Source organism: Bacillus sp. IBL03825, assembly GCF_024712505.1.
GTDB lineage: Bacteria > Bacillota > Bacilli > Bacillales > Bacillaceae_G > Bacillus_A > Bacillus_A wiedmannii.
The window spans coordinates 57,672-115,342 of sequence record NZ_JAMXKE010000002.1; the positions used below are offsets into that span (position 1 = coordinate 57,672).

The 57,671-nt window shown below is 30.7% G+C and carries 42 protein-coding genes and 9 pseudogenes (1 of these 51 only partly in view); 36 read left to right on the plus strand and 15 right to left on the minus strand.

Annotated features, from left to right (window positions below; all coding sequences use genetic code 11):
* The 3 genes and pseudogenes from NHG49_RS27985 to NHG49_RS27990 all read left to right on the plus strand — a co-directional run bounded on the left by NHG49_RS27985 (position 1) and on the right by NHG49_RS27990 (position 2,103).
* Positions 1-315 carry a hypothetical protein gene (locus NHG49_RS27985; RefSeq protein WP_222661671.1) on the plus strand — a complete coding sequence of 105 codons (315 nt, stop codon included), beginning with the start codon at positions 1-3 and terminating at the stop codon, positions 313-315.
* A 769-nt stretch (positions 316-1,084) separates the two neighbouring features.
* Positions 1,085-1,190: pseudogene (locus NHG49_RS31935) on the plus strand (terminase gpP N-terminus-related DNA-binding protein); the annotation flags it as partial.
* Between the two features lie 688 nt (positions 1,191-1,878).
* Positions 1,879-2,103 carry a hypothetical protein gene (locus NHG49_RS27990; RefSeq protein WP_097819922.1) on the plus strand — a complete coding sequence of 75 codons (225 nt, stop codon included), beginning with the start codon at positions 1,879-1,881 and terminating at the stop codon, positions 2,101-2,103.
* A 436-nt stretch (positions 2,104-2,539) separates the two neighbouring features.
* On the opposite strand, the pseudogene NHG49_RS27995 reads toward NHG49_RS27990, so the two are convergent.
* A pseudogene (locus tag NHG49_RS27995) lies at positions 2,540-2,726 on the minus strand (hypothetical protein).
* A gap of 100 nt (positions 2,727-2,826) precedes the next feature.
* Here NHG49_RS27995 and NHG49_RS28000 point away from each other — a divergent pair.
* The gene (locus tag NHG49_RS28000; protein ID WP_258126936.1) at positions 2,827-2,958 is read left to right on the plus strand and encodes a hypothetical protein; all 132 of its coding nucleotides are present in this window, start codon (positions 2,827-2,829) and stop codon (positions 2,956-2,958) included.
* A 741-nt stretch (positions 2,959-3,699) separates the two neighbouring features.
* On the opposite strand, the gene NHG49_RS28005 is transcribed toward NHG49_RS28000, so the two are convergent.
* Complete coding sequence (locus tag NHG49_RS28005) at positions 3,700-4,269, minus strand: TetR/AcrR family transcriptional regulator (protein ID WP_149173899.1); 570 nt, start codon at positions 4,267-4,269, stop codon at positions 3,700-3,702.
* A 401-nt stretch (positions 4,270-4,670) separates the two neighbouring features.
* Between NHG49_RS28005 and asnB the strand changes: the two genes are divergently transcribed.
* Both asnB and satA read left to right on the plus strand, forming a co-directional pair.
* The gene (gene asnB / locus NHG49_RS28010; protein WP_222661673.1) at positions 4,671-6,497 is read left to right on the plus strand and encodes an asparagine synthase (glutamine-hydrolyzing); all 1,827 of its coding nucleotides are present in this window, start codon (positions 4,671-4,673) and stop codon (positions 6,495-6,497) included.
* A 628-nt stretch (positions 6,498-7,125) separates the two neighbouring features.
* Entirely contained in the window at positions 7,126-7,686 is a 561-nt protein-coding gene (satA, locus tag NHG49_RS28015) for a streptothricin N-acetyltransferase SatA (RefSeq protein ID WP_222661702.1), read from the plus strand.
* A 229-nt stretch (positions 7,687-7,915) separates the two neighbouring features.
* On the opposite strand, the gene NHG49_RS28020 is transcribed toward satA, so the two are convergent.
* Positions 7,916-8,362, minus strand: coding sequence for a hypothetical protein (locus NHG49_RS28020; RefSeq protein ID WP_258126937.1), 447 nt, complete (start codon positions 8,360-8,362; stop codon positions 7,916-7,918).
* Positions 8,363-8,999: 637 nt separating this feature from the next.
* Between NHG49_RS28020 and NHG49_RS28030 the strand changes: the two genes are divergently transcribed.
* The 3 genes and pseudogenes from NHG49_RS28030 (at position 9,000) to NHG49_RS28045 (ending at position 12,277) form a co-directional block, all read left to right on the plus strand.
* Positions 9,000-9,470, plus strand: a complete 471-nt coding sequence (locus tag NHG49_RS28030) for a DUF6773 family protein (RefSeq protein WP_242069246.1) — start codon at positions 9,000-9,002, stop codon at positions 9,468-9,470.
* A gap of 250 nt (positions 9,471-9,720) precedes the next feature.
* Positions 9,721-10,345 (plus strand): annotated as a pseudogene (locus NHG49_RS31540) (DUF874 domain-containing protein).
* Positions 10,346-11,851: 1,506 nt separating this feature from the next.
* The gene (locus NHG49_RS28045) at positions 11,852-12,277 is read left to right on the plus strand and encodes a DUF4879 domain-containing protein (protein WP_088047624.1); all 426 of its coding nucleotides are present in this window, start codon (positions 11,852-11,854) and stop codon (positions 12,275-12,277) included.
* 96 nt (positions 12,278-12,373) lie between these two features.
* Here NHG49_RS28045 and NHG49_RS28050 read toward each other — a convergent pair whose 3' ends face one another.
* Positions 12,374-12,484, minus strand: coding sequence for a YjcZ family sporulation protein (locus tag NHG49_RS28050; protein WP_000540371.1), 111 nt, complete (start codon positions 12,482-12,484; stop codon positions 12,374-12,376).
* A gap of 250 nt (positions 12,485-12,734) precedes the next feature.
* Here NHG49_RS28050 and NHG49_RS28055 point away from each other — a divergent pair, with 250 nt between their 5' ends.
* The 6 genes from NHG49_RS28055 to NHG49_RS28080 all read left to right on the plus strand — a co-directional run bounded on the left by NHG49_RS28055 (position 12,735) and on the right by NHG49_RS28080 (position 19,739).
* Positions 12,735-12,869 (plus strand): hypothetical protein, encoded by a 135-nt coding sequence (locus NHG49_RS28055; RefSeq protein ID WP_001177696.1) that lies wholly within the window; start codon positions 12,735-12,737, stop codon positions 12,867-12,869.
* A 593-nt stretch (positions 12,870-13,462) separates the two neighbouring features.
* Complete coding sequence (locus NHG49_RS28060; RefSeq protein WP_258126939.1) at positions 13,463-14,989, plus strand: FAD-dependent oxidoreductase; 1,527 nt, start codon at positions 13,463-13,465, stop codon at positions 14,987-14,989.
* Between the two features lie 153 nt (positions 14,990-15,142).
* Positions 15,143-15,550: a hypothetical protein gene (locus NHG49_RS28065; protein ID WP_180232443.1), complete on the plus strand. Its 408-nt coding sequence runs from the start codon at positions 15,143-15,145 to the stop codon at positions 15,548-15,550.
* Positions 15,551-15,778: 228 nt separating this feature from the next.
* Positions 15,779-16,450: a DUF6037 family protein gene (locus NHG49_RS28070; RefSeq protein WP_098570470.1), complete on the plus strand. Its 672-nt coding sequence runs from the start codon at positions 15,779-15,781 to the stop codon at positions 16,448-16,450.
* A gap of 650 nt (positions 16,451-17,100) precedes the next feature.
* Positions 17,101-18,486, plus strand: coding sequence for a hypothetical protein (locus NHG49_RS28075; protein ID WP_098867340.1), 1,386 nt, complete (start codon positions 17,101-17,103; stop codon positions 18,484-18,486).
* A gap of 17 nt (positions 18,487-18,503) precedes the next feature.
* Positions 18,504-19,739, plus strand: a complete 1,236-nt coding sequence (locus NHG49_RS28080) for a hypothetical protein (protein WP_098867341.1) — start codon at positions 18,504-18,506, stop codon at positions 19,737-19,739.
* 455 nt (positions 19,740-20,194) lie between these two features.
* Here the strand turns inward: NHG49_RS28080 and NHG49_RS28085 are convergent.
* The 4 genes and pseudogenes from NHG49_RS28085 to NHG49_RS28100 form a co-directional block, all read right to left on the minus strand.
* A pseudogene (locus NHG49_RS28085) lies at positions 20,195-20,314 on the minus strand (HU family DNA-binding protein); the annotation flags it as partial.
* Between the two features lie 179 nt (positions 20,315-20,493).
* Positions 20,494-22,383 carry a group II intron reverse transcriptase/maturase gene (gene ltrA, locus NHG49_RS28090; protein ID WP_258126064.1) on the minus strand — a complete coding sequence of 630 codons (1,890 nt, stop codon included), beginning with the start codon at positions 22,381-22,383 and terminating at the stop codon, positions 20,494-20,496.
* An 804-nt stretch (positions 22,384-23,187) separates the two neighbouring features.
* Positions 23,188-23,340: pseudogene (locus tag NHG49_RS28095) on the minus strand (HU family DNA-binding protein); the annotation flags it as partial.
* Between the two features lie 138 nt (positions 23,341-23,478).
* Entirely contained in the window at positions 23,479-23,844 is a 366-nt protein-coding gene (locus tag NHG49_RS28100) for a hypothetical protein (protein ID WP_088321819.1), read from the minus strand.
* A 702-nt stretch (positions 23,845-24,546) separates the two neighbouring features.
* Here NHG49_RS28100 and NHG49_RS28105 point away from each other — a divergent pair.
* The 3 genes from NHG49_RS28105 to NHG49_RS28115 are packed head-to-tail and all read left to right on the plus strand — an operon-like array spanning position 24,547 to position 27,018.
* Positions 24,547-25,821, plus strand: a complete 1,275-nt coding sequence (locus NHG49_RS28105; RefSeq protein WP_098867343.1) for a hypothetical protein — start codon at positions 24,547-24,549, stop codon at positions 25,819-25,821.
* Positions 25,790-26,374: a hypothetical protein gene (locus NHG49_RS28110; protein ID WP_098867344.1), complete on the plus strand. Its 585-nt coding sequence runs from the start codon at positions 25,790-25,792 to the stop codon at positions 26,372-26,374. Before NHG49_RS28105 ends, NHG49_RS28110 begins: the two co-directional genes overlap by 32 nt.
* Positions 26,371-27,018 carry a hypothetical protein gene (locus NHG49_RS28115; protein ID WP_258126940.1) on the plus strand — a complete coding sequence of 216 codons (648 nt, stop codon included), beginning with the start codon at positions 26,371-26,373 and terminating at the stop codon, positions 27,016-27,018. Before NHG49_RS28110 ends, NHG49_RS28115 begins: the two co-directional genes overlap by 4 nt.
* 1,114 nt (positions 27,019-28,132) lie before the next feature.
* On the opposite strand, the gene NHG49_RS28120 is transcribed toward NHG49_RS28115, so the two are convergent.
* Complete coding sequence (locus NHG49_RS28120) at positions 28,133-28,795, minus strand: hypothetical protein (RefSeq protein WP_098867346.1); 663 nt, start codon at positions 28,793-28,795, stop codon at positions 28,133-28,135.
* A 103-nt stretch (positions 28,796-28,898) separates the two neighbouring features.
* Positions 28,899-29,852 carry a YncE family protein gene (locus tag NHG49_RS28125; protein ID WP_098867347.1) on the minus strand — a complete coding sequence of 318 codons (954 nt, stop codon included), beginning with the start codon at positions 29,850-29,852 and terminating at the stop codon, positions 28,899-28,901.
* A 449-nt stretch (positions 29,853-30,301) separates the two neighbouring features.
* On the opposite strand from NHG49_RS28125, the gene NHG49_RS28130 reads away from it, so the two are divergent.
* Positions 30,302-30,733, plus strand: coding sequence for a hypothetical protein (locus NHG49_RS28130; RefSeq protein WP_098867348.1), 432 nt, complete (start codon positions 30,302-30,304; stop codon positions 30,731-30,733).
* 79 nt (positions 30,734-30,812) lie between these two features.
* Here NHG49_RS28130 and NHG49_RS28135 read toward each other — a convergent pair.
* Positions 30,813-31,037, minus strand: a pseudogene (locus NHG49_RS28135) (type II toxin-antitoxin system HicB family antitoxin); the annotation flags it as partial.
* A 217-nt stretch (positions 31,038-31,254) separates the two neighbouring features.
* Here NHG49_RS28135 and NHG49_RS28140 point away from each other — a divergent pair.
* The gene (locus NHG49_RS28140) at positions 31,255-31,815 is read left to right on the plus strand and encodes a hypothetical protein (RefSeq protein ID WP_098867349.1); all 561 of its coding nucleotides are present in this window, start codon (positions 31,255-31,257) and stop codon (positions 31,813-31,815) included.
* 341 nt (positions 31,816-32,156) lie between these two features.
* Here NHG49_RS28140 and NHG49_RS28145 read toward each other — a convergent pair whose 3' ends face one another.
* Complete coding sequence (locus NHG49_RS28145; RefSeq protein ID WP_258126941.1) at positions 32,157-33,575, minus strand: right-handed parallel beta-helix repeat-containing protein; 1,419 nt, start codon at positions 33,573-33,575, stop codon at positions 32,157-32,159.
* Between the two features lie 507 nt (positions 33,576-34,082).
* On the opposite strand from NHG49_RS28145, the gene NHG49_RS28150 reads away from it, so the two are divergent.
* Positions 34,083-35,156, plus strand: coding sequence for a Rap family tetratricopeptide repeat protein (locus tag NHG49_RS28150; RefSeq protein WP_098867351.1), 1,074 nt, complete (start codon positions 34,083-34,085; stop codon positions 35,154-35,156).
* Complete coding sequence (locus tag NHG49_RS28155) at positions 35,153-35,278, plus strand: hypothetical protein (RefSeq protein ID WP_000709205.1); 126 nt, start codon at positions 35,153-35,155, stop codon at positions 35,276-35,278. Before NHG49_RS28150 ends, NHG49_RS28155 begins: the two co-directional genes overlap by 4 nt.
* 140 nt (positions 35,279-35,418) lie before the next feature.
* Here the strand turns inward: NHG49_RS28155 and NHG49_RS31760 are convergent.
* Positions 35,419-35,499, minus strand: a pseudogene (locus NHG49_RS31760) (damage repair protein); the annotation flags it as partial.
* A gap of 198 nt (positions 35,500-35,697) precedes the next feature.
* Positions 35,698-37,404 (minus strand): hypothetical protein, encoded by a 1,707-nt coding sequence (locus NHG49_RS28160; protein ID WP_258126942.1) that lies wholly within the window; start codon positions 37,402-37,404, stop codon positions 35,698-35,700.
* Positions 37,405-37,768: 364 nt separating this feature from the next.
* Between NHG49_RS28160 and NHG49_RS28165 the strand changes: the two genes are divergently transcribed.
* The 4 genes from NHG49_RS28165 to NHG49_RS28180 all read left to right on the plus strand — a co-directional run bounded on the left by NHG49_RS28165 (position 37,769) and on the right by NHG49_RS28180 (position 45,423).
* The gene (locus NHG49_RS28165) at positions 37,769-39,838 is read left to right on the plus strand and encodes an AAA family ATPase (protein ID WP_258126943.1); all 2,070 of its coding nucleotides are present in this window, start codon (positions 37,769-37,771) and stop codon (positions 39,836-39,838) included.
* A gap of 564 nt (positions 39,839-40,402) precedes the next feature.
* Positions 40,403-42,094, plus strand: coding sequence for an AIPR family protein (locus NHG49_RS28170; RefSeq protein WP_098277077.1), 1,692 nt, complete (start codon positions 40,403-40,405; stop codon positions 42,092-42,094).
* A 448-nt stretch (positions 42,095-42,542) separates the two neighbouring features.
* Positions 42,543-44,408, plus strand: a complete 1,866-nt coding sequence (locus NHG49_RS28175; protein ID WP_098867354.1) for an AAA family ATPase — start codon at positions 42,543-42,545, stop codon at positions 44,406-44,408.
* Between the two features lies 1 nt (position 44,409).
* A complete protein-coding gene (locus NHG49_RS28180; RefSeq protein WP_098867355.1) occupies positions 44,410-45,423 on the plus strand; it encodes a hypothetical protein in 1,014 nt (337 codons plus the stop codon).
* 414 nt (positions 45,424-45,837) lie between these two features.
* Here the strand turns inward: NHG49_RS28180 and NHG49_RS28185 are convergent, their stop codons facing one another.
* On the minus strand, positions 45,838-46,170 hold the full coding sequence (locus NHG49_RS28185) for a hypothetical protein (RefSeq protein WP_258126946.1): 333 nt from the start codon (positions 46,168-46,170) through the stop codon (positions 45,838-45,840).
* A 100-nt stretch (positions 46,171-46,270) separates the two neighbouring features.
* On the opposite strand from NHG49_RS28185, the gene NHG49_RS28190 reads away from it, so the two are divergent.
* From NHG49_RS28190 to NHG49_RS28235, 10 genes and pseudogenes are all read left to right on the plus strand, one after another.
* Positions 46,271-46,558: a hypothetical protein gene (locus NHG49_RS28190; RefSeq protein WP_098867357.1), complete on the plus strand. Its 288-nt coding sequence runs from the start codon at positions 46,271-46,273 to the stop codon at positions 46,556-46,558.
* 513 nt (positions 46,559-47,071) lie between these two features.
* Entirely contained in the window at positions 47,072-48,205 is a 1,134-nt protein-coding gene (locus tag NHG49_RS28195) for a DUF3800 domain-containing protein (protein ID WP_098867358.1), read from the plus strand.
* Positions 48,206-48,235: 30 nt separating this feature from the next.
* Complete coding sequence (locus tag NHG49_RS28200) at positions 48,236-48,589, plus strand: hypothetical protein (protein WP_098867359.1); 354 nt, start codon at positions 48,236-48,238, stop codon at positions 48,587-48,589.
* A 12-nt stretch (positions 48,590-48,601) separates the two neighbouring features.
* Positions 48,602-48,790, plus strand: a complete 189-nt coding sequence (locus tag NHG49_RS28205) for a hypothetical protein (protein ID WP_258126947.1) — start codon at positions 48,602-48,604, stop codon at positions 48,788-48,790.
* A 126-nt stretch (positions 48,791-48,916) separates the two neighbouring features.
* The gene (locus tag NHG49_RS28210) at positions 48,917-50,200 is read left to right on the plus strand and encodes a hypothetical protein (RefSeq protein ID WP_098867361.1); all 1,284 of its coding nucleotides are present in this window, start codon (positions 48,917-48,919) and stop codon (positions 50,198-50,200) included.
* 143 nt (positions 50,201-50,343) lie between these two features.
* Positions 50,344-51,313, plus strand: a pseudogene (locus NHG49_RS28215) (tyrosine-type recombinase/integrase).
* Between the two features lie 2,223 nt (positions 51,314-53,536).
* Positions 53,537-54,424 (plus strand): annotated as a pseudogene (locus tag NHG49_RS28220) (DUF3732 domain-containing protein).
* Positions 54,425-54,896: 472 nt separating this feature from the next.
* Positions 54,897-56,090, plus strand: a complete 1,194-nt coding sequence (locus NHG49_RS28225; RefSeq protein ID WP_098867362.1) for a DUF262 domain-containing protein — start codon at positions 54,897-54,899, stop codon at positions 56,088-56,090.
* Positions 56,080-57,210 (plus strand): AAA family ATPase, encoded by a 1,131-nt coding sequence (locus tag NHG49_RS28230; protein WP_098867363.1) that lies wholly within the window; start codon positions 56,080-56,082, stop codon positions 57,208-57,210. The genes NHG49_RS28225 and NHG49_RS28230 overlap by 11 nt, the downstream gene beginning before the upstream one ends.
* On the plus strand, positions 57,207-57,671 hold the 5' portion of the coding sequence (locus NHG49_RS28235; RefSeq protein ID WP_258126948.1) for a hypothetical protein. 438 nt of this gene lie beyond the right edge of the window; only the first 465 of its 903 coding nucleotides appear in the window; the start codon lies at positions 57,207-57,209; its stop codon lies beyond the right edge, outside the window. The genes NHG49_RS28230 and NHG49_RS28235 overlap by 4 nt, the downstream gene beginning before the upstream one ends.

Sequence of the window (57,671 nt, forward strand, 5' to 3'; positions counted from 1 at the left end):
ATGGGAAACAGATTTGATTCTTGGAATGAGGGTATCGATGTGGATATAACACATATTATGGCGAGAATAGTGGTGAATGGGAAAAATCTTCCGTTTATTTCAGTTAGAACCTCTGCGTGGATTAATGGACCTGCGAACGATTTAATTGTTACTACTAAGCAAAGAGTGAATGAACTTTATCGGTTTATGTGGTCACGGGTGCCAGTTATGCTAACAATGTATTTCCTTCAGGGTGCTGATGTGATGAGATTTGCTAGGGTTGCTGGAGTTGATGAAAGTGTAACAGGAGAATATATATATCATTTTATTTGGTGATAAGACAAACTTTAAGTAGCCTAACAGCTGCTTTTTTATTTTTCAATAAAAAAAAGGAACCTGTAATGGCTCCTTTTCATAATGCTATCTTGTACTTATTAATTTTTCGCTTAACATCCATAAAGGCTAGTAGTGCTCCAATAGCGCAAACACCTTTAAACCAAAGAAATTCAGAAGAAAATAGTCCGCAAAAGAAAGCAACCGAGTGTACAAAACAAGTAATACCAAATAACCAAAGCATGAACTCTAATTCTTTTGAAGAATATTTATAGTTTTTAAATCTTTCTCACATATGTGTCAACTCCTATTGTGATGAGGTTCTGTAGTTTTTGTTTTTTAAATCGCGCATGTTGAGGATAAAGAATAAAAGGAAAATAAAAGCTGCGATGCCATTAATCCAGTAGTATGTGCGCCCTGTTGTGAAATCGTTATAGAAGGAATAGACACTCCGGCGCCTAAGTTAGAAGCTGATGGGGATCATGGAGGAGCGCCAACTTATACTCATGGACATTTCCCTGCGCCGAAATTAGAATCACATGGAAATACAGGAGTACCAGCTAATACAGAGCCTGGTGGGGGAATTTAACTAATACTAATATAAAAGTTGTAGGTTTATATATAAGTAAAAAGACTTTGTAGTTTACAAGGTCTTTTTTCTTTGTAAGAAAGTTATTCGAAGAGGAAAATAACCGAATTTCTTCCTAGTTGTATAGAAGGTGCTGGGTGATATGAAGTGAAGTAAAAACACGAGTTAGCTCGAGAAGACTACATGCAAGGTATGAAGTACAAGGAACTGGCTGAGAAATACGAGATTAGTATTAATATACTGTTAAGTCTTGGAAAAAAGGCACGATTGGAATCGAAAAGGGGTGCACCCAGATGTCTAAAGATGAAAGAACGAATCGTTTGGAAGTAACATTGCAAACTGATCAATCTATTCTAGGCTTTGTTACAGGGAGGGTAAGATGGGAAGAAGAAAGTTCTTAAAATTAAAAAAATCCCAAAAGATAAGGCTGAAAAAATTAAAAAAGGTGATAAATTTGTTACATCTAGTCTAAGTGCAAAGATAATATCTGGTCTTGAAGCAGCAGAAGTGGTGGACCAAGAGTCAGATGAATATGGATTTAATCAAATCATTTATTAGAGCAAAAAAATAATTTATAAGTGCTAACAATTATGTAGAATAGGCATAAATAATCGCTAATATGTCGTCTTTGAAAATAGCTGTAATTAATTAAACCACACTTATACGAAATGCTCATAATATTAATCGGTATATCAATCATAATGTCTAGAATTGTGTAGTATTCAATTGAGAAATCTTCAATTCAAATAGGACGCAAGTGAAGTGGATTAAAATTAAAGCAACAAATCAATGGAATTAATAATAAAGCTGGATAAAATTAAGTTTTATGTATTAAAAGAGGCAAAACTGCCTCTTTTTTTATTTTTAACAAAATACGGATTTTGTATGGAATTTCCTCCAATGAATTCACCATGAATAGGGTTGTCTCATATCATGTAAGGATTGCTTTATTACGATTATAAAAGGGTGTGAACGTATTGGAAGATGTTTATGCAAAAATTGACAGTCTAAAAGCAGAACAAAAAGAAATTATGCGAGATATTCGTAATTTAGAAACTCGCACAACAATTAATGAGAAAGACATAGCTACAATTAATAAGCAATTAGAAAAGATTAGCATGAATACAACTTGGATTTTACGAATTATTATTAGTGCAATTACTATGTCAATTTTGGGCTTAATATTAAAAGGGATGATTTAGAATTTTAAAATAATAGTACTTATGGAGAGAGGGACAAGTGTCTCTCTTTATTTTTATCGATTTCGCCAAGAGAGTTCCTTTAGAACATGTTATAAGTGATCTGTAAGATTAAATGGGAGACAGTAGTCATTGTTTATCGATAGTATAGTAGACGTATATAATTTAAAAGTGAACCCATGCAACAATACAAATAATAATTTGTATGTGAGTTTAAAAAATACCAAGATGGCCCTGCAGAGGAGGGTGCTTGGTATTTTTCATACTGTTTTGCTAACTTGATTTTGATGTGACGTAACCTTAAGTATTTAAAAATTAAAAAAGTCCCTCAATAACCTTAAAGGGACTTTGCTCACGCAAATGATCTGTAAATCAATTTATCTTTGATATACAGATCATTTGTATGATAATATTTATAAAGAATTGCTAAATCATGAAATTACATAAATGCTTTTAGAAGTTCTTGAATTAATGGTATTGCTCCACCTATAAATTTTAAAACTGCCATTGCGATTTCCATATTATTCTCTCCTCTGTTTTCGTATTAAGATGTGGTAAACCTTTATAACCCTATTATAGTAAGCGCTTACATTTATAACAATACATTTTTGTATGCAATATTGCATATTTATACGTTTAGACAAAACTTATACCTCTATTAGTCATTTTTTAATGGTACTATAGCGAGGTGAGAGTCTTTAAGGGTTCTCCCTAATAGGAGGAAATATGGAAAGAGTGCAAGTGATTTACAGTAATCCCAAAATTAAAAGTTGGGCTAAACAGGTATTAGCTGTAGGAGGAATATTAGGGTTCTGCTACTTGGTGCTATATGTTTTTAGTTTATTAGTTGTTATGTAAATATTATATAACTAAACTAGTAGAGTCTTGCCTAGATAGGTAAGGCTCTTTTGTTATCTGTAATGAGTAAACTACATACAAGACCTCTCAAGTTTGTCAGGTACTATGTATGGTGCCTTATTTCTCTATGTTTTAGACACTAACTCCTATCATTGAAAGTAAATAAACCTCTATTTAAAAGTTTCCATTTATATTGAAAACACAATTGTATTGATAAAAAATGTGTGTTTATTAGATACATCTTAAAAAGAGAAGCATAAGTTATATGACGTTTTGGTGGAATTTTTTTATCTTTGAAAAGGATTTAAATCTTACAAATAGATTTGATTCCTTTCTGTATACCGTAATTTCTATATTACCATATGAATATAATATACTGAAAATAATTTAAAAGCAAGAATATTAGTAGGGGTCCACCACATGCCCATCAACTTAAGACTTTAAAGTAGCCCCTAAACGAAGAATTTTTTTAAATTGATTGATAGTAAACAAGAAAGGTTGGCAAATACCTAACTAAAGAAATTTCTTCAGGTAAGCAAATCAATAATATATCAAAAGGTCCTTTACAAAATTTATTACTCTATGGACAATCATACGGATTGGGATTTTATCAGTTATTCCTAAATAAACATTGGATATTTCTTATATTTGTCCAGACTGAAAAGAGCTCATTAAAAACACCAGTATTCGTGCTTTTCTTTATATATTTGTACCACAATTATTTTTTGTATGTGGTTAAAACTAGTTTTTAAGAAGCATATGTTTTAGTAACTGAAGAAATTCTTTATCACTTTTATCATCTTTTATATAATCCTGTTCATAGTTAAAAATCATTCGCACTAACATAAAAGCTGTAAGCGGTAATGGTACCTTCTGAAAAGCCCCTTGCTGATAACCTTTTTCAAGCAAATTACTTATCATTTTAATTGCTTCTTCTTCAGATTTTTTTAAACAAGCTATAATTTCAGGTGAATGGTACTCTTTATATTCTTGAAAGAGTGTAGAAACAAATGGGTCTTGATGATATTCTAGGCTGATATAATGAAGGATTTTTTGTATTCGTAGCAAAACATCCTTTTCCTCTTTATATAAATCAAATAATTGTGAGCGTTTAAGTTGAATATGACGCATATAGCAGTCACATAATATTTGAGTTTTATCTGTATAGTAATAATAAATAGTTCCTTTACCAACTTTAGCTTTCTTTGCAATTTCATCAACCGTTGTGTTACGGACACCACGCGTAGAGAACAGTATTGTGGCAGATTGAATGATTTTCATTTTTTTATTTTCTTTTTCTAATTTTATCATCGTCTACACCCTATCCTTGAAATATTTAGCGAAGTTTTCTGTCATTACATTCTCTATCAGTCTATTTGTCATTTATTAACGCCTAATAAAAAGTCCTCTAGTTGCTTCTTATAGAATAACATACACCATTCTTATTTCTAGTATATAACTATAATAGAATGCAACTTTCTAATTTAGGGATAAAATGAAAGTGTGAGGTAATAATTTTTAATCGGACGATGAGAATTCAAATGAAAGGGGGATAGTTACTTCTTTCTCAATCTAATTGTTTGATTTTTTATTTAATTCATTTTATTATATAAACATGACTAAAAGATAGTTTTAGTCGGATTTTTTTACGGAAAACCGACTGATATTTGATTTTAGTCGGTTTCTATACTATTTGAGAGAAGGTAGACACTATGTGTGGAATTGCAGGGTGGATAGACTGGTCTAAAGACCTGTCTCATGAACAAGAAACGTTAAAAAAAATGACAGATGCTATCATTCACCGAGGACCTGATGCAGAGGGGCATTGGTTTTCAAAACGAGCGGCATTAGGTCATCGACGTCTCATCGTCATTGATCCTGAAGGTGGCCTTCAACCTATGCTGTATAAAGATGGAAATGATACGATTGGTCTTACGTTCAATGGAGAAATTTATAACTATCAAGAATTACGTAAAGAACTTGAGGAGAAAGGTCATGAATTTCAGACAAAGTCTGATACAGAGGTATTACTACATGCCTATTTAGAATGGCAAGAAGATTGTGTTCAACACTTAAATGGGATTTTTGCTTTTGGTATTTGGGATGAAAGATTTGGGAAATTGATGCTTGGTCGTGATCATCTAGGTGTGAAGCCTTTATTTTTCGCTCAAAGAGGGAGTGCAATTCTCTTTGGTTCAGAGTTAAAAGTTTTACTTTCGCACCCACTTGTAGATGCAGAAGTAGATAAAGAAGGACTTTCTGAGATATTTTGTCTTGGACCAACACGTACCCCAGGTCATGCGATTTTCAAGGATATACACGAGGTGCGTGCTGGCCATTATATGACGTTTACCTCTAATGGTTCGAATACGACACAGTATTGGAAACTTGAAAGTAAAAATCATATAGATGATATTGATATGACAGTGGAGACTATCCGCTCCATTTTACAAGATACGGTTAAACGTCAGTTAATTGCTGATAGACCAGTGGTATCTATGCTTTCCGGAGGTTTGGATTCAAGTGGTCTAACAGGTCTAGCTGGAAACGAATTTGGGAATAAAGGGGAACACCTTCATACATATTCCCTGAATTTCATCAATGATGAAAAAGACTTTGAGCAAGACTTCCTTCGTTTTGATCGTGATGAACCTTGGGTGAAACGTGTGGCTGAATATGTAGGAACAAAGCATCACTCTATAGAGTTAGGATCAGATAGTTTAATAGAGTATTTATTAACTCCAATGCGAGCGCGTGATCTACCAGGAGTTGGAGAACTAGAAACGTCTCTTTATTTGCTATTTAAGGAAATGAAAAAAGACGCAACAGTTGCACTTTCAGGCGAATCTGCAGATGAAGTGTTCTCAGGATATCCATGGTTCCACCAAGATAAGTTTTTAGATGCAGAAATATTCCCTTGGAGTGTTAATTTATGGTATAGCACAGGGATTTTATCAGAGGATTTTAAAGATAAGATTAGCCCTGAAAAATATCAAAAACAAAAATTTGAAGATGCGGTTGCTGAGGTTCCCTTTTTAGAAGGTGAAAGTGATCTGCAAAGGAAGCAACGTCAAATGTCTTACATGTTTATTACACGTTTCTTGCCATTTATGCTAGAACGAAAAGATCGTACAAGTATGATGAATGGCTTTGAAGTACGAGTTCCATTTTGCGATTACCGGCTTGTAGAATACTTATGGAATGTCCCATTCGAAATAAAGAGTATAGACAATATTGAAAAAGGTATTTTACGTCGAGCTTTTGAAAATGTACTTCCAGAGGATGTACGTTATCGCAAAAAAAGTGCATATCCAAGCACAAAGGATGCCTCTTATCTACAAGGTATTAGTGATTGGATGTTACATGTGTTGAACGATCCTCAATCACCTATTTTGCCATTAATTAATGTAGAAAGAGTCCGTGCTATTGCAGAAGGAAAAGACGAAGTAATTTCAGGTAATGATGCACGAGGTATAATAGATTATTTACTTCAAGTTAATAGTTGGCTTCAGGAATATAAGATTAAATTAGTATGGTAGATTTGACATTCCCACCCCTAAAGGGGCAAGCTGACTAACGTCAGTGGGATTCTTGCTACCAAAGGCAAAGTCCATTTCTGGTATCGCTGACGTGCAAGATTGCGGTGTGTCATCACCACTCCCACAACAGACCATATAGGTTCGTGGGCTACGTTACTGTGACCATACCGTACAGGTTGTTGGTTCTCAAATGTTTTAACGTCTTGTTCTTGACGACTTAACACATTTTACGGAGTAGAAGAATTGGCTACTCCAACCTCACATGTATTCTGCTTTCAGAGAACAGTTGTTTTAGAGTCTTTTGCATGACTATAAATGAAGTATATCATGTTTTGCTATGCAAAAACGATACTTTCATCCCATGCCTAAAGGCGGACTAAAGTCCTACATGGGCTTTCCCATAGCGCAAAAGCTGTAATTTTCAAATAAAGAGAATAGCTGAAACATCAATGACCTAAGTGAACCGCATCTCCAATGTATTAGATAGTTATCTAATAATTGGAGATGCGGTTTTATTATTTTGATTTGCAATAACGCTAATCAGTTAGTAAATTAGAATTGAATAAGGGACATGGAAAGAACTAGGGGGAATAATATGAATTGGAGGTCTCACGTAAAGGAGAATACGATGAACCTTTTAATTAGAGAATTAGAAGTAGATGATTTAGACAATTTACCGGAGATTGATGATAGTTTTATAGTAAACTCTCGGTTAATTTTTTCTCTTTCAACAGTAAATAAGCAAATAGAATATACAGTAGAAGACGTTCCAAGTTATGAGAAAAGTTATTTACAAGATCAATATGATGATGAACTAGCATACACTGAATATATAAATAAGACTGAACAAGTAATTTACATAGCAATTTTACATGACCAAATTATAGGAGTAATGGTATTGAAAAAGAATTGGAACCACTATGCTTACATAGAAGATATAAAGGTGGATAAAAAATATCGTTCACTTGGAGTTGGTAGGAGGTTAATTGAGCAAGCAACACAGTGGGCAAAAGAAAGCAATATGCGAGGTATAATGCTTGAAACACAAAATAATAATGTAGCAGCATGTAGGTTCTATGAAAAATGTGGGTTTGTAATAGGTGGATTGGATTTTTTAGTATATAAAGGGATACATGAAGAAAGCGATGAAGTTGCAATGTATTGGTATTTGCATTTTAAACGAAAGTAAACCATAACTCGAATATATAAATTCCTCGCTGTTATATTCGGGACAAGCAAATAATTAAAAGAAAAAGGAGTCTTCTTTCCGAGAGTAGGGGGGCATCTTTGATCTTGCTACCGATAATCAAATGATATGTTAATTAGATTTTGATATTGTATGCATCGTCTTTTCTTCAATTAAATAAAAAATACATCCTTATAGGGATGTATTTTTTATTTAATAATAATGTTATAAATTATTCTACATGAACCGATATACTTTTAGATAATACTTGCATTGAGAAAGGAACTCTAGCTTCAAAAGCTATAGTGTTTGTTGAATTTGGTGTGTTTGAGAAGATGTACGAATCTTTGATACGTAATCTAAATATTTTTTCAAATCCGAATGGACCAGTATAAGAACTGACTTCGTCTAAAGAACTTCCTGCATATCTAACACCATTAATAGTTAAAGCTTCTGAATATGAATCCGGTGTACCTACTTCACTAACTTTCACATAAAGATAATCGCCTTTAAGAACAGGAATAGATAAGTAAGAACTTGCACTATACATTTTGTTATTATCGCCTACAGCACTAATGCTAACACTTCGTAATGGTGAAGAATCCGCCTTTGAAATAGTTGGTAAAAATGCTAGTGTAAGTGCAAAACACATAGCTAACATGCCCATAAATTTTTTCATATTAACAACTCCTTAGGTATTTATTTAACATCCTGTATTTTACAGGTTAAAATTGTAAATTTTAATATCGTTATATAAAGAATAATTATGTAATTATGCATATTTAATATAAAGTACACCAAAACTCGGATACATTAATCCCTTGCTGTAACATTGGGGATACGAAAATAACTTAAAGAAAAAGGCGTCTACAGAAAAAATTTCTATTCTTAAATTTGTAGGATAGTTTTAGATACAAAAATAAAGAGATTGGTAATATATATCCGTCTTAATGTAAAATATATATTGCATTTATGTAGTTAATAATTTAATATATGGAATATAAGATTTATAGTATGAAGTTATCATTTACTAATGAGACATATTTAAAGTCTATAAGTAAAGAGAAAATTATAAGAGTTAAAAAAGTCTAATTCAACTGGAGTTTACCGATATTGTAAACGCTACGCGAAAAACCAGTAGTCATATTGAAAGTAATAAGTTTAACCCTTCTTTAAAATTTTGTATTCGTATAGCTAAAACATTAGATATGAGTTTAGGTTAAAAGCCAAGTAGACTCCCACCTACTCACTTCGCGTTCCTTGAGGAAGGAGTCTACTTGGCTAAAATGTTAAATTATTTTAGGAGGTACTCTTAAATGGAAAAACTAAAAAAATGGTTTTCACTCAGTACACACTCAGATGAAAGAATTCAACAAATCGAAATGAAAATTTGGGCGCAATCTGGAATTATTGTCCTACTTTTAGCTTTTATAGATGTTGTAATAAGGGGAGCATATCTACACCACCCATTCCTAGAATGGATTGCTTCATTAGCCATTATAATTTGTTATATGATTTTCTTCTTTATTAAATCTATTCTAACTGGTGTTTATGAAACAGATATTAATAATAAAGAGCAATTAAAAGAAAAATTAAAAGAAAAAATGAGTAATACCTTTATTTTTTGTTTTGTCGCAATAGGTGCTACTACATACAAATATTACTTCCCTGAAGATTTTGGCGGATGGTTAGCAGTAATAGCAAAATTCATTATACTTTTCGTTTTCCTATTTGGTATTCAATATCTTATTACAGTAATAGCTTGGAAGAGATCAAATAAAATTTAATACATATAGACAAAAAAGCTTATCCTTTAGTATTTAATGATAAGCTTTTTTATTATTTTTTTATCGTTTTTTTTGTTTTTGGTGTATTTCCTTCTCTTAGGTTGATAACGATGCGGTGTTACTCCATCACTATCAATTTAAAAGAATGATTCCACGTTTTAAGAAGAAATTAATTTGTTTTGATTGAGAATAGATTATAAAGTTAATATTTAAATATAAAGAATTTGAATATTAATTAGTTATCATTTGAATGATTCAGATATGGGATACAAAGTTAATATTTGTATCTGTGGTCGTTTATACATATGAAAGAATTAAATTAGCAGGCTTAACAATTGCAGCAAGTTTATTATTAGCAGCGTGTGGTACTGAAGAAGAGACAATAGAGCAAGATGCGAAGAAAGAGGAACAAAAAGAAAAAGTTAAAGCATTTCAGGAAGAAAAGCAGTGGGTTAAATGAAGCGAAAGCACAAGAAAAAGCGGAACAATCGATGACAGAACAAGGCCAGGGAGCGTGAAATAAAGATGTGAAATCAAGTCAATTAGGAATCCAAACAGCAAAGGATGGAATAAAGGTGGCTGAAAAGGCGCTAGATGTCCATATTGAAGAAAAAGACAGTCTAACTCGAATTGTTGTTATCGTTCCAGCAGGAACAACGAAAGAAACAGCGCAACAAGTATGCGACATAGCAGCGCGCCAGGTGGCAAGTTTCGGGACAATGGGATTATATGTAGATTTGAAAGCACCATCAAAAGACTATTTAGGGGAATATTAGGAAAATTTCACTGGTGATATCGGTATCTATGACAGCAACGAAAAACAATTAGTACGTGGATACATTTCCAAGTTAAATCCAACAAAAATTAAATGGTAAGAAAAACAAGATCCCTACACAATGTGTGGGGATTTTTCCATAAAGAAAAGACACCCAAAGGTGCCTTCCTCCGACTTGAACTACTTTAAATTTATATAAATATACACGTATTACCCCTTTGTTATACGTGTAAACACATCCTATAAAACAGAATCGTCTATATACACCAGATTGTTAGTTCACTAAATATCAAGAGATTTAAGATCAATACGTTACGTCTTTCAAAAGAATCTGCTTTATAGAATGTATCCACAATTTATATTTTACTACATGTAATATTTATTTGGTGTATTTTTTGAGAATATGTATAATTGCATAAAGTTCACGAAAAAATGAGAGTATAATTTGGTATTGTGTAATAAAGAAAAGGCCCACCTACGGAAATAGGTGGGCTTTTTTTGGGCAATACTATCTCAATGCATAAAAGGGAATTTGTATTAAAATAATAGCATATTCTTAGAGTTCTTATATTGAGAAATAAAGAAAAGACACCCTAAGGTGCCGCCAAAGTTTTTAAGCTAATTCTAGTGTATCTCCATGTAGAGTACAGATTAAGTTTGTATAATACATATGTATTATATAGAAAAAACAGATACATGTTGTTAACAACTTACATGAACTATTCAATGTTTATATTTTCTTTTACTTACAAGTAGAACCATTGAGCAATGGGGGGATTTTTAGTGTTAAATATGGTATGTATATGCTTAATTATAGCAGCTCTTATAGCTGGGATATGTATTGGGGTTACATCGATGATTTTTCCACAAATAGAGAAAAGGGTTCCTAAAGATTAGTTATAATTACTCTTGTAGTAGCAATAATCCATCTTAAAACAAGTGGATTGTTTTTGCCCATAAAGAAAAGACACCCAAAGGTGCCTTCCTCCGACTTGAACCATCTTAATTTTATTGTGTTGTTATCATATAAGAAAAGAAGACATCGATTAAGATGTCTTTTTTTCCTTGTACAATGCTGTTAAGAAGGTATTGTATTACTTAAAAACCATAAAAAAATATAACAATCATTGAGTAAGCTTATTATAGCATCAATAAATAGTTGTTTCGATATGCAATATTGCATATATATAGATTTATATATTTTTTATCTATATAGTTTAATTGTCTGTTATTTGTTTTAATTCATTTACTTATATTATTTTTTGAGTGCTCCAGCAATGGAGCCTTTTTTTATGCAATAAAACATTTTCTTTACATTATTTAGTCGATCTATATTAGCTTTTCCTTCTTAAAAGATACTTATATGTTACCAAACTATTGTATAGACGACCAGTCTTTTGACGAGAATTTAGTGAGTTAATAATATTAAATTTGAAAATAGTTTTTATATTGAAAGTAGTAGCTGGATTATTCTGTATGTCAATCGATATGCTAAATTGCATATCAAAAAAAGTAGAAATTGTTAACGTTTTCAAAATAAGGAATATTCTAATAAAATTATGCTAATATCAAACTTGTACTTATTATAAAACAAGGGGATGTTTATATGTTTAAAAAAGTTACATTAGGGATATCATCATTAGCGGTGGCAGCGGTAGTTGGGTTAGGAATGGCATCGGAGGCATCAGCAGGACCAGCAGCACCTCTAACTTCTTTAAGTGTAGTAAAAGTGGAATCACAATTGGGTGGAGTTGAATACATTACTCCTAATAGTTTTAGTACAACTAAAGATCATGGGGGAAGTTACTTATATGTTTACACAAAAGAAATAGGATATGGCCAGTTTCCTTTTGCCAAAATGAATGGATTTGATGTAAAAAGTATTGGTTCACAAATAATTGGTGGTAATCCTATTGTAGGTTGGGAATATAAATGGGACGCATCAAAGCATCAAGAAGGGACTTTTGAATATCAAAAGACTTCAATAAATTATCCAAGAGATACGTGGCGCACGTCGTTATATATTAAGTAATCAGTTTTATATATTCGTAGCATGAAAATCCCTGCACTTTGTGTAGGGATTTTTCCAAAAAGAAAAGACACCCAAAGGTGCCTCCTCCAATAGTTTTTAGCAGAAACAACTGCATCCGATAATGATTAATAGTATAAAGAGTACAACGAGTAAAGCAAAGCCTCCAGCAAACCCACAGCCTTCGCCGCAACTACCACCATATCCCATAATTATAGTTCCTCCTTTAGATAAGAGAATAAAACTAGGGTTCATTCCATGGATTTTAATGGGTTCACTTTACCTTATGTTTTTACGTTTGAATTGAGCAGGTCTTTTTGAAAATAAGGGAAATATAATTTAATGTGTTTCCGCTGAATGTTGATAAATTACACATTTTCTAAAAACAAACTATTTAATTATATCAATAATAAGATTATTTAATATAATGTATTAATCCTAACAGAAGGGAGGATTAGCCATGCAATTAGTTTGTTTTAAAGTTGTAAATGGTCAATACTTTTTAGTTGTAGAAGGTATCGAGATTCCTGCGCCAATTCCAGCGTTTGCTGCAGCTTTATTAATTGGTTTAGGAGTAATACCGCTTTGTTCTTAATTTAAGGAATTCCAAACGGCACTACCTTTCAATCGATAAACCCTTAGGCATATGAATGCTTGGGGGTTTTCTTAAAATAAAAAAGAAAAGACGCCATAAGGCGTCCCCACAATTAGGTAGATAAGACTTTAGTTTTCCAATCTAAAGAAATTTTGTATCAGCTCTTTGAAAGTATATCATAATATCTGATTGAATTATTATGCATTATTACATACTTTCCCAAAACACTCTAGTTTCTATTTGATAAAATAAAATCGAAATATTACTAAAAATCAAATAAATATTTCTAAAAATCCCAAATATTTAAAAGGATATCAAAAGTGATACATTTAAGGTACAAATTATAAAAAATATTAAAGGGGGAAAAAGCAGTATTAAAAAAGCAATTATAAGCGGTGGGCAGTTATACAAGTTATATGAACCTGAATTTTGTTGAAAAAGGATACTCATTTAAGTTTACTTTTTCTGACTTGGACCAACTTCATTTTAATAATTTGAATGAAGAATCATCATTTGTTTATTCTGATTTCTGGAAAAGTTTTAATAGATACATGCTGAACAAATATACTTTTTAGGAAGAGGAGAGATTATTGATGGATAATCAATTACTATATCAACAGCAAAAAAGAGAAAAGGCTCTAGTAATTGGAGCTGGTATTGCAGGCTTGCTTACTGCACGTGTGCTTTCTAGTTATTTTGAGACAGTGATAGTTGTTGAAAAAGATGCGTTACCTCAAAAGCCATCTGAACGTCCAGGTACACCCCAAGACTTTCATCCTCATCGTGTATTACCACGCGGAGAAATAATTATGAACCGTTTCTTTCCTGGATATGTTGATGATTTATTAAATCTAGGGGCCCATAATGTCAAGAATGATAAAATGATTCGATTTTCTCCTTATGGGGCACTAGAACTAGTTATAGAACGAAAAGGTGCAGCGAGCAGTCGAGCATTGTTAGAATGGACAATCCGCCAACGTGTACAAGAAATTCCTAATGTATATTTTCATTCAAAGCAAGTGGTGACAGGACTTCTAACTTCGTCTGATCATAATCGTGTTATTGGGATCAATATTCAAGAACGAGATGAATTAAAAACAAAGAGAACTGTTTTAACTGATTTGGTAATTGACACATGTGGTCGTCAATCTAAACTCAATAAATGGCTTACATTTATGGGATATGATGTTCCAGAACCAGAACGTTTAAAGGTGAATTTTGGATATAGCACGAGATATTATAAAGTACCCCCACATATCAAAGAGAAATTGAGTGCAATTTCTGAAGGGGATCCTGCTAAAAACATTGGAGCTGTAGGGCTATTATATATTGAAGAAAACATAGCTCAAGCGCTACTATTTGTTGCTGGAGGTACACACTATCCACCAACCAATTCAAAAGAATATGAAAAAGAACTGGATTCATTAGTTACCCCTATGATGAGGGAGTTAATCAAAGAGTTAGATCCAATTAGTGTCCCAAGAGGATTTAGAGCGCATGAATCAACTCGTCAACATTTTGAACAAATGGAAAATTGGCCATCTGGATTATTAGTGTTAGGTGATGCTTTTTGTAACTTTGATCCCATTTATGGACAAGGGATGACCGTAGCCGCCATTGAAGCTGAAATGTTAGATACTTGTTTAAAAGAATATTCTACTCATAAACCAGGATTCGAACGCAAAGTACTGCAACGTATGCAACAGGCTATTGAGCCGGCATGGTGGCTGAGTTCAATTGCGGATTTACGTTGGAAAGGTGTTGAACATGTAGGAGTTGTTCCACTAAAAGGTGTGAAATTTGCACAGAAATATTTTGCTTTATACCTTAAACAAGCTGTAAAGCAAGCAAATGAGGGTAATTCATCCATGCTCCAAAAATATATAATGATGAATGGGCTAGTTTATTCGCCACATGAAATCATTAACTCAGATGTGTTAAGGATGTTAATCAATGAAGATGAGTCTTCAGAAGAGAATGAGCTTTTGAATGAACTTGGAGAAGTAGATAAGAAACCAATGCAAGAAAGAATACATGAACTAATCCCTTCATTCACATTAGCTTTTGAGAATAGCGATCCAAATTTGTTCTCATCCATTTCAATTTCTAATGTCAAATGAGGAAAAGAAACATTGCTCTAATTAGGGCAATGTTTCTTTTATTAGATAATCGGTATTTAATCAACTACTTTTTCAATTGTAGGCATTATAGTGATTTGGGGCAGGGAGTAAGTCCATGCAGCAGCGTATCGTTGGTTAATAAAGAATGACAGAGTGTGGTTTGAAGAAAATATGCCTCTCGTATTGCCGACAGGTTATAAAAATAGAGTGGATTGGCCGGTTCAGGATGAACAACTATTAAAAGATATTCAGCAGTTAATAATAGATTGGGATAATAACATAGAAAAGCCAGTTAGAATAACAGAGACATCAATTGCACTAAAACTATTAAATAAACAGTCTTTAAATGGGATATACCGTAAGAAATATCCGAAAACAGTACAAAATGTTTCAACAGTTTTAGAAACATTTGAGCAATATTATAAAAGATGTGTAGAAAGAGCAATTAGTCTATATGGGAATTATTTTACTAGTGTGAATCAGTTACTTAAAGCTGCGCAAATTGGTTATGGGGCATATTACCAAATTAAAGGTTTTATAGATGAAAATATTAAGTCATAAGTTTACTATGAAGATAGAATGAAAAAGGCGTAATAATAACTCGCTCCTTTTTAAAATAATTCTATGGAACATTATTAACTTGATTCTTGAAATCTTTTGAGTAAATGAATGATAGGAAGCCTATTAACTTAGTCTTTATATCATACAGATAAAAGTCTCAATTTTCTTTTTTCTGGTATAATTATTATGTGGAAATATTAATATATTAATATTTAAAGGAGATGCAACATGGGAAATACAATAAAATTAACACGACTCTTTTCATTATCACGTTCTATGTCAAATCATAACATTGATTATCAAGTTATAAATGGTATTCAATATAAAAATGATTTGCAAATATGTGCAATCTTTAAATATGATTACATAGATTTGAATAAGAAAAAGTTCGATGAAAATTCAGAAGAAAAATATATTCTTGGATTATTTAAAAGTGGGACTAGGGAGTATATAGAATTACCGCTTGAGCATAAATTTATAGGGGAATTTGAGTCGTTTGAATTACCATTAATAAAACCCACAGACGATTTATATCGAGAACTGTGTATTTTTTTGGAAATTAACTATTCAAAACATGGGCCTTTTAGCACAAAAGATTTTTTTAAAGCTTTACATAATGCTATACCAACAATAGCTAGTGAAAAAAATTTAGACAGAAGAGTTTGTTCATATTCGTATCCTACTACCAAAGATAATGAACAAGAAAAAATTTATTTCGATCGTTTTCTCCCTCATGGTAATAATGGAAAAAAACGTAGTTTGGAAAATAAAGCTAAAACGCATAAACTTATACCGTATGCCAATAAAGTTATTGGGGAAAGAAATATTTCTGTATGTTTTACTGACATTCCTAAAAGCATAGAAGAGGAGAAAATAAAAATGAACAGTTATAATATTTAGGGTTTTTAATCTGTTTTGATAGTGTGATTAGTGTTGAGATATTGTTAAACATCTTGATACTGCATGATAGAATTAAATCTATTTATATGTAGTAATTTAAAAGATAGCATTTTAAGCGTTAATTATATAACCGAAGCACATTTATATAAAATGCATCTATTTTTATGCTTTTCTACAAAATAAGGGAGAGTTAGTGTAAAAACTTTTTATTATTCGTAAAATCCTTATTAATAGAATAACTCTGTTGTATGAGTTGAAAATAATAATTTATATATTTTAAAATAAGAGTCCTCCTACAATTAGGAGGACTCTTATTTTAATTACCCTAAAGTGCATTTTTATTATTGAAACCTTACAATGTATACCATAAAATGAAAGTATATTACAACTAAATATAGTATTTCATACACTTTATTGATAAAAAGCCTGTAAAAGGAAGCAGACCTTTTTAAGTCATCAAAACATGAATATTATATTATTTACAATAAAATCCTTTTTGAAGGGTGAAAAATACAATTAGTTAGTAAGTAATATAGTTAAAAGGATATAATAGATTTATTTTTAATTAAAAGAGAAATTGTATTTTAAAAAAATATTTTAAAGTTGGTACAAAAGTCTTAGTTAAAGTATTTTATAGGAGGTTATATTAATTGATATTAAATCAAGTGATTTTTGCTGGCGAGGTAATTATAACTATATTACATAAAGGATTAGATAATCAAATTAACCCGGATAGGAAGCTTTTTACTAAGGAAAAAATAGGACGATATAATCTGATTTTTAAAGAATCCATTGTCAGTGATGATTTTCTAAATAACTATAATGATGTTTTATTTATAGAAAAAGGACTTTTAAGTCCAAAACATGAGTTAAATCCTTATTCAGACCGTGCTTGTGCTTTTATGACAAGATATATTTCCAATATAAAACCTAATAAAATTATAGAAACATATGATGATAAATTTGATTTTAAAATTTCATTAAAAGATGTGCTTAGAATTAATACTTTTATAAAGAAATTTACGGGGCTTGATCTAAATTATAATCCTATTTTATATGGCGATACCATACTATATGAACATACGTATATTAAGATGAAAGGGAATGAGACTAATGGAATAAAAATAAGTGAAATAGAAAAAAACTCCACAGTAATTATAAAATTTAAAAATAAGAATGCGATAGTTTCAACTGAAGTGAAATTGTTGGATGCTAACAATACAGAATTAGAGGTTAATCCTAATGTAGATTGGAGCTCTTTGGATATTGAAGTTTATATAGATAATTGTTTAGTGTACTTTCAATACGATGTCGCATTTTTAAAAAGACTGCATTTAAATATTAGTCTTCTAGATAGACCTAAAAAAGTTAAATTAAATCAATTAGATGATTTTTTTGAATTAAAAAATACTACTGTTACAGAAGAGTCTACAATTGGGGCAGCAATAGATGAGTTGGAGGAGCTATTTTCTGAATCAAATTATCAAATGAGGAAAAAGCTTTTAGATGAACAAGAAAAAGAAAATATTACATTTATTAAACCAGGGGAGACTCAGAAATCCATTAAGATTATTTCAGAATATATTCAGCAACCTCAGGATGAAATATGGATTTTTGATCCGTATTTCACTGATAAGTCCAGATTTAATAAAAGTTTAGATTGGCTTAGAATTATTAATGAATGTACCTATTCGAATGCTGTAAATATTGTTTTTTTCTGCAAAAATACAGATAATGCTTATGACTCTAATACAATTAAAGGAGCAGTTGAAGAAGATACTGTATTGAAAGAGATAATGAATAATAATATGTTAAACATGAATTTTATTCAAATAAGTTCTCCGATACATGATAGATTTATACTAGGTAAGAAGGATGAAGATTATTCAGGTTTAACAATTGGGACCTCATTAAATTCAATTGATAATAATTTTTTCTGTATTAACATGTTAAATCATTCAGCAGCAAAAAAGGTTTTAACAGAACTGACCGATTATATAAATGAAGCAAATATTATAGGAAGCTGTAATGTTTAGTTAGAGTGGTGAATTATATGGATAATGTAAAAATTCAAGAACTTTCAAATGTTATTGTTAATAATTGGAGAAAACGGGATTCTGACGTTCAAGATAAACTTAACAGAATCTTTAATGGGAGAAAACCGAAAAGGGTATTGTGTGATTTAAATAAGTCTATAAGATTATCGACATTAAAAGATAAAGATAAAAATAAAGCTACATTAATAATTGTTCTCGCTTTACTTAGAAGAAATTTGGATTGTACAGAAGAAATAAATTTTTATCTTAAACAATATGGTATGATTAATCTTCTTTATGGAGGATTAATTCAATTTTTAAACGGTAAATCTGATTCATTTAAAATTGAAAGTGAATGGGACATAGAAGATACTGATAACAATTATGAATTTATATTTAGATCCCCTGGACCAAAACATTGGACTTTTAAAGAATTAATATCTGCAGCGTCAATATTACAGGAAAATAATTTAGATAAATTTGAAAATCTATTATTAAAAGACAAAACAAATTTATTGTTACTGAATTACACTAATAGTTTCTGTCGTTTTGAACCAACTGAAAGGTTGATCGTTACTTTATTAAAAGATGAAAATAGTGCCTTAAGACGTAGTATAGGACTATTTGTAATATTATCCCCAATTAAACGGATAAGTGATAACGAAAATAATTCTACAAGGGAACATCGTACCATTGTATCTAAGGAAATAGAATTTGTACATAAAATTTTAAGTGATTTAAAACCTTCTATCCAAGCAGAATTGTTAGTGAATTATTTTTTATATAATAAAAGAAATAAATATTACATATTTTTAGCGAAATTAATGGTTAATCCTTTATTAAAAGAGGATTTAATTAAAGAAATTTACTCCAAAAAAGTAAGAAACCTAGAAGATATATTCATCCTTCTATTTGTTATTAGAAATACTAGAGTTAGAAATTCTAATAATATAAAATTCAAAAGTTCTTTATATAAAGTAATTACAGATAAAATTCAATCGTTTATAGAAAAAGGTATTGGTATTTACTTCTGGGATGTTCAAACAGAAAACCAATTCAAAAATATATGTAGTTTGTTACCTAAAAAAGATAAGGTTAATATAAAACGTTTTATCCAAAAAGAAAATAGCAAACTCATGGTTTCGAGATTAGATGAGTTAATCCGACCAGGGATTTTTTTGGAAGATACTAGAAAATCGGAGATACTTAATGGAATGGATAAAGTTATTACAACAGAACTTAGTAAGTATTAAAATTTAATGTTATGAATTTTAATGTAAGGTGTTGCATATTTAATATTTTTAATGTCATTTTCTGAATAAATTTCATTAACACTTTAACTAATTTAACTAGAATTGAATATTAAGCTGCAAAAAAAAGAGCTTTTGCGCCCTCTTTTTTTGCTGATTAACAAAATTGATTCATTTCCATAAGGAGGGGAAAATATAGTCTTGATGGTGGTACCGAAGGAGATAATGGTTCCAACACTAAAAGAATTACACAAAAAGTACTATTGTTTGGCACTTTAGCCACAAATTATTGTTGAATTAAAAATAGTCATAAACGAAAGGATGCACTAAGCAATAGATTGGAATTAAAGTGATTTTTTCGTATTTATATATGTTTTATTGAATGATACTTTTTTATGAACAAAAAGGCTATTGAAAGAGTCCTGATATGAATATCAGGACTCTTTCAATGTATATAATTATTTCACTGTCTCTTTTAATTCTTTTCCAGCTTTAAAAGCAGGTGCTTTTGAAGCCGCGATTTGCATTTCTTCACCTGTTTGTGGGTTACGTCCTGTACGTGCAGATCTTTCACGTAATAGTGATAGGTAACGTTTTGTTTATGCAACTCCACGTTTTCCCCCACTTCACACCGTACGTGCGCCTTTCAGCGCATACGGCGTTCCATCGATGTAGATACAAATGTTTACCCTGTACATCGTCACCTTTGTACGGGCATTATAGATACTTCTCGTCGCACATTTTTTTACAACTATACCTATACAGTCATTGTTAATTCTTTTCTTAATTTGTTGACCTTTTTGCACTGGCTAGGATTTAGTTCCATAACTTGTACATTATTATGGACATATTTGTGGCATCGAAGACAAAGCGTTGTTAAGTTAGACACTTTGTTTACTAATTCTAAAGGTAATTTAGGTTTCTTGTGGTGGACTTCCACCGATTCAGGATAAACAAATGATTTACATACGGAGCATTTGGCTTTATCACGCTTTATGGCATACGGTCTGTTCATAAAGTACTCAAAGTTGTGCTTGTGATTGTTGTGGTTAGCATATAGGTTTAATTTTTCATAGTTAACCCATATGTCTTCGAGATGTAACTTTAGCCTTTTGTTATGAGCATCGTGCCAAAGGTCTCGTCCCGAAGGGGTGTAAGGTAGCCACGCTGGATTAAACAATCTAGCGTATTCAATCTTTGTGATTGCACATTTTGTTATACCCACGATAGTATCCTGATAAGTTTCAGCATACGTTTTGGAGTTGTACTTATCGTGCCTTACGGCCCTATTTGTAAGTTCACAACATTTGTAAATCTGTTTAGTATGGTTCTTACCATAGAGTTTTTTGAAACTCCCGTAAGTTGACTTAAACAGTATGTGGTCGATTTTGGAAAATGTCCGTTTGGACATAGCAATACTGTAATAGTTAGACAGTCCAATTATTTTAGAGTTGATTAGTTCAATCTTAGTGACTCTATGTTTGAGGTGTTTGGTCCTCCGTAATTGGGAAATATCTTTACTTATTTCGCTAACCTTGGGCAGTATTTTCTTCCAGTCAGGATAGACTTTTGCGACAATCTTACCATCCAAACGCTTCGGTTCGGCTTTGATTCGGAATCCAAGGAAGTGTAAAGGTTCCTCACGACAATCCGTGATGACCGTCTTTTCTTCCGATAGTTCAAGGGAGAGTTGGTGTTTCATATACTTTCGTAACTTCGTGAGAAGTTTTTCTGCACACTCTTTTGTCTCCGTTAGGATTATCCAATCATCCGCGTACCTTACAAGATTCGTCTTGTAGTGTTTGGCAACAGATTTCTTTCGAAGGAATTGGTAATTCTTTTCCTCAACCGTTTTACCATTTCGTGTAGCAGCATAAGTGGTCACTGCCGAATGCGATTCCCATAAATCACTGACCATCCAGTCGAAGTTATTTAGGTAAACATTTGCTAACAAAGGGCTGATAATACCACCCTGTGGTGTGCCTTTGTCTGAGCTGATTATGTTTCCATTGTCAAGGATTTTAGATTTTAACATTTTCTTGATGAGGAAGAGGAATTGCTTGTCTTTTATCCCCATTTCCCACAATATCGCGAGTAGCTTATTATGGTTGATGTTGTCAAAATAACCCTTGATATCACCTTCGATGGCTATATAGGCTTTCGAGTTGATATTCTGAACTATTCTAGCGATTGCGTGTTCTGAACTTCTGTATGGTCTGAAACCATAACTGTGAGGATAGAACTTAGCCTCGCAATAAGGCTCGATAGCCATTCTTGCTATCTCTTGAATAATTCTATCAACTATGACCGGAATCCCTAGTGGTCTGAGTTTTCCTGTATTTCCTTTAGGAATATAGGTTCTTCTTACCGTGCTTGGATTATAGTTGTCGATTTGAGATTGTATTAGGTTGATAAGTTGTTTTCTATCCATTTGGAGATAGTCATTGATGGTTGTCCCATCTATTCCTGCGGTTTGAGAGCCGCGATTGGATTTGATGTTATGTATGGCTTTATCGATAACTGGTTCGGATTTCATGAACTCGGTTAGATTGTAGATGGGTTTTCCTTCTAAAGCCACCTGATACATTTTATCTTGGAATCCTAATAAATCTCTTTCGCCTGCGATTGTACGACCTTTGAACCCCATATCATCACTCCTATTAATAGTAGTTACTGATAGGTTAGCTGTTTGACTCGGACTTGCCTCGTATTGTCGTACGTCGATTTTCGCTATATTCTAACACCGACTAGTCCCCTTTGCTCCGGTATGTTTATATCCTTCATATAGAATTACTTCTATATTACTAATGGCATACCATCAACACTACTATGGGACACTGACTGCTTTCATCACCTTCATTGGTAATAGCATACCTCCTGTGATTACTTGCTCTCGACTGTTCCGCACTATCTTTCCTTATAAACTAAACTTAGGCTCCCTCTTTACGCCGTTAGGTCTGATTTGAGTTTAATACCACGAATTGTTCTCAAATTCCAAATCCATTTAAGGATTTGGATGATGAAATTATTGAAGAGAATTTCATCACACCTACTCTGTATCCCCTTTGTGACAAGGGGAGGTGGAACTATCGACGCTTCACGCAAGGGTTCGTCTCCTAGCCATATTTAGTTGTGGAGTCCCGCATCATTGTTACGTCCTCAAGACCTGAGGTCTTCTTATAATAGAAGAGCCACACGCAACGTGGATTACGACTTTACCTAGCTCCGCACAATCTGGTGTGCTATCACCTCGTTGCACGTAGGAGTATCAGACTCTTATCCTGGTTGTGATATTGGATAAGGGGTGTATTTTCATTCACCCATAAGATTGGTGCAGTTAGGATTCAGGTTGAATCCCGCTTCATTTCCTAGTTTTCGGACTTGCGTCCTACCACCTGATTGTCATGAGTGACGTTTAGGCAGCACTAGTTATTGAGCAACAGCCCGCACCTTCAAATGTACCAAAACCAAGAATCTGTACTTTCTCTCCAGTTGCTAACGCATTTGTTATTGTATCTAATAATGCTTGTGTTGCTGCTGCAGCATCTTTTTGTGTAAGTTCAGCTTTTTCTGCTACTACTTTTGTTAATTCTGTTTTATTCATTTTCTGCACCTCTTAATATGTAATTAGGTGACTATTATAACGTGTGTGTATTCATGACGCAATTATACTGTACTTAGAAAAAGCCATAGCAAGAGCTAGAGGACAATGTTTGTGTAAAAGGCATAAGAAGGATATTAATTATCGCTTTAAACTCTGTTCATATTTCTTTACATCTTCCATGGTTTTAAATATTAACACATCAAAAATTCCTTTTTTATCCCCACATACGACAACAAAACCATCTGTTGCTTCCAGAACTCTACCGACGCCACCATCTGTAAGTGTAATACTGGTGATATGTTTTACGTTCAGTTTTTCTTCTTTTTGAATGTAAGTAGTTATGGGTGTTCCTACAGGAAATGCGTCTGTGATCTCTTTTGTTGTATATGTGCCATCATCTATTGATTGAGTTTTAGCTGTAATAGAATCAGTTTGAGTGGCACATCCTGTTGAACATATTAAAAGAATCCCAGTAATCATACTTACACAAGCTGTTTTTACCATTCACAAAATCCTCCTATAACTGTTCGTATTGTCAACTCATTTAGGGTAACAAATTATATATACGAAGTTTGTTGGATTATATGAGTCGTAATTGAACAAAGATACAGGTATTTTGGCAGAATGTGTTTCAAACAAAAGAAAAGACACCCAAAGGTGCCTTTCTGCGACTTGAACCAACGTAATATGGTATTGGATGCCAATCCAATTATTATTTTACCACATTAAGTAATTTTGGTTGTTGAGAAATATAATTCAAATCTATACGTTGTTTGCTTTTACTTCATTAGCTTTTTTGTTTTGGATTCTTCAATCCGTTCAGATTTAATTTTAATTTCAGGGGTTATTGCTATCCTGCTACCCTGGTGCACACAATAAAGGTATTTGTTGCACCAGAACCAATAAAAGTAATTAAATGAAAAAGGTTAAGGTGTAGTGTTTACCAATATATTTATCTATTAATATTTCATTTCTTAATTTGTACATAAAAAATCCTTCATATTGACAAAAAAGTCATAATGAAATTTCTCATAGGGGGGCTTCGATACCTCCTCAAGATCTTGCATAATCTCCTAATTTGCCCTTGTATTTTATTAGTTATATATATTTTAGATAATTAACGCAATTATTTTCCTGTATTTTACTCTAATAATAACTTAAAATATTTATTATAGGTAAAGTAAAATTAAGGAAAGAGGAGTATTAATGAAAGATAAGTTTTTATTTAATTATGATTTTAATTTATTAAGAAATTTTAATATTAGGCCATTAAATAAATTTTTAGAAACTCAGATAGATGATTATAAGTCCCTATTAAAAAAGCATAAAACAAATAATGGATACCATACTATTATAAGTGTACTCAACGAACAAATTTCTAACGGGTTTAATGATATGGAGATTGAATCTATACTCTTTAAGTCATTAGTTTATCCTAATAATGAAAAGCTATTCTACTTAGACTTAAATACTAACTTAGATGTAATTCTTGCTATGGAACTTTTACTTGAAAAATATCCAGAGATTATTAACCGTAAGCTTACAAAAATAATAAATAGTGAGGAGGATTTAATTAGTATACGCCAAGAAGAGGATAAGGTTATTTTTTTATTTAAAGAAGGAGTTGGGGAGCTAGGTAGTAAAAAGAAAGAAAAATGTAATTTCTATGTCCCTTGTATTCTAGACTTTAAACAAAAGCACATGCAGATTAGGTTTAATCAACAACTTTTAAGGAGTTGCAGAATTAAAGGAAAAGATCTTCTGAAAAAGATGGAAATATTTATACATAATCTCTTCAATACTTCAATAAAAGGTAATGAATTACGCTTAAAAACTATAAAAGGCAATGAAGCCAAGATACATAAAGGATTATACACATTATTTAAAAAAGAATCTTCCAGATCATTAGACTTAATAAGATGTAAAGTAAAAGAAAGGGAATCTACTTTAGAAAAAGAGTGGACCGAAGAGAGTTTAAGGACTGAAATTTCTAAGTATCTTCAGAAAGAATTGCGTGTTTTAGATCCAGGTCCCTATGTTAATCGGGTTTTATCAGTAAAATATCAGGATACAGCGAAGAACATGGAAGAAGTAGAATTTATAAACGATGGTGGTTATATATTTGGTTTCACTTTTGTAGATAGAAAGATAACAAAATCTGCAAATAAAAATGAAAAACGCAAACCAGTGTACTATTCTAAGATTTATTGGGATTTAAAAGACACAATCGAAGACTATGAAGAGGTAGTCGAGCTGGCTGTTTATTGGAAGTTTTGTAAAGATAAATTCAATAAAAAAATTACGAAATTGGAATCTCCAGAGAATCTATCTTTTGTAGAGGTATGTTTCAAAGAAACTTATAATGTTTTAGAAATTCATTATTATGTTAACTACAATAAAGAATATAACCTTATAAAATCTTTAGATGAAAGGATGTATAGAGAAAACTATGTTCTCAACAAAATTAAAGAAGTTATATGAGATAAATAAGATTATTTCAGAAGAGTATCCTTTTGAAGAATATTACCCATTACTTAGAAATTTTATTGCAAGGGAGATTAATTTAGGAGCAGAGTATTTAAGTCCGTATAGGTTTTCCCTATTTTATGGGAAATCACCTCAAATGGCTATTCGTCTATTTTTAGGCTTGTCTGACGAAAAAAGCATTTTGAGTCAATGTTTTAAATTTGAATGTGAAGAATGTGGTTCAATAAATATTATCGAGGATGAGGAAAATCTTATAGACTTTAAATGTTACGAATGTGGTTTTGAAGATTCTTTGGCAACTCCTAACTATTTAAGTGAAGTAAAGATATTATTTAAAATTAACTATGAGATTTTAGAGGAGTTTAGAGAAGATTTAAAGGAAAATCCCCTTTCTAATAAAGAGTCAATTTCAGCTGTTTTAGAAGAGGGGATGGACATTGAAATATCTTTTGAAACAGCTGAAAAAATGAATACTAAAAATGATTCTAGCATTAGTAAGACTTTTGAAGATAAAGTCCGTAACATTCTACTTGGAGATCTTATATGATAAAAAATAAAAAAGGAAATAAGATTTTTATAGCAATATTAATAGTTTTATTTTCAGCTATCTTTTGTAGTTTTTCACTTCTTCTATTATTTATTAATAAAGGGATAGTTCTTGATGAAAAACACATAAACCTTTTGGATATGTTCATCAAGTCTTCTTTTACCTTAATAGGAAGTACTTTATCTGGGGTCATGGCTCTATTCATTTTCTCATTACAGGAAAAAAGTAAGAGAAGGGAGAAAGAAGAGAAAGAAATAAAGTACTATGGATATATAAAAAGTGAATTTCAAACAAATTTTGAGATTTTAGAACGAATTCTTGAGACTATAAATGAGCTAGGAATACAAGGCCTTTCTAAAGGAGTTGTTGACGGAAAGGATGTAAAAGAAATGTTACTAGTTTCTCAAACTAGATTAAGTTTTACATTCTATACAGATTATCTTGATGAACTAGAACGGCATAAATATGAACATGCTATTAGAGCTTTCAAGCTTTCTTATGAGGTGTATAAATACTTAGATATTATTATTAACAAGATAGATAATCAACAAAATATAGAAGCCATCTTGAGAATAATAAAAAGAAATATACAAGAAATTAGAGATTTGAATAACATTATAAGGCAAAAAGAATTATCTTTGTAAATAAGGTAAGGGTACTTTGTTAGGATACAAAATTTTAACATTCAAAAAAAATTGCAATTAATCTCTAAAAAGGTGTGTAATTAGTACAAAAAAGAGTGGTTGTTTAAACTGAGCATAATGGTTTGAAATAATTTTAATCAGGGTAAGAGGGGATGTTTAGCACAATCTAATTTTTGTGTTTTTATATAAATAATGGAAGGGGATGCTTGTATATGGATTTTACAGTAATCATACGTTGGATGCGTCACTATGGTTCCGAATTGGATAAATGCATCCGACAGTATATCTTAAATGATATCATCATCCTCGGAAAATGTATTTGTATTATGAAGTAGGTTCATAAATAAACAACATGGAAGTGTGCTAAACAGGTTGTGAGTGTAATTATTCCCAAAAAATATTTCTTGTATTAATACACAGAAAATTAAAGTAGTTAAACACTTAAAAATAGTAGGTGATTAACTACTTTTTTCATTGGTCAACGGATTTACTGTCTAGATGCAGGGTACCGAAAAAAGGTGAAATAAACAAAAAATAATTCCAAAATCACCTTTTGTTGTGTATTTTAGAATTACTTGTTAAGTGAAAAAGTTGTTAAAAACTCGGGTCATTCTATTCTACAATCGGGCAATTTAATGGAATAAGAAGTTGTAAAAACCCAACTTTTTTATGTAAAGCATCAGTCGCACTTGAGCGTACGTATACATTGATTTATCAACGATGTATAAGATCCTGCATAAAAAATAAATGTGTAAAGTTGAAATCTCTTGGGCGCTAAGTGAAAGGAAACTGACACTTCCTTATAGACAATTTGATGTTGCCTATTATATAGAGCAAAAAGAAAAAAACTTAAAAAATTAAAAAGTAAGTAATACCAGAGTTTTTTTTTTTTTTTTGAGATTTCTAAAAATTAAAACCGTGAAAAATCTATTTCTACAATGAAAAAAATGACTTTTGTTAATATGTATGTCACTTAACCCATAAAAACAAGGAGGTAACTTTTTGTGTAAAGAGAACACTTCTCTCATTGCAGGAATTAAGCGTATAATTTTTTGATACGCTGACTGTTACCCCTTACTAATATTTTTTAGATACTTTGAGTGATTTCCTATTTTTATTTGTTGGTTTTATCTATTATCTCTTCGTTTAAGGACATAGCGGATTTGTGTAATACCAAAAGTTTTGCTATAGGATCACCTCTTCGAATTGTTTTCTTTGTTTTTGGTTCAAATGCAATTGGTAATCCTAAACCTCTGTTGAATGTCGATAAGCGTTTTGCAGGTAATAAGCCAGGATGTACAATAAAAGCTTCTTGATTTTCAAGGGGTTGAAACAACAACATATAATCATCTGGTATTTCAATTCCCCATCCTAATTTCCATTCAAACGAGCCTTCGCCGTTTGGAATGAACATACATTGCCAGACACCATCAACTTTTGCTTGATGAACACGAAACCATCCATCAGGTTTAACCCCAATGTACCCTTGATCCCTTTTTACCCAAAAATCAATATCCGTTAGGGAATGTAATTCTTCTAATTCGTACTGATTCTTGCATTGTACCTGCATTTCGGTTACAGGATGAATTTCAACATCAATTGAAGAAAAAACCGTCCATCCTATTTCTTTAGCCATTTTATAAGGCCAACAAGCACCTTTTACTCTTCTTTTTTTGTTCCATCGAAATGCTGCATCATCAAACTGCTCATTGCTGACTATTTCTTTCATGGGAAGCAATGCCCAATCAGTTAATTTAATAAACTTGACTTTTTCCATAAAGCATACCTCTAATCTACGGAGATTAATAAGGAAAAGAAAGGATTTTACCTTTCTTTTCCTTATATTAGTTTTTAAGTTAAATTTACTAGATAGTGATTTTTTATTGATACGAAGCAGGATCGTAAATGCTTACGCTACAAGGACCGAGCCCTGTTTTAATACCACCTATACGCTTCATATTGTTGAGATCTACCACACTCAATCCATTGCCATCTTCCATGTACTTAGCTAATGCGGAACGCTCAAATTGCGTCGAAAAAAGCACGCGGGTATCCGGATCAATCTTCATTCCACGCGGAGTGGGGCCTACATCAATCTGTTTGATCTCTTTTTGATCCTCGGAGTGCACTACACTAATCACGTTAGAACCTTCACAGCTTACATAAAGGTAGGGTTCTTTAGGGTCGGCGATTACAGCACGAGGACCATGCCCAACAGATATTTCGTTGATGACTTTCATGTCTGAAAGACTGATTGCCGAAATGGAATGACGATGTGTATTGGCAGTATAAACGTGCTTTCCATCGGGATGGGAGAAAGCGTGATACGGCGTCGCATCCTTTCCCAGAAGAATCCGATGCGTTTCACTCATTTCAACAGGATTATCATAATTTACTTCAACGATGGACAAGGAATCAGAACCCCAACTCGGAATGCTCACATATTTCCCATCCGGAGAAACCGACAAAGCGCGCGGATTTTCCCCAACCGGAATCCGGCTAATTTCCTCTCGTTTCATGATGTCCACAACGGAAACGTCCGAGGAACCGGAGTTAGAAACAAAAAGCAAGGAACCATCTGGAGTTAAGGCTACACCTCGAGGTGCAATACCAACGGAAATCTTTGAAACCTCACGATTGTTGAGTAGGTCAATGACAGAAACTGTAACCCCAGCACAATTAGAAACATAGCCGTAGTATCCTTTGTTATCAATTGCCATACCACCTCGAGGGTTGCTACCAGTTGGAATACGTTTAATTTCTTTTTGCTCTTCTAGGTCGACGACTGAGATATCACTTGAGTCAGTGTTCGTTATATAAGCAAATTTCTTCACGTACGATTCATCACCTTTCAATTTACGTAGTAGACTTTTCGTGATTGCGCAACACCTTAATCATAATTCGCAAAAAAAAGAATCTTTATACAAATTTTACATAAATTTTCTTTTGTTTAATATTACTTGACAGTTATTGTTTTTTACTTGGAATAATATAAAAATTCAGCTTAATTTTTATTGAAAAAATATATTTCCTTAGATGGTTCTTAAACCAAGATTGTGTAGCAAATGTCTGAGAAATAATAGATGAATCTAAACATGAAATGGTATTTGTAAATATAGGCTCTATAATAAGACTTTCTCTTTTAGTCATCGTTAAGTATTCATAACCTATGATGAAGACTAGACACTTTCTTGAGGATTATCTCATATATAACTCAATATTTAGTTTTATTGATTTTTTATGTTGTTTTCTTTTATTCTTGTATAGAAGGAGGCTATCATATATGAGAAAAATCCGTAAAGACATTCTAGCTATTACTCGATTAGTCATTGCTTTAGCAATTATTACAGTGATTACTGTAATGTGTAATACCATAGGAAATATGAAAATGTTAACAGAGATGCTTCAAGAAACAGCAAAATTAGGAATAAGCACAATTATAGGTTTGGTTGCAATTTCAATTGCTTGTATGTCTCTTCAAAATCATGAATCTAGAGCAGAAAATAAAAACGTTTATTTGAACTATTTGACACTGATGCTCGTTACGTTAATTTTTTTACTCACAACTTTTTTGTTCCCTTATTTGCCGATAAATTCTAATTTGTATATGTATTATGCAATTTTTATCATTTATTTTCTTTTGGGAATAATTTTGTTGGGTGGATCATTAATAGCTACTTTTGAAGTTATTAAGAAGGCTTTTGATGAAGAATGAGAAGCAAATAATCATTTTCTATAAATAATTTTTGATTTTTTATGGAGATAGAAAAAGAGATGAAGATAATTCATCTCCTTTATATGTACTTGTTTTTAGTAATACCAAAATGCTTCTTTAATGCATCTTGTAGCACTTGAGAGTAATTTACATTATTAGCTTTTCCTATCTTATCAATCAAATGAGGAATAGTTAATGTTTTCTTTACTGCTTTTGTTTCAATCTCACTACGGAATGTGGGCATCCGTACTTCTATTAAGCCAATAACTTGATTTACTTTAGTTGAGATAGAAGTTGGATTAGATTCGACTATTCCTTGGCAACACATGTAATGAATTTGATGATAAGAATTATTAAGTAGGATTCTAGGGTATGCTTTGTAAGATTTACTGTTTTGAAACATGCTTTAGTTCTTCAAGCGTAATGTTTATTTTAAAATTAAATATATAATTTTTACTTGTGGGCTCATTATTGAAAATGTATGTTTAATAAGGATATTAAATGGAAGGAAGTACTTTAAAGTGTTAGTAATTATCTTTATGCTTATTATAGTAATAATTGTAGTAATCACTTTTCTAAAATTTTTAACTGTTCTTATAGAAAAAAATAAAAAGTTTGCTATAAAAATAGAAAGATTGGGGTATATATTGTTTGCTGTTTCTTTAGGATGGTCAATAGTTTTTAATATGACGAACGACATGGGAAATGATACTGATATATACATTATTAATGAAAAGTTAGACCTTTTGTGGAGTTTTCATAAATCCGCTGCTGATTATAGCTTTGCTAATCATAGAGTTATTGAGGATACATATTTTAGCTTAGCGAAGAAATGGAGTCAAATTGAATCAGGTACGCAACATTTTAGAAAGCAAGAGGAGTTAGTAAAAGATATTAATAGTATTCTTTTTATACTATCAACCTTATTTATAGCATGTGGGCGGGGGAGTGGAAGTGAGGTTATAAAGGAATACAACAATGAAATAAAACAAAATAATAAATTAAGAATGAGACATATAAAAAAATCAAGAAATAAAAAGGTATATTTGCCTAAGAGAATTCTAAGGAAGAAATTAAAGTGAAATAATTAATTTAAGAGGGAAAATCCCCCCTCTTTTTATTTTGAATTGGGCGGAGTATGTAATTAAAAAAACGAACGCAACATGAGAAGTATAACTGCCCTTTCCCGATTAAAATGATGAGGTAAGGAAGGAGTAAGATAGACAGTTTATATTAAAAGAAATTAATCGCAGCTTATTAAATAATTATGGATACGCCTATGTAATTATTTAATAAATACAGAGTTTTTATGAATATGAGAAAGTTGTAGTTTCAATCGAAACTACAACTTTTCATTTTTCTTTCACTTTTATAGGTAGGGGGATAAAGTAGACTAAGATACAGCTGTTTTAGTAGATTTGTTTTATTCTAAAATATGTTTGAACGAAGGGGATAATTTGTAAAATACACTATGTTGTTCATTTCCATCTTGATTCATACCTGCTTGATAAGATGTAAATCCTTTATACGTTTTTCTTTTCCATTGCCATAAGCCATTACTTTGACCGAATTCACCATAGTAATGATTGTAATCAAGTTTGTTCCCAGTGTTTTTATTAAAATTATTGCTAATAAAAATACGGTTATTACTCGCATAGATTTGGTTATTGGTAATTACATTGTTCCGGGTATCGTAATTTAATTCGATTTGGCCACTCTCTTGATCTTTTGTATCATTTTTATAAATTACATTGTTCGTAATCGTGTTATTTTCCGCATATCCTTGCTGACTGTCATATCCACCAATTGCAATGCCACTCATGATATTATTGGATATTGTATTGTCCCTAACAGTAATACGGCTTGCGCTTTTTCCTGCATGTTCGCTAGCTACTTCAATCCCCAGGTCGTTTTCATAGCTTTGATTTTGCTCAATGATAATTTCCTTCCCGCCATCCACGTAAATACCATCAGCTGAATATTCATTATAACTAGTATTATTGATGGATGAATTGTGGTGGACAATGTTATTACGAACAACTCCATTTCGTGCCTGATCTAAAGAAGCTACTGGAGATGCGCCTTCATGTCCAATTAGAACAATTCCAATGTTGTTGTTATCATGTACTTTGTTATTGGTAACTTCAAAAGAATCCACATTCCCATTCACAGCAATAGCCTCACTCAATCCTAATTTCAAATTTGCTACTTCGTTATTATCGATGACAATATGATTTAAATTATTTTGAGCACTAGATGAAGTACCGTATACAGCAATACCATGTGCATTTCCATTCTTTACATTCGCTTCAATGTGATGGATATAATTATTTCTAATATCAATGTAACTTCCTGTTCCAGTGATATAAATTCCAATAGGGGTTTCGCTAACTTTCGTTGACTTTAAGTTACGAAATTCTAATTCCTTTACTTGAATATAATTTTTGTCTTCTATTGTAAATAATCCATCATCTTCTAATTTGACCTTAGAACCATCGAGAATGACTTTTTCATCCTGGTAATTTTGAAAAGTAATGGGTGCGCCTGAGGCACCAGAACGAGCGACACGAACCTTTTGGTTATAAACTCCGCCTCTTATGTATATTGTACTTCCTTCTTTAGCGACGTTAGCAGCTTTTTGAATGGTGGCGAAAGGTTGATCTAATGTGCCGGGATTGAGGTCATTTCCTGTTGGAGATACATAGTAATTTGTAACAAAAATTCCATTGCTATTGGATTGTGCAAAGGTAGAGGTAGGGAGTGTGAAAATTAACATACTGAAAGAAAGTATAAAGATAAAAAGCGATTTTTTTAATAAGGGAAATATTGTTTGATATTTCATCATGATCCTCCTTCTTTATTAAGCATTCCTTCTCAACTATATAGTTAAAACTGAAGATTTATATCTTGTATCAATAAAAAAACAGGAATGTATTGCGGGTTAAGGGACATCAACTCATATGGTCTACGTCTTCTATCTGAAACTAAATTTTTAATAATTCATGGTTTTTCGTATAAAATCAAATCATATATACGTGTACTTAAAGAAATATGGATATTAAAATCGGTAGACGAGGGAATGAGAGATACTGATACTAATTTTAAGGAGAGTTATTCAAAATATGTTTTCTATTCAATTAAAGTTTCCCTGTGTATCATGTTAACTGTTGTACTAATTTGATTGGTAAGATTAACAGATAATTATTTAAAGTGGGGGTGGTTCAATAAATCTGAAATTAACATTGTTTAATATGAGTGTTCGAAAAAAATTATCAAGTTTTAATATTCGGAAAATCATTTATATAAACAAGTATGTTATGGTAACCTTTAATAAAAGGGGGTAGCGTATATGAATGTTGAAATTATTTCTAAAGAAGAAATCACAAAATTATTAAACGACTGGTATCAAGCTATAATTTCACAAAGTGTATTACAGTCTAATAAAATAAAAGAAGAGATTGCAGATAAAATCAATAATATTAAGGAAGACCAAACAATATTAGTCTACTATGCTTTATTGAATGCACGGTATAATCTGCTAATTCGTGATATGGATAGTTCAAAAGATATTTTGGATAAAATTGAGCCATTACAAGAGCCTACAGAAACATTTTTAGAGTACTATCATCATTTATTTAAAGCAATTTATGCTACTAATACAGCAAACCATAGTGAAGCAAGAATACAATTTGAAGAAGCTGAAAAGTATTTAGAGTACATGCATGATGAAATCGAAAAAGCTGAATTTAATTATTGGCTTGCAGTTCATTACTATCACATATTGAAACCAATCCTAGCAGTTCAATTTGCTACGAAGGCAAATGAAGCATTTTCAATTAGTCCAGGGTATGAATTAAAAACTGCTGCTTGTTTGAATACTTTAGGGATGGCACACACTCGCTTAAGTGATTTCGAAAGTGCAGAAGAATATTTACTTTCAGCATTGGGTACTTTCCAAAAATCTCATGACGAAAGTCTTACTAAACGTGTAAAGCACAATTTAGGACTTTTATATGCAAGTCAAAACATGTCAGAGTTAGCAATTAAGCATTTAGAGGAATCACTAGAAAACAACGCTAAAACGATGTTTCTTTTAGCAAGAGAACATTTTAAGTTAGGTCATAATCATAATGCTAATGAATATATTGAGAATGGCTATAAGATTAGTGACTTATGTTATCGTCATCATTTTCAAATTTTAAAAGCAGTACATAACTATGCACCACAAGATGAATTAGAAAAGGTGGTCATGGAAGGTATTTCGTATTTTGAAAAAGAAGAATTATATGATTGGGTAAAAGAATATGCTTATCTTTTAGGTAATATATTCTATGGTTCAGAAAATCACGAAAAAGCCAGCAAGTATTTACACATCGCTTTAGATGCAGACAAAAAGAGTATAGAAAGAAGGGCGCTAAAATGAAAAAAGCAATCTTATTAATGATGATGTTATCCGCTGTTTTTACTTTTGGTCTTACTAATGTAAAAGACGTATCACAAAATGAAACTATTGAAGTGTTTATGGATCATGGAGAGCATATTTAATTATCTAAAAAAAGAGGGAGCTGCGAGCACCCTCTTTTTTAATTATGAACATATTAATTTAGAAATAACATAAGTAGCAGTAGGAATGAAAAATATAAGAGATAATGTTCCATAGTACCAAATACAGTCTGATTTACATTCTTCTTTACACCCAATGCTTTTAAGGATGGAGTTGCGGCTATAACGATTGAACCGCTTCTATTTACATCACCGACTACTGCTTGGCTAGACGTGTACTTATTATGATACGAAAAATGATAAAAGGAATGAGAGAACTCATTCCTTTTTTATAGATGGACGGGGATCATTTTAATATTCAATAATTAATTACATATTTTTGTTTGCATATAAAAAGCAGTTCTCTTATTTTAGGGAACTCTCTGAAAAACTTTTTTGAATTCCAGTTTAAATACATTACATTATTGATTCATTAAACTTTTTAGGGTGTCTTCAAACTTGTGAAGTGAGGTTATGATAACTCCTTTTTTATCAATAGGAGAATTAATAACGATATTATGTGTCTTAAATACAAGAATAGGTATAATAGCTTTAATTTCTTCATTAAAATATTTTTGAATTATATTGATATTATCTTTAATCTCTAACATTTCTGAGGATATTTCGTTTATATATTTTAAAGCCTTTTGAATATCCTTTCTATAGCCAAAAGGAGTGAATTTATATTGTAAATCTTTACATTCTATAATTAACAGAGTTTTATTTACTATAGCAATTACATCCATCTCACTGGTAAAACTAAATTTTCTTTGTTTTTCGTTATCATAAATCGTAAAGTCTTTTGCATTAGATTGATAATTGACAGTATAGTTCTTTATAATATCTTCTATGTTTAAAACAAGATCATTTTTTACTTTCTTTTGAATTGGTTTTGAATTATCTTTCTTACATTCTGGAATTAAATTATAGATTAGTTTGTGATATGTAATGTTAATGGCATTAAGCAGAAGGGGGATCGATACTAAGTATAAAATATGCCCTTTAATCTGAATTGGAACTAGTGGTTTCTCAAGTATCCTATACTCAAACTTATCAATTGATTCAAAATATAAATCTTTGTTTTTTATAGGTTGTAAAGTATAATAATCAATGGTTTTTATAGCTTCCTCTTTCTTACAATCTGTATGTTCTATCATTAAAGTAGTCAAGTAATCTTTGAAAAAAGGATAACATAGTTGTTTTTCATGTGTGGGTAATAAATTCTCCTCAAATGTAATGAATTTTTCCAGATTATCAAAGTTAAATCCAAGAGCTTTATGAAAATTTTTCTTTAATACATTAATGATGTCAGGAAAATCTTCATTCGGGGTGCTGATACGTTCGTCTACAAAGGTTTCTCCAAATTCATTTAATATATTAGCCCAATTTTTATCGTGAAAAATAAATTCACCATCTTTAACATTCATATTAATTTCTTCAAAAATCTTACTGGTTATTAATTCTCTTTTTGAAATTAAATCTACCAGTGTATAAATGTGTAGATATAAGTACTCAAAATCTTTTTCATTTATTGTATAGAGATGGGTATCGTATTCAGGGGTAGACATAGTTAATGCGATTAAGTATTGTAGTATGGCTTTATCTTTTCCTAAAATTCCATTTATGTCTTTGTTTACTTTGAATTTATTATTTTCTATGAAATTTAGGATGCTTGACTCTACAATATCTAAACCTTCTATTTTATATGTAGTTAAGCGTCCATGTAGAATGAGTTGAACTTGTTGATGGAGTTGAAGCATATAAGATGTCAAAGTGAAACCTTTTAGTAATATGTCGTTTTTATGAAATACTGCAATTTTACCTTCTAACATTTCTTTAATGGTTTTTATTATTTCATTAAAAAAGATGATAATATCTTTTTTTTGATTGATTATCTTTATATTAGATAAACCTTTTATTTCTAGTATTTCTTTAACGATGTTTAAAGACTTATTATAAATAATATCATCATTTATTGGAGAGAGAATTATTGCACCATGTTCTTTTGTAACGCTAATGTTTAATAATTGCTGACTGAATAAATTTATATAAACATCATTTAAATTACAACTATTAAACTTCTCAAATGTTTCTGCGAGCTCTAATAAAACATTTTTAGGTATGGACATTTTATAATACCTCCTGACATATTCATGTGATTTATTTGTTTGTTGGACATTTAGTTTTATAATATCATAGAAGGGCATTAGCATGATTAAAGTTATAACCATTTTGGAAAACAGTGTTAGTTTAGAATCGTTAATTTTAGTATAAAGAATTTGTAGTGAAATAATATTTTGAAAAGAAATTAATTTTTATGAGGTTTATAACCGATTTAATTTGTTGTTTAAAAATATATAATAAATTCACTATTTTTACATAGATTGTTGTCTATATCTATATTAGCGATTCTGGACAATATAATTTTTTGCGGATAAGTTGAAAGTGATAATAGTATTTATTGAAATTTAAGACATAGGAGATTTTAAAAATATGGGAAAATTACATTTGGAAGTAGTAGAAAAAGAATTATGGAGAGTTTCTATAACTGAAGCATTGAATGAGTGTATTAATAAAATTCAAATTCTTGCTAATTATTACAATTGGCTTTATGAAAACAAAGAAAAAATGTATGAGTTAGGTTCTAAACATGTGGAGGCTTATAACAGGTATACATATGATGATTTTTTTAGAAACATTGAATCTTCTAATAGAGAGTTACATAGGGCCTTAAAATCCGCTAATGCAGTATTTAATAGTTTAGAGGAAAGGAGTGAAATAACTAAGCAATATTTAACATATTTAGAAAAAGAATTGGTAAGTGTGAATTGGGGAAAATACAGTTATTTAGATCAATATAGTTTAAGTGAATTTAATAAGTTTAAGCAAAACATAGAAAAAGAAGAAATTTTACAGTCTAATGATTTTCATGTAATATCCTTTTTGCAATTCATAATAGGAAGTACCATGCAATATAAGGATGAGTTAGTTCATAAGGTATCTTCAATAAGTATTTTTAACAAAATCCAACGCTTTAAGGATAGTAATTTAGTTATTGTAGGACCAAATGGTTCAGGAAAAAGTACATTCGCAAGAAGTTTTAAAGGTAAATTAGGAGGGAATAACAATTATACAATTATTTCAGCACAACATTTATTAATATTTAATCCACCACGTAGTATAAATGTTTATGAAAAGAGTAGAGATGTAGTTAGTAATTTCCAAAGATATGAAAAGTTAGGTAGTGATGATAATTTAGTAGAATTATTTAAAAATGATTTTAGTAATTTAGTCTTAGCATTATTCGAAGAAAGGAATGAGCGTCAAAAATTTTATTACGAAAGTAAAGAAGAAAGAACAAAATCCATTTTAGATCGTACTATTGAAATCTGGGAATCTCTCATAACACATAGACAAATTGTTAATAATACAGAATATAGTCTTGAAGTTAAAACGCATGATGGGGAAACATATTTATTCAATCAGTTAAGTGATGGAGAAAAAGCAATTTTTTACTATATTGCACATGTTTTATTAGCCGAAGAATATAGTTATATATTAATTGATGAACCGGAAAATCATTTGCATTTATCTATTTGTATAAAACTATGGGATCTATTGGAGCAAGTTAGACCTGACTGTAAGTTTATCTATATAACACATAATCTGGATTTTGCGGTATCAAGAAATAATAAAAAGCTTTTATGGAACAAAAATTTTATACCGCCATTTGATTGGGAAGTAGAAGAGATTGAATCTGATGAAATGATTCCGGACATTATGTTATTAGAAATAATGGGGAGCAGAAGAGATATTATATTTTGTGAAGGGGATGACCGTAATAGTCTAGACTATAAGGTTTACTCCAGATTGTTTCCAAATTATAATGTAATCCCTGTTAACGGACATGATAACGTAATAAATTATTGTAAATCATTTAATAATAATAAAAAATTAGGAAGAATGACAGCCTATGGAATAATTGATGGTGATGTATGGACAGAAAAGGAAATTAAATCATTAGCTGAAAAGAACATTATTGTATTGCCATATAATGAAATTGAAAATGCTTTGTGTGAGTTAAATATACTTAAAGCATTTGTATTCCATACAGCAGGAACCGAAGAACGTATATTCAGGTTTAAAGATGAATTTATCAAGGAAATTCGAAAAGAACGGGATAAAATTGCTATTCGGTATGCTAATAATAGAATTAATAACTTTTTGAAACACAATTTATTTAAAGAAAATAAAAGTATTGAGGATTTAAAAAAAGAAGTGGAAGAAGTCATTTCTGCTAGTAAAATCGAAGCATTTTATCAGGAGATGCAGGATAGAATTCTTTCAGATTTAAATAGTGAGAACTATGAAAATTTACTTAAATATGTAGACGTTAAAAGATTATTAACTCGAGAATTAGCAAACAAACACATAGTCAATAATTTTGAAGAAAGGTTAATAACGTTATTAGACATTAATCCGCAATTTAAGAGTGTAATAGATGAAGAAGTAGTAAAAGTTTATTTTGAAGATTTGTGCAGAAAAGAAATAATTAGTCAATAATAAATATGAATAACAGTTGCTACGCTATATTTTTAATTATAAATGTTTCTGAAATTCATAAATTGAGTTCAATTAGTTAATTTGATCTGGGCTAACTGTTTAGACTCATAACTATGTTATATAAAAAAACTCGTTGCTATTAATAGATATGTTTTTTTCTGCATATGTTATGAGTTAATACCAAGATGAATCTAAAATATTAAAAGAGAGTCAGAAAAGGAGCACATTTAATCAATATTTAGGTAAGTTACATCTTAGTATAGAATAAATTGCAATTAATTATTTCTTAATAGTATAGGTATTTATTTAATATGATTACTTTAAATATGTAATATAATAAACAAAGGATATTTATTTGTTAGTTTCACAATGTAGATTATTAAGTAAACCTTTAAAATTAAAGATTATATTATGATAATCTATTAAAAAGGAAATATAATTGTATAAGATGAAAAAGAGAGAGATAGTAGAATTACAAACTTTTTGTAAAGCAGAGAATTTGTCTCTAAGAAATTTTATCTATAAGATTTAATTAATCGTGTTAATTATAATAGGAGTGAGTTTATGGCAGATATAAATGATTACAAAATAGTTAAGAAAAAATCTAAAATGTATTATAAGTACTTAAAATTAAAAAAAGAAATTCCTGAAATTGAACAAGCTAGACTCGGTTTTTACTTATTTGCACTAGAATGTATTACTAATAATAAAGATATTAATGAACTAAAAGAAAAAATAAATGATACTGAATTTATTAGAATAGTCTTTGGACAGGAGAACAATGATTTAGGTATAGATGCTGTAGATATTGATGAAGAAAATAATGTTATTAATCTTTTTAACTTTAAATTCCGTGAAAAATTCAGCCCTAAAAAAGGTTTATCATCTAATGATGCTTTAATTAGTATGAAGTTTGTAAACGCAGTTCACAGCCTGGATAGTAGTGGGTTAACAAATAAATCTAAAGAATTTGTGGATAGAATTATTGAACATTTAGGATCAGAAGATATCTGGAATATACGATTGTATATGGTTTCTAATGAAAATCAAGGTTTTTCAACTGATAATGATGCTATTAGACATTTGCAAGACGTATATGGATTAGATGTAATTACATATACATTAGGTGATTTTAGTAATTTTATATCTAGTAGACCTGAACCTATAAAGTCAACATTATTGTTAAGTAGGAATTCTGTTTTATCTTATGAAGAAGAAGATTTGTCTTCGAGTAAGTCATATCTAATTAAATTATCAGTGGGCGAACTAATAAGAATTACATGTTCTTCTGAACAAATGCGAAATAAGTATAATTATGAGGATATGACTGAGATAAAAGATTTAAGGTTAGACTTTTCGGTGCTTTTTGATAATGTTAGAGGCTATTTAGGAAAAACAAAATTCAATTCTAATATTTTCAAAACACTTGAAGCAGAACCCACTAAATTTTTTATGTATAATAATGGGATTACTATGACATCAAAAGATATTGAGGTTACTCCAGTAAATGGGAATCAGAAATGGAAAATAGAGTTGAACGATTTTCAAGTTGTAAATGGTGGTCAGACGCTTAGAACCCTGTATGATTATAAAGAATCTAATTTTGATGAAGAAAAATTAAATAAAGCAAATATTTTAGTAAGAGTTTTTAAGACTGGAAATCAAGAAGGATTAACTAATAAAATTGCTGAGTTTACTAATAGCCAAAATGCAATATCACCAGTTGATTTGAAATCATTAGATTCTCTTCAAATAAAAATTGAAGAGATTTTAAAGGATTCTAATTTTCTTTATGTTAGAAAAACAGGAGATTTAGGGGACAATGATTGGGAATATAGAGACAGAATTTCCATGGAGAAATTTGGTCAATTATTATACTCTAAACAAGGTTTTCCAGATCGAGCTAGTAATCAAAAAAAACGAATTTTTGATTCTTATTATGAAGATATTTTTGGAGAGAAAAACTTTGATATTGATGAAGTTGTTAATTTAGTAGAAAAGTACCTTGAAATTACTGAGGAATATGAAAAAAGTCCTTATACAGTATATGAGCAAAAAATCTTTTATGCAATTTATCTTAATAATTCTAATGCAAATATCAATGAAAACATAGAATTTATTGAAAAAGTTTTAAGTGAATATAAAAAAGATACACCATCGTCTGAGGCAAGGAAATTAATTCAAAAAGGCTTTAAGGATGAACTGGATAAATACTTTAATCAAGAGTATGTAAAATTAGAGGCAAATCAGATTTAGTTAAAAGTATTGATTTAAGTAATAAAGAGTAAGTGCTATGAATTTTTAGGGCGATGTACATATTAATAGTAGCTGCTTATAAGTAACATCGAATTAATTTTGTAGAGTATTTTAATAAAATTTGGTTAGTTAATACTGTAGGCTCTCATGATTAATTAGAGCCTACTAATATTAAAATAAGTAAAGAGAAAATTATTTAATAATGAACGGAAACTCACTATTTTAATAGTGTTTTAATTTATTTTAAATATATATAAAGTTAATCATAAATGTTTGTTATTTATTAATAGATGTGTTTTCCTCATAAATTACATCATATTTAGCAGAGTGTATCTCTACTTTTTGATGAAGGGAATTTAAAATCAGTAAATAGATCAAAGGTACAATATCTTTTAATTATTTTACTTAGTATAGTGTAATTGAGATATTTAGAGGTGAGGGTAAGTCAGTGGAGATTTTATATTTATGGATAAGAAAGTATAAAAATATAAATAATCAGGGTTTTAATTTTGGAGGTGATTATTTATTCCGGTATGAAGAGCGAAATCTATATGTTGAAAAAAATGAAATGCATATTCCTAGTTTTTTTAATATTTTTTCTGAAACAGAAAAATATTGTTCAACCATTTTAAATGTGTCTGCTATCGCAGGTGAAAATGGTACAGGAAAAACAAATTTACTGGATTTTTTAAAGTACTTAAACAAACACAATGTTGAGGATTATATCGTAGTTTATAAAAGTAACGAAGGGGATTATAAGATTATAGGAACAGAGTGCTATATAAAAAATTCACCGGTAGAGATTATAAGAAATCAAGAAAGTAGTTTTTTTTCCTCATTTAAATTTATCTACCTATCAAACATTCTTGATATAACAAGGAGTGAAGAATATAGCTCTCAATTATTTAATATATCAACAAATTTCCTAATTAAGAAAGAAGGATTCGAACAATTTCGTGCAAGTGAATTTTTAAGACAAATTACCTTTGCGGTTGATCGTAATTTCTCTTCATTAATAGATTTTAAGCTACCTGAAAAAATTATATGTAGTTTGTTAACAGAAATATCAGATGAATTTTTTAATGAGTTAAAGAGTTGGTATTTAGATAAAACTTATCAAAAGGACTTGAATAACCAAGTTAACAATCTTGATACAAGTATTAAAAATATTAGAAAAATAAACGGGGTATTACGAGAGTTTTCTAAAAAGAATCAAGAACTTCAGTCTTATAGCCAGTTTATATTCCACATTGTTATGGTTTTCTGGTCAGAGGTATTAAATCTACCTGGGAAAATGGCGGAATACTTGATAAATAATAATATAGTGTTTGATGATTTAGTGAACTATATTATTGGGGGATTAAAAGGTCAGATTAAACTAGAGGTAAGAAAGTTGGGGGATTTGACCATAAATGCAATTCATAGAATTTCAGGATTGTTGGTAAATAATTTTTTTGGTGAACTAGATACTAAAACCCAAAAAAAATATAAAGGAATCATAAGAAAATGGAAAAGTGTTTCTAGTCATAAAATTGATACAATAGATTTGTTTACTGATATATATATAGAAGAAGCTATCCCTCATGATCTTAATACACGAATTAAAATCTCATCGAATAATATTTTTTTAGAGAAATTTATTACTTATTATTTAAAATCCTTTATGGAAAATGGCTATCTACATTTCGAATGGTTGGAACTAAGCGCTGGCCAGGTTGCAAGGCTAAATATCTATTCAAGGTTGTATTACGCTATGAATAGACTTCCTAGACAGTTAAAGGATGTTGTAATAATCATTGATGAAGGTGAGCTTTATTATCATCCTGAATGGCAACGTAAGTGGTTGTGGAATTTCCTGGAAACTATTTCGTCAGTATATAAAGAGAGGAGAGTACAGATAATTATATCGACACATTCACCCTTTATATTATCTGACTTACCTAGCCAAAATATTATCTTTTTAAAGAAAGGTGAAAACGGAGTGCAAGTTATTGAGGGATTAGAAGATAATCAACTCACATTTGCTTCTAACATAAATACGTTACTTAGTAATTCGTTTTTTATGAACAATGGATTGGTTGGGGAAGTAGCTAAATTTAAAATAAATAATCTTATTAGCCTACTAAATAATAAGGATTCTGAAGAAATTAGGAAGAATGAGTCTCAAATATCTAAACAAATACGTTACATTGGAGAGCCAATTATAAGAAATAAGTTATTTAATATGCTGAATAATGTTCTAACTGTCGATTATTTGCAAGTACAAAGAAAGCTTGATGAAATCGAGGAACGGTTAAAGAATAGAGGTATATAAAATGATTAAAATAGAACTAAATAAACATACAAAAAAAGAAATTGAAGAACTCCATATCAATTACTTTAATGATAAACAATTACCAAAACTTGATAAATTTATAAAAGCTAAAAACTTAAATAATGAACAATCAAAAGAAGAGTATCGGTTTTTAAGGTTTTTGCGTAAAATTCGTAAATATATTTTAATAGGTAATCCAAAGCAACACCAGAAAATCATTGTACATATACATAAAAATTATTCGCATCAATTAAGAGATAACATAAAAAAAAGTAAAAAAAGTAATAGCAAGGCTTCTATCTTAAATAATGAATTAAAAGCTGTATTTAACTACGATTCTTTTTGTCGAGCTGATAATATTAAAGTTTGGTGTGCTTACCAACTTTTAGATAAGATTAACATTCAAGTTTGTCCTTATTGTAATAGACAATATATTACAACTCTATATACAGATAGAGGAAAAACAAGAGCTCAACTCGATCATTTTTTTGACAAAGCTTCTTATCCTTACTTAGGGATATCTTTATATAATTTGGTTCCAAGTTGTTCAGTATGTAATTCTTCTTTAAAAGGTCAGAAACAGTTTTTTGTTAATACATATATTCATCCGTATTTGGATTCGTTTGGTGATAAGTATAGCTTTACATTTGAGTTGACCGATAATATTGAGTCTCTTATTACTAAAGAAGGTAAAATAAATATAGGTTTTAGATCTAATACGAAGGATACTAATTTCGAAAAAAAAGCTAGGAATAATACTAAAGTATTTTTGCTCAATCAACTCTACAATGAACACAGCGCTATAGTTAAAGAGACTCTTCAAAAACATATTTGGTACTCTGATGACTATGCTAATTCTCTACTCAAATCATACCCAGGCATTTTTAATAATAAAGAAGAAATAAGAAGGATGGTATTTAATAGTGAATTAGAGGGAGATGATTTCAATCAACGTCCTTTTTCTAAGTTAATTACTGACATTGCTAAGGAACTTCAGATTCTTGGGTGGACTTAAAGAAAAGTGTCCCTAAGTAGAATTTAAGCGCGCATAGTATATAGATTAAGTGATTTTAAAGGAATGTAACAGTATACATAATTTTAAAATTGAACTGAACCCCGAATTATGGACTAGTCAAAGATGTGGGGTTCAGTTTATTACTATAGGAAAACCGTTTTATTATAAAACTAGCAAAAACAGATTGGAGGTACACAACTGATAATTAATGGAAATTTAAATCCGTGAGAGTGCAGTAATTAAATTTAATAATAATTAATCATATTAAAGAAGTGAAATGTATAAAGTTTAAATTTAAAAAAGCTTTGATTGGGGTAAGTCCAAGATGAAGTAGGGTATTGGATTATTCCTCCAGTATATATCGAGTTGATTTAATTAACTAGTAATAGAGAAGGAAGACCCCACTGATGGGGGTCAAAAACTGTATTCAACAAAAATAGCTTGAATTGTACGATCTATTTCCATTGAAATTTGATCACTATTTAAGGGACTTAAGTGAGAAGAAATTTTTTCTTGAATATCTCTTAATCGTGAATACGGTAGAGAGAGCAATTCATTTCCCATATAGGTTTCGAACTCATAACCATTTGCTAATCGAACTCTCCATCGATAGTCTATTATCCGTGTAGTGAATGGCAGTATTTCGGATAAGGTTAAAGTAAATGCTGAGTCACCTTCACCAAAATGTTCTCCATCTAAATAGATATCTTCTAGTTCTTGAAGTCTCGGGTTTCTGAATAGAGCCATTGTAATGCCTCCTTTATAAGATTTTTTGAATAAGATTACAACTTCATTATAATATATATCACTACTTTAATGTAGGTAGAGATTATAATTCAGATTTAAAATGAATTCAATATCAAAGGTAAATATTCGAAAGTATAATGTTGAAGAATTATCAAAGGAAGAATATTTCAAGATAGAGGCTGAAAAATTTTTAATTATGCTATGTAACGATTATATTAAAGCAGGCTATTCTTATGGTTCAGAGTTGCATCTTAAATCCAAACTTGAGAAAGGTTCAATGATAGTTAAAAGTGGGCTAACTATGTTTGCTGTTGACAACTTAATTTATTTGGAAATATTGGTTGAACAATTAAGAAAAAATAACAATCATGAATTTTGTGATGTATAATTAATTATATTTTATTAATCCTATATACCATATATTATAATTTTATGTATAAAAGATGTTATTGGAAGAGGTGAGAGTTTGTCAGGTTTGAAAAATATGAATCCAGTATATTATTTAATAATTATGGTTTTAGCAATATGCATGATTATTATATATTTTTCTCAGATCAGAGTATACTCTCAATAGGCTTTATAGAATATTCCGGAGTTTGATTTTTATAACAAATTTAGTAACTTATTATAGGTATAAAGCGAAAGGGAAAGATTAAAATAAATAAATTTTGAAAGGACTGATTTGAAAAAAGAAAATCAAAGAACTGACAATACCTACTAGAAAACTGTTGTATAGAAATATTGTATTTTAAATTATTAGAATATAGGAGAAGAGAAAATAAATTATATGTAAGATTATGTGTTCTTTATATCATTAGGTTTAGTTTTGGTTTTTTTATTGTAAATTAAAGATACTGTTACTAGAAAAATCGATTAGTTAAGTAAACATATGGAGGTAATCATGGATTTTTTAAGTTCAAAAGAAAGAGAAGAGGCTATTCTTGCCTATAAAAGTTTAGATCCTAACTTGGATTTTGAAGTCGATTATAATTTTTATTATGATGAAACAAATAATTGTAGAAAATTAAGTATAAGGGAAGGGAAGTTAAACTTTGATAAAAATAAGGATTTTGTTTTGGGAGGTGTAGTCTTAGAAAAGCATAATACAAAAGATATAGAAGATTCATTTGACTTTCTTAAGAAAAAATTAAAAGTCCAATCAAATTTAAAAGAAATTAAATTTAAGAACATTTGTCCAAAAGGAAGTGATTTCTTAAAATGTATTCATAATAGGAAAGTACATGATTTTATAGAATGGCTTTTAGAGAATGATATTTATATTCACTTTTCAATGTTAGACCATTTATATTACTCCTTAGTAGATATTATTGATTCATTAGGTGTGAATTATTGGGAAGGTAATAATTTAAAAACAGCTCTATATCAGTTTGTATATTATAATACAGAAAATTTTATGGAGATTTTAGATAAGTATAACTATCCTAATGTCGGTGCTAATTTAAGTCCAGCTTTTTACGATGTGATAATTAATTGTATAAAACCCCTAAAACCTATTAAAATTCCAGGTAGTAGTGGTTTACAGCAGAAAATAAATTTAATTGAAGCGTTTAGGGATGGAAGAAAAAAAGAACCTATTTTTTTAATTAACAATGAGGATAAAATTCTCATTAAAGAATATTATATAATGTATGCCAGATCTGTATATATGTTTAAAAATGCATTTCATTTATTTGATGAGGAATCTAGCGTACAAAATGAAATTAAAAAGACTGGAATAAAATTAGATCAAGTAGAGTTGAAAAATTATGAATTTATACGATCAGATAGTAACATTTTTATTCAGTTGTCAGATATAATTATGGGGATTATAGGGAAATTATTTGAGTTTATTAAGAAATTTCCTATCGATAATATTAAAAATGCGAATATCTCTTTTGATGAGCATCATCAAAAAGGGTTTAATCTATTAAAGGCTTTGCTTCATAAATCTTATCAAAAAAATGGCGCTTTTAGAAATATGTCAGCAAACCAAGAGTTACAATATAAATTTGATATAATTATGGGTTTCAAATAATGTAAGAACTAATATTTTTAAGAAACTTTCTTGGATCGAGGAAGTATTTATACAGCTAAGGAGTTTCAAGCATATTCCAAAGAAAATGGCTTTATCACCAGTGTGTCTGGGAAAAGAAAAGAGTTGGATATTGAAGATGTAGAATATGTAATTTCTACTGATACTATTAGAAGGATAAATGGTTATGAAGAAGGAGCATTTAAAGCAAGTGGATTACCTAATGAAGATGAATCTCAAATAGAGAAAATAGTATTTTTTACTGAAGGTATTAGTAGAGATATTAACAAGAGATTTCCAAAAATCACTCATTCAAGGATGTTCGAAAAAGTAGTAAGAATGTATGTTAAGTTTGTGTTTATTCATGAGCTGGTCCAAATACAGTAGTTTAAAAATGGCATGAAAATGGAAGCGTATTTAAAAATAGAATACGAAAAAAATGAATTTGAAAAAGAAGCAAATGACAAAGCTGGAGAATATTTTATTAGATTTGGAGAATTCCAAAGAGAAGTTGCCAAATTAATTAATAGCGAGCAAATTGTGAATTATGGTATTCTTACAAAACTTATGCAGTTATATTATGAGTAAGGCTATAGGTTATTTAACATGCTTTTATGTATTTTTAATTAGGTTTATAAATTTTTGATAGAAGATTAGTAAAAAGAATATAAATATTATATTAAGCTCTATATTTTAATTTTGAAGGAGAGTAACATGAGATTAGAAATAGAAGACTGGACTCTAAGGAAAAATTTATCAGATCATGTTAGGGAATTATTAACAGAATCGATAATTTGTTATAAGGCTGGTGCTTATAGAGCATCTTATATATTTTCATATCTATCGTTTTTAAATATAGTTAGGGATAAGGTTTTATCAAGCAAGAAGCCTGACCATGTAGAACAAGGGAAGTGGAAAGATATACAAGATAGATTGTTAAACGATAATGAATGGGATGCTGAAGTCCATAAATGTATGATGGTTCAAAAGGAAAATACTAAGGTATTTGAGCTAGACGATGATATTAGAAGCCAGGTAACTTATTGGCGATATAGGAGAAATGATTGTGCTCATTATAAGAGAAATAAAATAGGAAATGTTCATGTTGAAGCATTTTGGTTTTTTATTATGTCCAATATCGACCATTTTGTAGTGATAGGAAGTAGTCAGTCATTATATAATTTAATACGAAATCATTTTGATATTAGCTTTACACCTTCTGGTAAGGACCCTAAGTATATTATTGAAGTAATTGAGAATACTATAAAAGAAAGTAACTATAAGACTTTTCTTAAAAATACCAAAAGTATTATTGAAGAGACAGTAGTAGGGAGCTATTATGAACTTAATGATGATGTTCATAATTTCTATAACTCCTTATTGGATATAAATAATACAAAATTTAAAGAAGAATTAATGGAATCAATAAAACAGGATGTTACCTTGGTTACATGGTTTATATGTATGTATCCCCAAAATATTATATATTTTAAGAATGATAAATCGTTTATAAGAAAGTATTGGCATGAATATATATTTAATATTCCCCCAGTAGAAAGGGTTGAGGTTTTTAGTAGATTCTTAATCTTTAACCTAATTCCTGAGGATGAAATTAGGGAAGCATTGTTACATATTATGTTTGATATAGATATCAAGGATTTTGAAAATGAGATTTACTTTAAGGTATATAAAGATAAGCAATTTTTCACACTATTAAAGGAGCAACTATTTGGAAAAGGAAATAATGAACCTTTAATTGAAGATATAGATTGGTTAAATGGAAATTATAGCTATTTATTGTTGTATATTGAAAAATTTGAACTAAGTAAAGATGAGGTGTTGCAAATTTATAATTTATTATCAATGAATAAAAATTATAAATTATTGAGAGATATACTTGAAGAAAATAAAGAGGTTAAGTTAAAGTTTGAATCTCTAATTGAAAAATATAATATAAAAATACAGCGGGCAAAGAATGAAATAAACCTATTAAGTTAGATGGTGTTCGGGAGTTCGAATCTCTCCTGGGACGTTAAAAAAACTTGCAGTGACTTCAAAATCCGCGTGATATAAGCCTTTTAATTCGTTCAGTTGAAACGGTCAGTGATCGGTCAACAACGAGTTAGGAGGCTTATTTTTTTATGTCTAAAAGAAAAGATTCTCTAATAGTTAACGTAGATTTGTCGGATGTTTTTAATCGTAAACCGAAAAAGGAACGTGTCAGAGGTTTTGCAATCGACAAAGCACTCGTAACAGTTATTCGTCAAATGAAAGCGACGGGATTACGTGAACGTACGATTTGTGATTACGAATTACATGTTAACCACTTTATTAAAGTAACAGGTGTTCAGTTTATTGAAGAGTTGAACATCGATCATATTTATCTATGGTTATCGTCTATGGAAGTGAGTAACCAAACGAAATGAACTCGTTTAAAGTACCTAAAGGCATTTTTAGGGCGTTGTTTTAATAATGGATGGAATTGATATTAATTTTTGGCGAAATGTCAAAATAAAGGTTGATAGCCCTGTTAAAGAAGGTCCATCTGACCGCGAAATAAATATTTTGCTATCAATACTCGATTTAACTCATTTTATAGAGTTACGTGATGCAATAGCGATATTAACCATGTATCAAATAGGTATACGTGTCGGTACGCTATCACAACTAGAGCATAAGCATGTTAATTTAAACGCGAAACTATTAAGAATTGACGGCGGTATTATTAAAAATCATCAATCTATACACTTACCATTCGATGAAGTACTAATGCAATTATTAGACGTCCTTATGAAACAAAACGTTATTATTCGAAAAGAAAGTAAAGTGCATAACGACTACTTATTTATAACTAAAAGTGGAGGACGGATTGCCACAAGTCAGACAAATAACAATATAACAAAGCGATTAAGTAAGTATGCAAAATATTATGGGCTTAAGAATATTAATCCACATGCGTTACGACGGGGTTTTGCGAAGAAATTACTTAAGAAAGGCGCAAATATAGCGTTGATATCTAAAGCGTTAGGGCATAGCGATATAGCCGTTACAACGCGTTATTTACATTTAGAAAAAGAAGAGGTAGCGGAGAGTTTACGAAGTTTCTTATAAATAAAAAAGAGCATCTTGGCGGATGCTCCTCCTAGGATAGACTGTTGGCGCAGTCCGTGACCCAAAAAATAATCGACTCAAAACTAAATAACGGACAATCCCGTACATGCAGTACCTTCATTTTACCAAAAAACTTGGGAAATGACAGGCTTCTTAAGTGCTGCCTTTTTTAGGCGGTAAGAAGTGTGGTTTACGGTTTTCCGAACGTGGAATTGCCTGTAAACCACGCTAAAAACTGACGTTGGCTTGCTATTGGTCGTGCGTGGGACACTTGTTATGTCCCTACAAGGATAGCGCCCCGTAACGTATTCCTATTCATACGTTACGTGTAGGCGAGAGCGGCCTATAACGGCTCGGGTGGTAGCCATGAGCATTAAGGTGCTCGGGAACACGTTCAGCTTGTCGCACAGAGGTGGCTTTGTGTAATGGACAAGCCTTAGGTGAAGGGCGTGTGTGATGAAAATCGCCAAGTGAATAGGGTCTATACATACGGAACACTGACGAAGCAAGGCATGGTAAGAGCCGTGCAATTTAATTGTAGACGCTCCTCGTCTCTCTTACGCGCGTCATTTATTTTTTAACGTAATGACGTAGGGGACAAGTTAGCCTGCTAGCCGTTTTCCTAACTTCGCTTCGGCATGATAAAAACCGTAGAACCTTAAAGTCAAAGGCAAAAACACAAAAACGAAAAGAAACGAAGAATACGCCACTGGCTACGATAGGGATAAACGACAAGGGAGGACGGTAGTAATAGGTAAGAGAGTGGAGGACAGAGTAAGAATAAAGTTGGAAAATAATCAGAAATAAGTCAGAGATTAATCAGAAAAGAAGTTTACTTTTAGCAAACTTTTCTTGTAAGTTGATTTTTACTCAAGTATAATATTGCTATAAGGATACAAAAATTATTACTTTTGATAAAAAAGTTTTCGTATATGGTCCTGATGGTAGAAACTACTTTTAAGATATAAGAGTTCACTTAAGTTAGCTTTTTAACTTATTTTTTTTAGAACTAGATGTTCACAAAATGAGAACTTACCGGAGTATATGGATATTTTTTCATCAGAAGGCTACTTAGAGTAGTAAAAGTGTAAAAGTGTAAAAGTGTAAAAGTGTTAAAATTTTTTACTTACGAGTTACCCTGGGGGTAACATTAAGTTTTAGTTTACTCGTTAGAGTATTTTTTTGAAGCAGAGGTTTGCTTCAGGCAAACTTTTTAGAGAGTATTATCTCAGTAATACGCCTACACATTAAATCAAAATTCTAGGGTGGCTTGTTACTTTTGAGTAAACTATAGGTTTATTTTTTACTTTAGAAGCTATAATAATAGAAAAAAGCTTCCCAAGTGCTACCAACACTGAGAAGCCTAAAATAAAACATATATTAAAACTACTTACTACTTTTACTTAAGTTGATAATACCGATAACAACTAAAAGTAAAGTACCGATTGCGGAAACAGTGCCTGTGTCCATACTCATAGGTGCTCACCGCCTTTCTTACGACGAGCTTATTACGTACTACCAATACGTAGTAGGCTTTTTGTCGTTAAATCATGATTCTATTATACCGATTTACAGAGTTCAACGCTACATTTATTTGGGCTATTTACCATAAAAATCATAATCTGATATTGGGTGTCTTGTTATCGAATCAATACGGAGTGACTAAACGCAAGGAAATAATTCGTACAGCGGGGAAATTACGTGGAGGAAATGGCTATAATGTTTATGTTATAAAACCAGTTATCACTCCGGATGTCCTACCAGCAGGATGACCAATTTATACCTTCTGATAGATTGTCAAGATTACGTGATAAAGAGGCTATCCTTCATACTGAGCTTGCAAACTTACGTGTTAGACTTACCAAATTAAGAGAGCTATCATTAGTAAGAGCTACATCTGAGTTAAACATTTCACGAAAGCGTGACAGGTTGTCATCAGTGTCATGGCTTTTGGATAAATTAGATTCAACAGATAGCTGTCCTTTTTGTGGTAATCATAGCGATACTCATAAGGGAGAGATGGAAAAGTTAATAGAGACTACTCGTAAAGTAGAATCTCAATGGAAGGGAATAGAACTTGTTCCACCAATGCTTGATGGTGAAGAGGTGGCAATTAAAAAGCTGATTAGTGAAAAAGAAGAAATTTTAAGACAAGTTAGATCAGAGCGTATATGCATCAAGGAAGAGACTGAACAGATGCAAGCTACGAGAGAAGAAAGAGCAATGTTTATCGGGAAACTATCGGAATTTATTAAATTGAAAGAATATTTAGGTAGTAATGGGGTAATTGCCAATGAAATGGAAAGATTGAAAGAAGAGGAAGCCGACCTTCTTGAATTAGTTGATTTTGAACATATTACTCAGAAAAAGGAAACAGCACTATTTAAATTTTCAATGTTTGCCGGTCACTATGGCAACATGTTGGATTTAGAAACTAGAGATGATTTGATTCAACTTGATACTAATAAACTTACAATTCGAGTTATTGATGAAAATGGTGGAAGTGCATGGTTAAGAGAGATAGGTAGCGGTGCTAACTGGTTAGGCTATCACGTAGCTACATCACTTGCACTACATGAACTATTTATATAACAAAACATATCTTATGTACCCAGCATACTAGTAGTTGACCAACCTAGCCAAACCCACTTTCCAGATAATACAGACAGAGAGACTGAACGTGAAGAGTTACAAGCAGTTAATAAGGTCTTTAAAGCCCTATCGTCTGGCATTGAAAGGACAGATGGATTGTTACAAGTGATAGTTAGTGAACATGCAGGCCAAAGCGTAATAAAGGATGTCGATCATTTTCTTTTGGTTGAAATATGGCGTAAAGGTCGTAAACTCATTCCATGGCATTGGGACGAAGAAGCATTTTCAAAATTGATTGGAGGTAAGGCAGATTATGCTGCTGAAGATTTATTGAATTCAGTAATTTTTCCAGCCATTAAAGAGAAATTTTGGGATGATAACGTAACCATTAATTTATTTGAGGCTCATTTTGTCAAAGAGGGCTTATCATTTAATGAAATAGTATATGGTCAAGATAGTCACCAGCGAGAAATTCGTGGGATAATTAATTTGGATTTGTCTATAAAATTAGATAACTAAGAAGAATTAGATGCAGTCAGTTACTTTTAAAAGTGCTGACGGCTTTATCATGATTTTGTGATACCGAAGGCTGTCAATTTATAACTAGCTCTACTGGAAAAAAATAAGAACTTATTTTGACTTTACTTTAAAATGATTATTAATGCTTTTTGTTGGTTTTAATATATCTTTAGCATTAACATCCTCAATAAATTCGGTTCTGTGCTTAAATATTGAGACCGGTAGTATAGTTACCTTTTTGATACTTAAGTACAGTTGAAGTTATAATTTTCTAATTGATAAGATAAAGTCTGAATTATAGACTTTATCTTATCAATTAGAAAATTAATTAGTAACCAAGTATTTTTACAAAATCCCGTAGAATATATAAGATATTTTGAGGCATTCTTAATTTGACTGTGTTTTTTTGGTATACTATATACTAATATAAAGGTTTTGAAGTAATACATTATTTTTTAAAGAGGTGTAGATTTTGGTAAATATTAATAAAGAATTTGATATTGAATGGGATATCAATGATTCCCAGTTAGAAGATGATGAAGAAGATCTTTTCGAAGATGATGATGAAAAATCTGATGAAAAACCATTTGATGCTGATAGAATTCGTGTTGATGTAAAGCCTATTTCTGTTCATCAAATGTCTCAAATGATTGAAACAAAAGATGGGGGGCAAATTAATTTAAACCCTGACTTTCAACGGAGAAAAGTATGGAAAGAAAGAAAAAGGAAGTCTTTACTAATAGAATCACTAATGTTAAGAATACCTATACCTGTTTTTTATGTGTATGAAGATGAGGAATCTGTTTGGCATGTTGTAGATGGTCTTCAAAGAATGAATACAATGTATGATTTTATTAAAGGGAAATTTGCTCTTACTGGTCTTCAATACCTTACCAATAACAATGGAAAGAAATTCTCTGAACTAGATCAAAAGTATAAAAACCGAATTAATACAACTACACTTACTATAAACGTTATAGATTCATTAACTCCTCCTCAGGTTAAATATGACATTTTTAGAAGAATTAACACTGGTGGTGTTCCTTTAAATTCTCAAGAAATTCGTAATTCAACTGCTAATAAAACAACACGTGAATTTTTCAAATCATTAGTAGCTCTTGAATCATTTCAATTAGCTTCAAATTCAATTAATGATTTAAGAATGCAGGCGCAAGAATTAATATTACGTTTCATAGCGTTTTATTTAAATTATAACATCGATACAGAGGAAATATTTTACAAAAAAGGGATGGATGGCTTCTTAGATAAGACATATGAAGTGATTAACAAATTACCGAATAAGGAACTTGTTAAACTCAAAAATAATTTTGATAATGCCATGAAAAATGCGCACCTTTTATTTGATAAGTATGCGTTTAGAAGAATCACGTATAAAGAATTAGATAATGCTAATGAGCCAAAATTAAAGCCAATTAATAAATCCTTGTTCACTTGTACAAGTATAATATTGGCTTATTATGATTATGAAGTAATTAAAGTTTTAAATGTTAATGATGCAATGTTAAAAAGATTAGCGCTAGAAATATCTACAAATAAGGAATTTGATGAATCACTATCAAAGGGAACTGGCGATGTAGCAAGAATAAAAACGCAATTTTCAACAATGAAAAAAATTATTAGTGAGGTAATTGAAAATGCTAGATAAATTAGTTATACATAACTTTAAGTGCTTCCAAAGAAATGAAATCTCTTTTAAACCCTTGACTATATTAGTTGGAGGAAACGGAGTAGGTAAATCTAGTGTAATACAATCATTATTAATATCTAAACAATCTTTAAACAAACTGGAGCCAAACCAGGTAAATGAGGGGTTAGAATTTGAAATCGAGTTAACAGGCCCTTATCTTTTAAATCTTGGTTTTCCAAAAAATATACTTTCAAGTAATGCGGATTCAAAACAAATAAGTTTTTCTTTAATAAATGATTTAAAGCAAGAAATAAAATTAGATTTTACTTTTCCTGAAATTTATGGAGAACATTTATTACAAGGAAAAGTTGTCAAAGTTGAAAACCATTTAAACATTCCTTTACAGAAAGATTTTAGTTACCTCAATGCCGAAAGGTTGGGACCGAGGGTTGGATTACCTTTAGGAACAAACTCTGAATGGAATGTTGGATATAAAGGAGAGTATTCTTCACACATACTATTTCGCGCTGACAACTCTAATATGAAAGTTCATGAGTTACTTAAGGTTGAGGGAGATTCTAGTCGATTTTCTAGACAAGCAGAAGCTTGGTTGCAGGCAATTGTACCAGGTTTGCAACTTGATTACAAAATTATTGATGATGTAAGTTTAGCATCGCTTAAATTTAAAAGTACGTCTTTAGATACAGACTTCTTGCCAGCACCCAATACTGGATTTGGTATCAGTTATACTTTGCCAATTATTGTTGCGGGATTAATCCAATCCATACAGGGAAGTGGAACTTTAATAGTTGAAAATCCTGAAGCACACTTACATCCTCTTGGGCAATCAAGAATTGGAAGATTTCTCGCTAGAGTTTCTATGACAGGGGTACAAGTCATTGTAGAGACACATAGTGAGCATGTAATTAATGGTGCAAGGATAGAGATGGCTAAATTAGAGAAATCTGAAGATATGAAGGTTAATTTTTTCAATACTAAAAATAATAATATTAATATTGAAGAATTACATATTAACAAAGTTGGAGAATTATCAGATTGGCCGAATGGATTTTTTGATCAGGAACAATACGATTTGAAAGAATTATTTAATATGAAAAGGATAAGTAACAAAAAATGAACATTTCAATGATACTAAAAAATGATTCTTTTACGCATACGGCTAATCAAAACAGTGCCCCACTTTATGACCTTTTGGCAGATCTTCAAGAGACAAAAGAAATACTTACTAACCTTGGTGAAAAAACTTATAGAGATGATAGGTTATATATTCAGGAATTTTCTAGAGATGTTGAATTATACAAAATCCTTTTTGAAAAAGAGTACCAATTAAAAGCAGGTATCACTGGTGAAGAATTAAAAATGTTAAACAAAATAGTTGAACAAAATTCTAATATTGAAAATCAAGAATATGATAAAATCGTTGGAGAAATATTACAACAACAAATTAAAAAACCATATGCTTTACTTTGTTGTTATTTGACAGAAACAGCGCCCTTTCATACCAATACGCCAATTGCGCTACTAAATGTGAGAAGGGAGTTGTTGCAACTAGTCAATGACCCTGAGGAATTCGTTAAT

Excerpts from the sequence above, each read along its gene's own strand:
- NHG49_RS28020 (WP_258126937.1), bottom strand. The coding sequence starts at position 8,362 with ATGAAAAAATTTATGGGCATGTTAGCTATGTGTTTTGCACTTACACTA.
- NHG49_RS28130 (WP_098867348.1), top strand. The coding sequence starts at position 30,302 with ATGAGAAAAATCCGTAAAGACATTCTAGCTATTACTCGATTAGTCATT.
- NHG49_RS28180 (WP_098867355.1), top strand. The coding sequence starts at position 44,410 with ATGATTAAAATAGAACTAAATAAACATACAAAAAAAGAAATTGAAGAA.
- NHG49_RS27985 (WP_222661671.1), top strand. The coding sequence starts at position 1 with ATGGGAAACAGATTTGATTCTTGGAATGAGGGTATCGATGTGGATATA.
- NHG49_RS28105 (WP_098867343.1), top strand. The coding sequence starts at position 24,547 with ATGAAAGATAAGTTTTTATTTAATTATGATTTTAATTTATTAAGAAAT.
- NHG49_RS28155 (WP_000709205.1), top strand. The coding sequence starts at position 35,153 with ATGAAAAAAGCAATCTTATTAATGATGATGTTATCCGCTGTTTTTACT.
- asnB (WP_222661673.1), top strand. The coding sequence starts at position 4,671 with ATGTGTGGAATTGCAGGGTGGATAGACTGGTCTAAAGACCTGTCTCAT.
- NHG49_RS28195 (WP_098867358.1), top strand. The coding sequence starts at position 47,072 with ATGGATTTTTTAAGTTCAAAAGAAAGAGAAGAGGCTATTCTTGCCTAT.
- NHG49_RS28150 (WP_098867351.1), top strand. The coding sequence starts at position 34,083 with ATGAATGTTGAAATTATTTCTAAAGAAGAAATCACAAAATTATTAAAC.
- NHG49_RS28230 (WP_098867363.1), top strand. The coding sequence starts at position 56,080 with ATGCTAGATAAATTAGTTATACATAACTTTAAGTGCTTCCAAAGAAAT.
- NHG49_RS28005 (WP_149173899.1), bottom strand. The coding sequence starts at position 4,269 with ATGATAAAATTAGAAAAAGAAAATAAAAAAATGAAAATCATTCAATCT.
- NHG49_RS28190 (WP_098867357.1), top strand. The coding sequence starts at position 46,271 with ATGAATTCAATATCAAAGGTAAATATTCGAAAGTATAATGTTGAAGAA.
- NHG49_RS28185 (WP_258126946.1), bottom strand. The coding sequence starts at position 46,170 with ATGGCTCTATTCAGAAACCCGAGACTTCAAGAACTAGAAGATATCTAT.
- NHG49_RS28030 (WP_242069246.1), top strand. The coding sequence starts at position 9,000 with ATGGAAAAACTAAAAAAATGGTTTTCACTCAGTACACACTCAGATGAA.
- NHG49_RS28170 (WP_098277077.1), top strand. The coding sequence starts at position 40,403 with ATGGCAGATATAAATGATTACAAAATAGTTAAGAAAAAATCTAAAATG.
- NHG49_RS28080 (WP_098867341.1), top strand. The coding sequence starts at position 18,504 with ATGGATAATGTAAAAATTCAAGAACTTTCAAATGTTATTGTTAATAAT.
- NHG49_RS28210 (WP_098867361.1), top strand. The coding sequence starts at position 48,917 with ATGAGATTAGAAATAGAAGACTGGACTCTAAGGAAAAATTTATCAGAT.
- NHG49_RS28145 (WP_258126941.1), bottom strand. The coding sequence starts at position 33,575 with ATGAAATATCAAACAATATTTCCCTTATTAAAAAAATCGCTTTTTATC.
- NHG49_RS28120 (WP_098867346.1), bottom strand. The coding sequence starts at position 28,795 with ATGGAAAAAGTCAAGTTTATTAAATTAACTGATTGGGCATTGCTTCCC.
- NHG49_RS28165 (WP_258126943.1), top strand. The coding sequence starts at position 37,769 with ATGGGAAAATTACATTTGGAAGTAGTAGAAAAAGAATTATGGAGAGTT.
- NHG49_RS28100 (WP_088321819.1), bottom strand. The coding sequence starts at position 23,844 with ATGGTAAAAACAGCTTGTGTAAGTATGATTACTGGGATTCTTTTAATA.
- NHG49_RS28070 (WP_098570470.1), top strand. The coding sequence starts at position 15,779 with ATGGGAAATACAATAAAATTAACACGACTCTTTTCATTATCACGTTCT.
- NHG49_RS28160 (WP_258126942.1), bottom strand. The coding sequence starts at position 37,404 with ATGTCCATACCTAAAAATGTTTTATTAGAGCTCGCAGAAACATTTGAG.
- NHG49_RS28000 (WP_258126936.1), top strand. The coding sequence starts at position 2,827 with ATGGAAAGAGTGCAAGTGATTTACAGTAATCCCAAAATTAAAAGTTGG.
- NHG49_RS28205 (WP_258126947.1), top strand. The coding sequence starts at position 48,602 with ATGAAAATGGAAGCGTATTTAAAAATAGAATACGAAAAAAATGAATTT.
- NHG49_RS28115 (WP_258126940.1), top strand. The coding sequence starts at position 26,371 with ATGATAAAAAATAAAAAAGGAAATAAGATTTTTATAGCAATATTAATA.
- satA (WP_222661702.1), top strand. The coding sequence starts at position 7,126 with ATGAACCTTTTAATTAGAGAATTAGAAGTAGATGATTTAGACAATTTA.
- NHG49_RS28110 (WP_098867344.1), top strand. The coding sequence starts at position 25,790 with ATGTTCTCAACAAAATTAAAGAAGTTATATGAGATAAATAAGATTATT.
- NHG49_RS28055 (WP_001177696.1), top strand. The coding sequence starts at position 12,735 with ATGCAATTAGTTTGTTTTAAAGTTGTAAATGGTCAATACTTTTTAGTT.
- NHG49_RS28045 (WP_088047624.1), top strand. The coding sequence starts at position 11,852 with ATGTTTAAAAAAGTTACATTAGGGATATCATCATTAGCGGTGGCAGCG.
- NHG49_RS28050 (WP_000540371.1), bottom strand. The coding sequence starts at position 12,484 with ATGGGATATGGTGGTAGTTGCGGCGAAGGCTGTGGGTTTGCTGGAGGC.
- NHG49_RS28060 (WP_258126939.1), top strand. The coding sequence starts at position 13,463 with ATGGATAATCAATTACTATATCAACAGCAAAAAAGAGAAAAGGCTCTA.
- ltrA (WP_258126064.1), bottom strand. The coding sequence starts at position 22,383 with ATGGGGTTCAAAGGTCGTACAATCGCAGGCGAAAGAGATTTATTAGGA.